This is a genomic window from Nostoc sp. ChiQUE01b, from assembly GCF_034531255.1.
GTDB lineage: Bacteria > Cyanobacteriota > Cyanobacteriia > Cyanobacteriales > Nostocaceae > Nostoc.
The window spans coordinates 57672-112212 of sequence record NZ_JAVRBM010000022.1 but is presented as its reverse complement, the minus strand read 5'-3'; the positions used below and the strand labels follow the sequence as shown (position 1 = coordinate 112212).

Genomic DNA, 54541 nt, shown 5'->3' with positions numbered 1-54541 from the left:
CGCCAATTCCAACTCCAACGCCAACGCCAACGCCAATTCCAACTCCAACGCCAACGCCAACGCCAATTCCAACTCCAACGCCAACACCAAGTATTGAATTAACCGATATTGCGAATCATTGGGCAGGTGGGTTTATTCGGGAATTAGTCAAATTGGGGATAGTTAATGGTTTTCCCGATCGCACATTTAAACCCGATGCGACAATGACACGGGCACAATACGCGGCAATACTAGTAAAAGCTTTTAACCCACCACCAAGCCGTGCAGCAATCAAATTTAAAGATGTACCAGCAGATTTCTGGGCATCCAAGGTAATTCAGCAGGCATATCAGGGTTTATTTCTCTCTGGTTTTCCCGACAATACTTTTAGTCCCAACAAAAATATCCAGCGCGTGCAAGTGATTGTCTCTCTGGTAAATGGACTGGGGTTATCAAGTGATGGTACGGCAACTATCAAAGTTTTCGATGACCAAGCTAAGATTCCTGAATATGCCAAGGATGAGGTAGCAAAAGCTATAGACAAGGAAATTATCGTCAATTACCCAAACCTGAAACAACTCAATCCTACCCGCGATGCTACACGCGCTGAGGTAGCGGCGATAGTGTATCAAGCTTTGGTAGATGCTGGTCGTGTAGCAGCGATCAATTCGTCTTATATAGTGACTGCTTGAGGGAGGCAGGGGGCAGGAGGAGCAAATTATTTATATGACAATACAGTTGAGTTAAGCATTTCTTCCTTCTCTTCCTTTGCGTTTGAAGAGTTTTTTGCCCAAACCCCACTGCTGCACTAAGACTTGCGGGGGCTTTTGCTACCAATAAGCCACCAGTGTTGGTGAAAAGTTAAAAGCGAACGCTGGGAAAATGAGCGTTCGCTTGACTATACCTGCCGATATGATGGTTAGTTGCTTGTTATTAGCATAGTATAAACTGGTGTTTTTACTTACCCCACTTTCTTGAAAACCTAAATTACAGCTATTTTCAGGTAAATAGACCACGGGGTAGGGGCGCAAGGCATTGCGCCCCTACGATAGGTGTGGTTCAAATACATGAAAACTGCTGTAAATCAGGCTTTCTTAATTTTGAATTGGTATTATTACCATAGAATTGATAATGAAGCCTTTGTAAAGTCTTCAACTATCAAAAGATAGAAGCTTTAGTAGCAGATTTTACCTGTAGAAGAACAAAAATCTGTATTCAAAGTAAGCTTGTAGCATATAAAACGCTTGTAAGATTTTTATGACTTCCCGGATTCGCTTTTTAATGTGCCCTCCTGACCACTACGACGTGGACTATGTGATTAATCCTTGGATGGAAGGGAATATTCACAAATCATCGCGCGATCGCGCCGTGGAACAGTGGCAGGGACTACATCAAATCCTCAAACAACACGCCATTGTAGATTTAGTACCACCGGAAAAAGGCTGGCCTGATTTGGTTTTTACCGCCAACGCTGGCTTAGTTCTGGGCGATAATGTTGTCCTCAGTCGCTTTTTGCACAAAGAACGTCAGGGAGAGGAGCCTTTCTTTAAGCAATGGTTTGAGGCAAATGGTTATACAGTCAATGAACTTCCCAAAGATTTGCCCTTTGAGGGAGCAGGAGACGCACTGCTGGATCGGGAAGGACGCTGGTTATGGGCGGGATACGGTTTCCGCTCGGAATTAGATTCTCACCCTTATCTAGCTAAATGGCTGGATGTTGAGGTGTTATCCCTGCGATTAATCGATGAACGTTTCTATCACCTAGATACCTGTTTTTGTCCCCTAGCAAATGGCTATTTGCTATACTATCCCGGCGCTTTTGATTCTTACTCCAACCGCTTAATTGAAATGCGAGTCGCACCAGAAAAGCGAATTGCAATTGAAGAGGCTGATGCAGTCAACTTTGCTTGTAATGCGGTGAATGTGGATAGCATCGTCATCATGAACAAGACGAGTGATGCTTTGAAAACCCGCCTTGTGGATGCAGGTTTCCAAGTGCTGGAAACACCACTTACGGAATTTCTTAAAGCTGGTGGTGCAGCTAAATGCTTAACTTTGCGGGTGACAGAACCAGTTAGGGATGAAATTCATGCCAATGTCTCGGTAGAAAGCCGCGTCATTCGCATGGAAGGACATTTGCTAGATGCTGGCTTAATTAACCGCGCTTTGGATTTGATTATAGATGCTGGCGGAAGTTTCAAAGTCCTAAATTTCAACTTGGGAGAACAACGGCAAAGTACCTCAGCCGCAGAGGTGAGGGTATCAGCACCATCCCATGAGGTGATGGAAGAAATCATCTCCCGATTGATTGATTTGGGTGCTGTAGATTTACCCCAAGATGAGCGAGACGCCAAACTAGAGCCAGTAATTCAAGATGGGGTTGCGCCTGATGATTTCTACGTTAGTACCATTTATCCCACTGAAGTGCGAATTAATGGTCAGTGGGTGAAGGTGGAAAATCAACGGATGGATGGCGCGATCGCCATTACTCAAACTCCCACAAGTTTAGTTGCTCGGTGTAAAATACTACGTGATTTAAAAGTTGGTGAACAGGTAATTGTAGACGTTTTAGGTATCCGCACCATCCGCAAAACTGAATCGCGGGAACTCCGCAGCACCCAAGAATTCAGCTTTATGTCGGCAGGAGTTTCCAGCGAACGGCGCGTGGAATTAGTCGTTGAACAAGTGGCTTGGGAATTGCGTAAAATCCGTGATGCTGGTGGTAAAGTAGTTGTCACGGCTGGCCCTGTGGTAATTCACACTGGTGGCGGCGAACACCTGGCGCAACTGGTTCGGGAAGGATATGTACAGGCGTTGCTGGGTGGGAATGCGATCGCAGTTCACGATATCGAGCAAAATATCATGGGCACTTCTTTGGGTGTAGACATGAAGCGGGGTGTCGCCGTGCATGGAGGACATCGCCATCATCTGAAGGTAATTAATAGTATCCGCCGTTATGGCAGCATTCCCAAAGCTGTAGAGGCGGGAGCAATTAAAAGTGGCGTGATGTATGAATGTGTCCACAATAATATACCTTTTGTGCTTGCGGGTTCAATTCGAGATGATGGGCCTTTACCTGATACCCAAATGGATTTGATTCAAGCACAGGAGCAATATGCCAAACACCTAGAAGGTGCAGAGATGATTTTGATGCTGTCATCAATGCTGCACTCAATTGGGGTAGGTAATATGACCCCGGCTGGTGTGAAAATGGTATGTGTCGATATTAATCCAGCTGTGGTGACAAAGTTAAGCGATCGCGGTTCTGTAGAATCGGTGGGTGTGGTGACAGATGTAGGTTTGTTCCTCAGTCTGTTGATTCAGCAGTTGGATAAGTTGACAAGTCCTTATGTTAATAAGGTAGGTTAAGAAAATAAACCGCAGAGGCGCAGAGAAAGGGAGATGACAAGAGTAGCTTTCACTGAAGAGTTGCAGGTTAATTGGGTCAGTTTTATAGCTGATTTCTTGTTGGTAGGGATGGTTTTTGGCCCGCCTATCGCTCCCTTTTTGGCTGCGTCTGGAGTGTCTTTGCTTCCTGGAATTGCGGACATCATTTATTTTATGGGTAATCACGTATGTCCGCAACCAGATATGGGGTTAGATTTAGCACCACCGTTTATTATGGCTGTGTGTATGCGCTGCTATGGTACTGTCACGGGTTTGCTAGTTACTCGTCTTTTGTATGGGGTAACTGGTGGTAAAGGTTTTTACTGGTTAAACCAGTATGGCTGGAGTGGTGTGGCTTTAGCTAGTGTGCTGATGATGGCTTATCCTTTGGAATTGGCAGCACAGGTTTTCGGTTTGTGGAGTTTTAATAACTATCTGGTTACGCCTTTTGGGTTGATTACGGGTTTGGCGTGGGGATTGTTTACTATGCCAATCTTGCATGGGTGGCAGGATGCTAAAACTAGCTTGACCCAATTGTAAATTTGCTCGAACAACTTGTAAAACTTCCCTCCACCAATGAATTTAATTTTGCCCAACTGCTTAAATATTGGCAAAATCTTCTAGGGGTGCGATCGCATATTTTCCCCGTTCATCTTGACTAACTAAACCTAAAGCAAGTAAGTCTCTATCAATAAACAACTTTGTAGCTTTATCATCTCTATCAATCTTAGTATTAATCAACTGCATAGTGTAGCAGATAGTATCGTAAACCCGTTGGGGATTCATAGCAGTTGTAATAGGTTGATATTTGCTAACTGATTCACACAGTCGGTAAACACCGTGTTCTTGGGATTGGGGGTAGTCATAATGCTTGACGGCTCGTGGTAAGAAGTATCCAGCAGTAATTGGCCGTTTTTCTGACGGACGTACAGAGGAATAGCTGCAATCACCAACCGTATCAGCAGCTATACTCCCAGGCATAAATCGTAGAACATTGAAATTTAAAAAATCTGGGTTGCACTTTTCGATGCCAAAGTGAATTGCCTGGATATCGTCTGCAAAAGTTGTCGGCTCATAACCGATAATATCAGTTTTGTCGTCGTTTAGTTGAGCTTTTGGTAATCCCAAAATCAAAAAATAACTACTAGGTAATCCCGCTTTATTCATATCTTGAAAAACTCTAGCAATCTTGGCTGGATAATCAAATGCTTGCTTAATTTGACTGCCAACAGAGCCATTAAATTTGTGGCTGGCTAATGACACTTCTGGTAACGTATGCTCAACCCCAAAAAACATATACACACAGTTATGTTCTACTAGATAACGCATCTGTTCATAGTTAATTTTATCAATTCTAGTATTTGAACCCCAAACAAATCCTTCTTCTTTGAGAATCTCTGCTTCCCGTTTTGCAGCTTTATCGTGAACTGTAAAAGTATCAACATCTAGATAAACTGCTTCATAACCACGCTGCTTTAATTGCTTTAATTGCCTGCGAAAAGAGGCTTCACTTAATCTCACAACATTATTACTTTCGCTACTTTTATTACAGAAATAACATGCCCAAGGACATCCGCGCTGAGTAAAGAGTTGGGCTGTTTTCAATTGTCTTCCATCTGAAGATTTAAAAATATTCATATCATGTACTTGTGGTATATGAATAAAACCAAAATTTTGGTCAATATCATCAAAATTATTGACTCTTGGTGCAATGGCACGATGAAATATCACATTTCTAGTATCATCAGAAGTGACGCGGTAAAATTTACCGTCTTGATTCAAGAAACACAATCCTGGCAAATATTTCATCTCTTCATAGAAAGTGCCTCTGGCAACGGCATGAGCAATTTCTACAATTGATTCTTCCCCCTCACCATTACAAAATGCTGTAATCCAAGGTGTAATGCAGGCAATATCTTCAACACTTTTAGTTGCATAACCACCAACTAAAATTGGCACGGTTTCCCTGCCATGTTTCTGAAGTTCTGTAAAAATTTTTCTACTATGCTCGTCAATTTCTGGCCATTGAGTTGTCAGACAACCAGCAAATATAATCAAATCAGTATTTATAATTTCATTGAAAACATCATTAATATTTAAATCAAGACGTTCTAAATCTAGTTGTACAACTTGACTAAATCCAGCATTAACTAAACTAGAAGCTAACACGGGCAAGGCTTTGTTTGCACCATTAAAACTTCTGTGTTTGATAAATTCACCAATCAATACTATTTTGATTGAATTAATATGAGCGAATGTTTGTTGACTTTTAGTTTGAGATATTAACACTATTACATACCTAAAATTACTGTTTTTGGATAGTGTGATGCCCTATTTATTGAGAGTTATATCTTTTTTTACAATAGAAAAGGCTCAATAAATTCATCTCAATAAATGAATAGAAAACAGAACGATGTACTTGTATTCATATATCCTCAGAAGGATTTTAGACACACAATCTCATCATCAATTTATTCACTTTTGAGAAACCTACTACCTGAAAGCTCAGAGTTTATTCAACAGCACCCAACATTTTTAAAGAAGCTTTTTCAGCATCGGTCAAGCCTGTAGTACCGCTAATATTCATGCGTTCATACAAGCGATCAGGTTTAAGCGATCGCCATCGACTACAATTTTGTATATTCCAAAGCTGAATCTTTTCATCTTCGCCGCCACTAGCCAATAACTTGCCATCGGGAGTAAAAGCTAGAGAACGAATTGCTGCTGTATGTCCCAATTTCAGGGTTTCTACACACTCACCTGTACTAATTTGCCAGAGAATGACCGTAGTATCAGCACCAGCACTAGTTAAAATTTGCCCATTGGGACTAAATGCCACTGAGTAGACTTGTTGATCGTGCCCTGTTAAAGTTTGAATACATTCGCCCGTGCTAAGATTCCATAACTTCACAGTTTGGTCTTCGCTGCCACTGGCTAAAAGTTGCCCATCTGGACTAAATGCTACTGACCAAATCATGTCTTGATGGTCTGTGAAAGTTTGGATACATTCTCCGGTGGCGACATCCCAAAGCTTAATTTGACTGTCAGCGCTACCACTTGCCAGAGTATGACCATCAGGGTGAAACGCCACTGTCCACACCCAATGGCTATGTCCTTTAATTTTTTTCAGGCACTCACCGTTAGAAATGTCCCAAATGCGAATGCTGCGGTCTTCGCTACTACTTACTAGGGTTTGCCCATCAGGACTAAAAGCAACTGTCCACACCCAGTTACTGTGTCCTGTGAGGGTTTGAATGCATTTGCTATGGCGAATATCTGTGATGTCCCAAAGTTTGATAGTATTGTCAGCACTACCACTAGCAAGTATTTGCCCGTTGGGATGAAAGGCTACAGAACGAATCCGTCCTTGATGTTCTCTCAGAATGTGGCATTCTCCTGTTTGTAAATTCCACAGACTGATGGTGTAGTCATCCCTTCCACTGGCCAGGATTTGACTATTGGGACTAAATTTTACTGAATATACATCACGGGTATATCCTTGCAACACATTCAGGCAATTACCTGTATTTACATCCCACAGCCTAGCTGTTTGGTCGTCGCTGCAACTGATCAGAGTGCGACCATCTGGACTAAAAGCGATCGCCCATACCTGGCTATAATGACCTTGTAAGGTTTTCAAACATTCACCCCGTTGGATATCCCAGAGTTTAATAGTTCTGTCTTCACTACCACTGGCTAGGGTTTGCCCATCGGGACTAAATCGTACAGAGTAAATTTTTTTACTATGTCCCGGCAATATTTCCTCGCATTTACCTGTGTTTGCGTCCCACAGTCTCAGGGTGAGGTCTCTACTACCACTGGCTAGTATTCGCCCATCGGGACTGAAGGCTACAGAAAGAACATCACTGCTATGACCATTCAGCGTTTTCAAGCATCTACCTGTGTTGATATCCCACAGCTTAATTTTGTTGTCGGCACTGCCACTGGCAATTAAAGGAGTATTGTTAGTAGTTGTAGGCGGTCTGAAGGTAACTGACCACACCCAATTATCATGACCAAGAAGTGTTTGTTGGCAAATTCCTGTAGCAACATCCCAGATTTTAATAGTTTGGTCTTCACTGCCACTAGCTAAAAAAGCACCATCTGGACTGAAAGTTACTGAGTAAACTTTATTGGTATGTTCTTTGAGTGTGTGTAGACATTCACCTGTTTGCACATCCCAGATTTTAATTGTGTAGTCAGCACTACCACTGGCGAGGAGTTTACTATCTGGGCTAAATGCAAAAGCCCAAACCCAGCCACTATGGCCTGTATAAATGCGAAGTTGTTTAGTATCAGAAGTGCGCCATAGCCTAATTTCTCCGGTCATTAAACCTGTAGCAAACAATTTGCCATCAGGACTGAATCTCACAGAAACGATACTAGACATGGTTTCTGTGAATACGGAACCAGTTAAATCAGTATTGGCAAAGCTGGTGTCTTGTAAGTTGACACCTTTGAGATAAGCTTGCCAAATAGTCAGACCAGAAAAATCACGCCCGCTTAAATTAATCTCAAAATCGTGCTGGGATTTATCTATCTGGAGTTGTCGCAGTAGATTGATTAAGTTACCAGCTGCATAACCTTGATTTAGGGGCGACTCTTGCTGTAAAGTCCCAAGCATTCGCCGTAAATAAGATTCTAGTTGTGTTGTTGTACCAAAAGCTTTGATTAGCTTTTGCTTAACGGGTTCTAGTATCAGCCGTTCTTGTGTATGTCGGATATAATCAAGCGATCGCACCTGGATTAAAGGGTGGGCGTTAACAAAGTCCAATTTTTTTTTTCGCTCAATTCATCAGCAAACTGTTCGATGTGGCGTTTACTGATATATTCCATCACCACAGATTGCTGGCGGAATCTGCTGGCGGTTGGTTCTTTTTCAATTAGCGATCGCCGTAACAATGACTCAATAACTTCCAGTATTTTGGACTCGGCGTCTGTAGTTTTGAAATCATTTTTCAGTTGTGTCAGAGAAACATATTCCCGATGAAGCGCTAGCCGATACATCACTTGTTTTTCCAATTCTGACAAGCGGTTAAATTGCGTATCTAAAAGCGTGCGAATATCTCCGTAGACAGCGTTTGCTTCTTGAATTTCTTTTAAAAATTCTGTAATGTTATTGCTAAATAAGCCATAAACTGTAGTAGCAACTATCTTTAAGGCTAAAGGATTGCCAGAATATCTTGTGACTAGTTCTTGCAATTGTTCATCAGTACAATCGCATCCTTTATCCTGCAAAATTTCCCTAGCTTCTGCTAAATTCAGACTCGATAATTGTAAAACTTTGACTGGCAGATTTTTACCTTCTAAGGCAGCTACTTCTTTTGGTTTTTCCCGACTAGTTAGTAATAAACAACTATCATGTGATGCTTCTGCCACCTTTTTAAAAAAGTAGCCATAGTTTTCATATCCAGGTTCATATTCACCAGCCCATTCTTCAGTTTTGCCTTCGCCACTGCGTAGCACTGATTCGACATTATCTAAAATCACTAGGCATCGATATTTTCTTAAAGTATCAATTAGTGACAGTATTTTGTCATTTTCACTACCTGTTAAGTAATCTTCTGAATCATTAGGTAAAAAACGTAAAAGTTGGGTGAGAATGTCATCTAATGATGGGGTATTGCGGAGCGATCGCCAAATCAGATAATCAAACTCTGGCTGGACTTTTTTGGCAACTTTAGCCGCGATTACAGTCTTACCAATTCCACCCATTCCCAACACTGCTACTAACCGACACCGCAGTGAATCATTACCGACTATCCATTCCTCTAAATCTTGAATTTCTGCATCTCGACCCCGAAAACCGTCTACATCAACTGCTTCACCCCAGTCTTCTTTTGCAGAAATCACGTTTTCATAAGTACCTTGGTACTGAGCATATAGCTTCTGTTTCAGGTTATAAATTTTTTTATTACCGCTCCCTTCTATACCTAATTTGCGGTAGCTTTCTCCTAATCTTTTTCTCACCGCCGCTTGAGAAATCTCCAGTTTCTTGGCAATTTCCGCACCAGAACAATTTTTTAATGCTAACAATAAGGCATCTAGCTCTGCTTTCGTCACACCACGACTATTGGCGACTCCTGTAATGAAATCATCAGGAACCAAAGGCATATCAGCTGCGCTGTTCATCTCATCTAAGCTCCACACAATCTCAGCTCCACACAATATATTTGAGTTATCAGTATGTGAGAATATTTTTTTATAGCATGACTCTCAAGTTTAGAAAAGAGCTTTATTTAGCATTTTGCTAGATTTTACAGTAACTACACAATTTTTCCTCAGTGTCTTGCTATATTTTTATCCCAAAAAATAAAAATGTAGTCTATTTTTGTCGGGTCAAACCATCTAATTAAAATCTTTTTTGTATAAAAACCTACTTACAGTATAACTGTTTATATCTACGTGAGATAAATTTTCGGTAAAACTATATATATTTTTACAAGATTGGATGTTTATTAAAAAATATTTCTTGTAAAGGCTTGCTTTTTTAAGGTAGATATGCTTATCTTATACATAGATATCTATATGTGAGATACAAATATAGGTCTAAACTCAACAGCCAACATTAGGGGGGAACTAACATGACTAGCTTCTCACGACTGCCAGACTTTATCAGGAGTTCTAACACCATCAAAACCGTCTTGAAAATAGGAGGACAATCCCCAGAAACCTTACCTACATTGAAACCACAAGAAACAGGCAGCCCAGAAATTTTAGGAAAACCCAAACATTTGTATGCAGTTGAGTTACCGCTAGTCTTTTCTCACATGAGCATTCTGCTGATTGAAACCTTGTCGGAAACTCAACACGGCCAGTTAACTATTTCTAGTAAAAAAGGGAAATACGAAACTATCGTAGAACTGAGTGGTCATATTAGCCACCGTCACAAGTTGAGTCAAGAAGAACTGCAAGAAATCCAACAATTACACGAACACATTCTTGAAACTTGGATAGCTTGTAGGCATTTCCACAATCGGAAATAATGCACTACATCGCCAGAGCTATCTACAGTTAAGAAGACTGCTAGCTTGGTGAAGTCATCAAATTCAATATCTATTTTTCTGAAGACATTTGGCTTTTGATAAATGAGAAATTTACAAGCCGGTGGTGTATTCTTACACGCCGGCTTTTTGCTTAGGTTTTTTTTCCCGGAGTAAATTCTATGAACAGTAACAAACACGATAAAAAGTCTCTTGCTCAACTCCCATCTGAAGACAGGAAAAAAAGTATGAAAACTAATCATGAAGAAAACCAAAATCAGCTTTTAACTTTGACTGGAAGAGGATTGAAGTATTTTCTGTTGACTTTGGTTGGTTTTGCGATCGCTTTTGTTGTGTTTCACGTTTTCGGCGCATTCTCAATCGCTAAAAGCCTGCTATCTATTAGTGTCTGGATCTGGTTTGGACGAGTTGCAGTCTCGTTATTTTGTTTGTTTGCGATCGCCATGATTTTTGAGTCTTGGCGTTGATACAAATTTACGGTGTTGCTTCAGATAAAGCCTTTGGTTTATTTCCATTCAGCCAAAGGCTTCAAATTACAGGTACAGGGGGTCATATCATGTCAGATAAAGATAACGGCATCAATGGTGAAACACTCTCACCAATTTTGGTAATCTTAGTTGCAGGCTCGATATCTTTAGCAATTGTCAATAAAGATAATCATCCGGCTTATTTCGATCTCGTGAAAATAGCAATGGTCTACAGTTTTGGCTCTCACAAATCTAAAGGTAAACCAAAAGAGTAAGCCCGAATTGAGATGGACAAGTTTTTCTCAAATCCTAGCAATTACCTAAAACTTGTCCTTTTTTCACCTGACTATTGATTCTCCCAGCAACATGGTCTGTTTATTTCCGCCGAAATAGGGCTGACCGCTTTTTTCCACCATTTAGTCTAAACTCCAGACCATTGGACTAACTAGCCTTAGTCAAACTCAAAGTTACTAATTAGCGATCGCTAATACTGTAAATACTAGCGATCGCCATATTTTTTATCGCTGTGGTCTTCTACTGCCTGTACCTACCTCCACCTTCTGCGATCCTTCAACAATTTGGTAGAGTTTGTCTTCTAATTTTTGCATACATGCCGACCAATCAAATTCGAGTATAGAGGGGCGAGCCTGTCTAGTCATATCTGCTTTCAAACCGGGATTTTCCAGAATCGCAATTACCTTTTGGGCGAAATCTATAGGATTGTTCGGTTGGGCGAGGAAACCGTTACGACCAGGAAATACCTGTTCTGAGGTTGACGGTGCAACAACAGCAACTACAGGGGTTCCAGATGCTAATGCTTCATTATTTGTCGTGCAGAAGTTCTCGGTGACAGAGGGGTTGACAAAAATATCTGCTCTAGCAAACCAACCCAGAAGTTCCGTACCATGAGATTCACCCCATACAGTAATACCCGCTCCAAACTTTTTAGCACGCTCGCGGATCTCTTCATCTAGCGGGCCACTACCAACAATCACCAGATGGACATCAGGAATTTTGGCAGCTATGACTGGAAATATATCAAGTAATTGGTTGACATTCTTTTCGGGTGTGATGCGTCCGACAAACAAAAGAGTTGGCCGGTTATCATTTGGAATTGGATCGTAACAGATGTTTCGCGGGTGAAATTTTTCGCAATCGATGCCTTGATAAGCGACGTATTCAGCACGTTGGCATTTCAGTTCTTCGTATTTAGTCAGTTGTTCTTTAGAAGAGAAGTAATTGAAGTCATAAGACTCAGTAAATTGCTTGACTAAAACGGGAATAATGGGACGAACCAAACTGAAGAACCGATCTCCAAAGTAATATTTGATATACGCAACAATATCTGTATGGAAGAGTGATATTATTGGTGTGCCTGTTCGTTTTGCGTATTGAGTGCCGATTGGGCGACCATAACCTTGCAAGAAAAATGAGTATAAACCTCTCATTTGGGCTGCTTCTTCAACCACGATAATATCGGGTTTGAATTTCTCCAGCAACTTGGTATCGCTCCAATGCCGATAGTTCAACGGTTGAGGAAGAGACTTGTAGAATATCAGTGGTTCTGTAGGGAATGCGTAAGCAGAAAAATTGGGAAAAGATTGAATTTCCTCTAAACCGAGCATGGGGCGATCGCCTACATTTTTGGGATAGCGATCGTTAATTTGGGGATGGATTAGAAAAACCTCATGTCCTTGCTCTAGCAACCAACGAACTCGTTGGTGAACTGCAACAGAAACACCAGTTAAGAAAGGAGCGTACAACCCTGTAAACAGTGCAATGCGAAGTTTTTGCTTAGTCATAATCAAGGGGAATATTTCACAAAATTGCTGGTTTTTAACTTAGGATTTACGCAGCAAATGTTTCATGAGCATCCTGATTATTTGGCTCATAAATTCCCACTAATACAGTTAGACTAAGGATTTACGCATTGTCAAACAGCTGAAGTTTTCGGTTGTGAATAGGATGTTTATAGTGCTTATAGTTTGTGTGCAATAGATTCTGACATCTTTGCTTCTAGAAGAGATGCTTTGAGGCTTAGGCCGTGTTTTCAAATAAACCTGGGTTAAAACTATCAAAACATCCAAAATACTAAGTCAAAATTCCCCTTAATATATTTGTCTAAACCCTTGCCAGAAATGTCAAGACGTTTTGGTAATCAACAAGTAAAAACGTATATTTTTACAAGGGTTATAGCTAATATAGTTTTACTAAATATAAGATAATATAATTTGAAGACTAGGGAATGTTTAGTGTAATAACTTTCATACCCTAGTTAATATCTAGCGATTTAATTCAAAGAGAAACCTTGCTATTAATCGGCTGATCCAACCATTGATAAGGGCGATATTCCACTAAGCGGACATTCCAAGGCCCTTTCACGCGATAGCTGACACCGCGCCAGGTAACTGTTGATGTCCACAGGGATGATAGCATCGCTAACCCATAAATCCACTGTGTTAAGGGAATCCCAATCAACATTTTAATGATTGTAGCAGCTGATAATTTGGCGATCGCCTGGTTATTAGAGCGAACCACTCGCTGTATCTCTAATTCCAACACCAGCATTATCAAGAGTAATCCGACAGTGTAAACTCCATAGCAGACTAACAATACAGCCGCAGTTTCCCATTTTGCCTCTAACAGCGACTCTAGAACTAACATGCTCAGTAGAGTCGGAAACAAAATGCTAGAAACAGCTTCACTCACAAGAGCCAACCAACGGGGATGATACAGTCGAGAAAAAAGGATAAGGCGCTTGAGATAGTCTATTAAGTTGAATAAATCAGTCTCTTCACGATTGACTATTAGCAGCGAAGGCACAAACTTTACCTGAAAACCATGTTTTTTCAAAATGTCGTGCATCATAAAATCTTCGCCTAAAGCTTGTCCCCACTTATCTAGCAGTTCTGTTTGGCGAAGTACTTCAGTTTTCACAGCCAAAGTTCCACCCCAAGGAATCTGGAAGATAAACATTTGCACTACTGTGGACACATTGCCGACGTAGCGCACTAAAGAACCCCAATACCTACCAGTTGGTACGTACCAACGATTACCGGTTGTTGCCCCGACTTTCGCATCGCCTAGAGGACTAACTAATTCTCGCAGCCAATTCAAATGAACTATAGTATCAGCATCTACTAAAGCAACCACCTTATAAGAATCGTCCAATTCACGGATAGCTTGGACTAAAGAACTGCATTTGAGACTACAACTGTTGCGTACTATTCTCAAAGGGCTGATTTGGACATTAGTCGCTTCTTGCTCAGTGATGGTTTCACTAGCAATTTTCCAAGCGGGATCTTCGTGACTATCAACGATTAATTTTAAATCATACTGTGGATAGTTTTGATTTAGGAGCGATCGCAAACATCTAGGCAAAAACGGATCGGCTCCGCGTAAGCAAAGAATTACTGCAGTTTTGGGCAACTGATCGTCTGATAATAAGTTCTTTTTAGACGAGCGCAGATACCATATAAAGACAAGCGTAAAACACACCTGAATAACCAGCCAACCCATCAAAGACTTAGACAGAAATATTGCCAAATCTTCCATTAAATTTTTAGTCTCCGACAGAATAAAAGATTGGGCGTTAGGAGTTAAGAGTTAGGAGTTAAGAGTTAGGAGTTAAGAGTTAGGAGTTTTGTTTATCTCCTTGTCCCCTTGTCGCCTTGTCCCCTTGTCGCCTTGTCCCCTTGTCCCCTTGTCCCCTTGTCCCCCTTGCTTCCCCTACTCCCTACTCCCCACTCCCCACTCCCTTTACGAATCCAGCGAATATTTCATGATGATATTAACTGTTGTATTTTTGTTTACAACAAAACTGGCATCACGAAACTTTGGTGTACCTGTTTGTATAGACACAGTTGGATTTTTAGAAATCCCAAAACCTTCTTTGGGAATACCAAAAAAGTCTTTATTGAGTTTGCGATCGCCATTTTGATCGTCAACCACAGCGACAGCATAAGTTCCAGGCTTCAAACCGGAGAATTCTTTTTTTACAGAAGTGCCAGTAATTTTAGCGCAGCCACTTTGAGCTTCACTAGTACTACTCATAGGAAATCCTTTTTCATTTGCATAAACTCGAAAGCAAATCTCACCTTTTTTGTGATGTATTCCATTTACTACAACGTTAAGTGTTGCAGTTGGCTCGGCATTCGCAGTTTTAGCAAAGCTGATGCTTACTAAAGTAGCAAGCAAAACACGAGATAGTTGAGAGAGTTTCAGCATAATTTTGTAGTCAGAATAGGGGATTTTGGGGTTGATAGAAAGCTGTGTTAGTCAGCTTTTATTTGCGAACTGATTCTTTCAAAGAATGACTTGCTCTTTTTTAATGAATGCTGTTTTCCAACCTTTCCAAAGTACTTGCAGCACATTTAGCAAATCTTTCAGCAAAAGATATTCTGTTCCTTTTAACTGCTGATATAGACTTATATGACAACACAGCCGCTCATATAAACTCAGAGGACAACACCAGATGGAGAATATATACTCCCAAATCATTCTCCAATGTGGCAATAAAATTTGCCCTTTCTTTGCTGAATCAAACCACACTGTATACCCATAAAAATCAGGCAGCATACTCAAGAATGATTTTTGATTTGTATTTGTTAACAACAAATAATTGGGGAAAAACATACTCATTGATTGTTGCGGATGACTTCTAACGAAAAACAGGTATTCAGGAATTTCATAAAACCTACCGATAATACCAAGTCTTAACAAGAGAATTCCATCTGCATTACCATAACCACCCATAGGCGGTATCTTTTTCAAAGCACTAGTACGAATCACCCCGTAACATTGATAACATAAATGCTTCGTCAGCAATTCGTGAAAACGCTCTTGTGGTTTTAGTGCATCTGCCTTGACTTTGATATCATAATTTTGGATAAAATTCCCCTGTTCATCAATGAAATATGCCTGGGAGTCACACAAGATTATGGTAGGATCTTGGTCAAGTACGTCAACACACTTCTTGATAAAATCTGGAGAATGTAGATCGTCATAGGCTGCCCATTTAAAATACTCACCCGAAGACAGTTTCAAGACGCGATCAAAGTTACCAGCACAACCGATATTATTGTCATTGCGGTAGTAACAAATACGCTGGTCTTGCTCGGAGTATGCTCTACAAATTTCCTCAGTTTTATCTGTAGATGCATTATCTGAAATAATTAGTTCAAAATCTTCAAAGGTCTGAGCCAAGAGTGAATCTATAGCTTCTTTGATAAATTTTTCACCATTGTATACAGGTAATCCGATGCTCAATCGTGGCTGATTGCTACTCATAGAAAACAAGTATTCGGAAAATTTATGGATTCTTTTCTGCTTAATCGTAGTTAGGTAGACGCGACGTAAAAAGTCAGAAGTCAGAAGTCAGAATTCAGAATACTTTGATACCAAGCTTAATGATTTCAAGTAAATCAAGTGTCTTCTAGGTTATTCATTTTGCAATCATTATGAATTCTGACTCCTGACTCCTGAATTCCCAAAAATATATGAACTATTTCATCAAGCTTTGAATATCTGTTTTTTGCAGCCATTCATGTGTTTGCTGCATACCTAATTCTAGGTCAACTGCTGGTTTGTAATTTAACAGATTTTGGGCTTTGGCAATGGAACAAGCGTAAGGACGAGTCATAAAATCTATAGACTCTGGTAGAATATCAACTTTTTTCCGAAAAAGCTTTTGTCCTTGAACACGTAGCTTTAGAAACAACTTAATTTCATCTTTCGATAATGAAAGGGGTGCTTGTAAATCTTCCATTGCTGCTAAACGCATAAAATACTCTTTCCACGAAGTTTCTTGTCCGTCAGTGATATTAAATATTTCACTGTAGATTTCTTTTTTTATTGCGAGAAAGATGCCATCAATCAGGTTATCTATATATACATGATTGATTACTCCTTTTGCATCATTGGCGCAAGCAAATAATTTTTGGCGCATCATCAGAATTGGTCTGACTATCCAGGGGATACTTCCTGGGCCGTAAATATCTCCGGCTCGAATAACGATGATACCAAAATCTGGAGGATTATTCAGTTCTAAAACTGCGGTTTCAGCTTCTATTTTCGTTTGACAGTAGGGATTATTTTCGCCAGATAGTGGCCCAGATTCTGTAACACCATCAGGATAATTGAAACCATAAACCATTACACTAGATAGATGTACAAATGTTTTGACACCAGCCTGTTTAGCGGCTTTAGCCATGTTGACAGTACCGCCAACATTAACATCACGAAAATGCTTAATTGCACCAGCTTCTTCGGCAATTTGCTCTGTATGTAAAACGATATCTACTCCCTGAGAAGCCTTTTGAGCAATAGTAGAATCAGTTATACTACCAATAATTACCTCTACACCTAAATTCTGTAATTGTTTGTTCTGTTCTGTAGAACTTTGTAGTCCACGAACCTTCATCCCTTGCGCTATGGCTAACTCGGCTGTACGCAAACCGACAAATTCATTAATCCCGGTAATTAAGAGAGTTTTGTCTTTGAGGTTCATAAAATCGAAATTATTGTTAAATAGGTGAATTTGAGTTGTTAGATAAAAGACTTTAAGTAATACCAAATTTAAATATAGGAATCCGGTTTGATTTTTGAACAAAATTAGGTATTTGTAGGGTGCGTTAGCGTTTTGTGTAACGCACCATTCTTAAGGGTTTGGTGCGTTACGCTATCGCTAACGCACCCTACGTATCTTTTCAAAAATCAAATATTAGTCCTATATTGGTAAATACTTTTAATCTAAAATTGGCATAAGAAAAATTTTTCTGTGGAAAGGCGGCGCTAATACTTAGTTATCAGTCTATATCGTGGCAAAATAATCAAGTTATTTTGCTGCTAGGAATCAGTTAGAAAATATCTCCCGGATCTGCGGAGCGGAGTTTATTGATAGCAAGTGCTCCTGATGTTATACACATTAAAACTGTTGAAGTTAAGACAATCACTGCATTATTAGTGGTCATAAATATTGGTAGTTTAGTTGCTTCTGCGGCAAAAGTATATAACAAAACAGAAGTAATAAATCCTGGAATATAACCTAAGATTGCCAAAATCAAAGCTTGCTGAAATACTACATTTAGTAAGTAACTATTGGCATAACCTATGGCTTTTAAAGTGGCATAAGCAACGAACTGTGTAGCAATATTACTGTAAAGAATTTGATAAACAATAACTACACCAACAACCGCAGCCATTGTTAACATTAAGTTAAGAATAAAACCAATGGGTGTTCTGACAGCCCAATATTTTTTTTCAAAATCAATGAAGCCTTGGCGGGTAAAAACTTGGACATCATTAGGCAAAGTTGCTTGTAAATTTTTCAGTACTGTTTCTGCATTAGTACCAGGTTTGAGGGAAATCAAACCAATATCGATCATATCTGCCGGACGAGTATTGGGATTTATTCTTAAGAAAGTTGAGTCACTGACAAGTAAATTGCCGTCTACCCCAAAGGAAGGCCCTAATGTGAATAAGCCACCAATTCTTACTTTATAGCCAATTAATGAATTGAAGGGAAATATTTCAACTGTTTGTGTAGTATCTCCCGCATTAAATTTTTCAGCTATTGGGCCAAACTCTGGGCGAGAACCCCGGTCAAAAAGCATGACATCAGGAGTTTTGAGTTTATCTAAATTTTTCTCAACTTCCGGTAGATTTATCACAGGTCTACCCGGATCGAAACCAATAACATATATTGAATATTTCTCACCAGTTGCCGGATTTTTCAGTTTGGCAAATTGCAAATACATGGGGCTAACTGACTCTACGCCATCAAACCCCAGAGATTGGTATAAACGAGTCCGCGAAAAACTTTGATTTGAGGTCAAAGATTTATATTGCGAACTAACTAAAAATAAATCTCCTTTGAGATTCTGATGGACTGCGGTTGCACTGGAATAGAGGGCATCTTGAAAACCAAGTTGCACAAACATGAGCAGCACAATAAAACCAATACCGGCTACAGCTACTAATAAACGAACTTTTTGCTGGGCTAGCTGTAGCCATGCTAAAGGGATTTTGAAAATCATGGATTTATTTATTATTTGTCATTGGTCATTTGTCATTGGTCATTGGTCATTTGTGAATGACATATACCCGATGACTAAATATGAATGGCGACATCCACTTGTAAGTTAGTTAAACGAGCGACCTTTTCACTATCTGCGGGATTATCGATGGAGATTTTCACTTCAACTATTCTGCGGTCTGTATCTGAACCAGGATTTAGGCTAAAGATGTTTTGCTTGTCAACTTGCCAACCAATCTCTTTGACAGTTCCTTTTATTGTTCCAGTAAATGCAGTGCTGGTAATTGTGGCTTTTTGTCCTACACGCACTTTTTGAACATCGGTTTGATACACCTCTGCAATCACATACATTTGAGATGTTTTACCTATCTCAGCAAATCCTTTGTTGGTACTGATGACTTCTCCGGTTTTGGCGTGAATTTTCAAAATTTTGCCATTTATAGGAGATTTGATGTAACTTAAATCCAAGTCGGCTTTTGCTTGTTGAACAGAAGTTGTTGCACTATTGACTTCGGTTTGTGCGACTTGAACATCTACGCTACGTACTTCACTAATACTAGTGAGTTGTGCTTGTGCTTGCTTACGTTGTGCTTGGAATGTGTCTTCAGTCCGCTTGAGGGTGGCTTGAGCTTCTGTTAGTTGTTGTTGTGTAGTCTTTAGTTGCAAAGTTTTGCTATCTGCTACAGAAGCCGCGATCGCACCTTGTTTGTATAATTGCTGATAGCGATCGTTCTCAGCTTGAGCGTTGTCTACTTCTGCCTGGATGCGGTCGATTGTCGCCTGTTGTGTAGCAACGTCCCCTTTATATTGTGGCTCTAAACGGGCGATCGCAGCCTTTTGAGCATCGACATCTCCGGTTTTAGCTCCAGATTTCACCTGCGCTAATTTAGCTTTGGCAACTTGCAGTTGGTCTAAAGCCTGTTGCAATGCGGTTTTAGAACGACCATAATTTTCTAAATAGGCCAATAATTGCCCTGCTTTAACCGCATCTCCTTCTTTCACCAACAATCTATCTACTCGCACCCCATTATTGGAAGCGGGAGCAGTCAAAGAAGTAACTTCGCCTTCTGGCTCTAAACGTCCCAAGGCTGTCACAGCAACTTTTGCAGGCGTGGCAGCTTTGGGAGGAAACGCTGGCGATGTCACAACTTTCGGTTTAGACCAATAGGGTACTAAACTATAGAAAGCGATTAATCCAGCCGCTAAAGTCAGAGAAGCTGCTAAAATTACTTGCGATCTACCTACGGGTTTTGTGAATAATCGACTTTCTTTATTTACTGCCATATTTTCATTCCAATTCTGCTTTTTTAGGGGATAACTTGGTTATATTTAGTCGATTAGAATAGACTCATCCGCCAATTACCAAGAGGGCTTTTCCTCTAGGTTTTCTACCTTAATCAAGTGGATAGGTCTAAATTGGTTTTATATGAATTGTTGTACGCTTTTACCGCCCAAACTTACTATTGTGGCGTGAAAATTAACAAAGTTTGGGGGTTTAAGTCCCCTGTCTCTATAGACACTTTTGTTTTGTGTCGGGGTTAAATCCCCGTTACAAAACGTAATTGCGAATTGCGAATTGCGAATTGCGAATTGATTTAATGGCGTGTTACTTCAAAGCTTCCTAAGTTATATCCTAATTTGATATCTAATCCAGTAGCGTAAAATACAATAGCGCTAGTCAGAAAACTTAACTTTCAAGAACAATGAAGCGCTAAAAAAACGAGATAAAAAACTGGATAAACTTGTTATTAAGTATGGGCTAAAAATTGATTATTGTCAACTAATTTTATTTGCATAAGTCTTGATTCTCTCACTAAAATATTTCATCACAGTAAGATTAGGTGCTGAAAAAATGTACCGATCGCTAATCTCTTGTCTAGCAATTGAATACAGACAAATAGTTAATTATTAAGCAGATTTGTTATTACTAACAGATTATTATGATCGAGGTTGTGTAATATAAGACATTCTTCTAATGATTTTTAATAGCGGCAATTCATCAATTACCCGTACTTAAGCTATTAGCACTGTAATTAATTGCAAAGCGGGTCAGTTGGTAAATGAGAGGCAAAATCTTAGCTTTGCTTCAGTCTACTTTTTACTGAAGACCCATTTAACCCATATTATGTTTATCAAGCAACATATTAAAAATTAATGTTTGCTTTATAAATAACCACTTTGCTTGTTAACTTGACTTATATTAAAAAATAACCAAAAACTTCGACTCAATTATGATGTTTTTCTGATAAATAGTACTTATAGTTATTGAATTTATCTATGTATTCATTGAATTGTTACTTACTAAACAATAGATTTGTAGTTTTAGCTTAATCAAGAGAATATTTATGTTTAACCCGTAAATATCAAAGTTCATCACATATTTATGTAGTCACAAATTATACTTTTATACTGAATTTTATTCAAAATTTATATCAGTAAGAATATATGGTTATTTATAAAATAACTTTAAAGGAATGATTTAGTTTCTGTAAAGTATGTTAGTATTTTTATTAATTCAATGCTTTAAAGTGGTTATACAAACTAGTTATTTCATTGATATTTTTAAATAAAAAATAACTAAAGATAACTGTTTGGTCATTACCTAGCAATTGTTTAATTATTTTTCTAACTTGCATAAATTCGGATTAAAGATGGTGTCTTTTCTGTAACGAACTTGTCAACTTTACTGGGTCAAATACCATAAAATATATTATCCTGGACGTAAAACTAGCTATGACATTGATTGAGATACAGAACGTTGTTATTAACACGAGCTATGTTGCTGTGTTTAGGCTAGATAATCAAACGGTTTAGGGTAAAAAACGTTTCTGTTTCCTTAGCTACTCCTCAGTTTTCCTCGCTCCAGTAAGATACCATTGCTCAAAATCTCTACTATTACAAATGGATTGAATTCACTGGTCAAGCAGCTATTACACTCCAAGAGTATTTTACCAGTTTTAACAACGTCATCGACCGTAGCGATTTTAGATTTTGGATTTTGGATTTTTTTGGTTCGTCCTCCACTTATGGTGGGTGGAACAAATTTAAAAGACGCTGGATTACTCGCTAACGCTAACGCAAATCTAAAATCCAAAATTGATTGACGTATTGCCACAATATCAAAAGTCTAGCGTTGGATAACATTTTTTTGCGATCACAGTGTGAGTGTGCCAAAATCGCCTGGAAACATAAGGCTTTACCCCGGCAGTATGTATCGTGTGGTGTCGATTTCAAGACAAGCATTTAGCAAAGATAAGATAGCTAGCTGCTTACAAGACGAGAGTTTTTCATTATTTAGTAGGCAACAGAAATTACTGTAGCTACACAATCCACAGTACTAACTATGCCCTATGTCTGCTTATTCAATTGATACTGCCTTAGCGGAGTTAGAGAGCCTTATCAATAATTGTGAAAAGGCTGTGATGAGGTCTATAGAGGAAAAAAAAATGAAGTCAGATAAATTAGATAAATCAGTGTCAATCAACAAAATTAACAGACAATTACAACACAATCCTATAGCTATCGTTGGGATGGCTTCTCTATTGCCTCAAGCCAGAAATTTGCGGGAATACTGGCAAAATATAGTAAACAAAATTGACTGTATTACTGATGTTCCTTCGACTCACTGGAGTGTTGAAGATTATTACGATCCGAATCCCAGAACTACTGAGGATAAAACCTACTGCAAAAGAGGCGGGTTTCTTCCCGAAGTAGATTTTAACCCGATGGAATTCGGCATACCACCTAGCATTTTGGAAGTCACTGATGTATCGCAACTATTAAGTTTAGTAGTTGCGAAAGAAGCGATGGAAGATGCAGGTTATGGCGAAAAACGTGAGTTTAACCGCGAGATGGTTGGGGTAATCTTAGGCGTGGCTATGGCCAAGCAATTAGGAATGCCACTTTCTGCCAGATTGGAATATCCGATTTGGGAAAAAGCGCTTAAAAGCAGTGGTTTATCTGACGAAGATACCCAAAAAATCGTTGATAAAATCAAAAGCGCTTATGTGAAATGGGATGAGAATGCTTTCCCTGGAATGTTAGCTAACGTAGTTGCCGGTAGAATTGCCAATCGCCTCAATTTTGGCGGGATGAATTGCGTAGTTGATGCTGCTTGCGCTAGTTCCTTCGGCGCTTTAAAAATGGCAATTAGTGAGCTAGTTGAACATCGTTCTGACATGATGCTGACTGGTGGTGTTGATACCGATAACACCATCATGGCTTACATTTCGTTCAGCAAAACACCGGCGGTTTCTCCTAGTGAAAATGTCAAACCTTTCGATGCTAAATCTGATGGGATGATGTTGGGTGAAGGTATCGGGATGATTGTCCTGAAACGGTTAGAAGATGCTGAACGAGACAACGATAAAATCTATGCTGTAATTAAAGGTATTGGTACTTCCAGCGATGGGCGTTACAAGAGCATTTATGCTCCTCGCAAAGAAGGTCAAGTTAAAGCCTTAGAACGCGCTTATGAAGATGCCGGTTTCTCTCCCGCCACTGTTGGTTTGATGGAAGCACATGGTACTGGTACAATGGCTGGAGATCCGACAGAATTCGGTTCTTTAAAAGATTACTTTGATGGTCACGATCGCAAAAAGCAGCATATCGCTTTGGGTAGTGTGAAATCACAAATCGGACACACAAAAGCGGCTGCGGGTGCAGCGAGTTTGATTAAAACTGCTTTGGCTTTACATCACAAAGTATTACCGCCGACAATTAACATCACCGAGCCGAACCCCAAACTCAACATTAAAAATTCATCCTTTTATTTAAATACCGAAACCAGACCTTGGATTCGTCCAGAAGGAGAAGCACCCAGACGCGCAGGTGTAAGTTCTTTCGGCTTTGGCGGAACTAACTATCACGTTGTTTTGGAAGAATATGAAGCCGACCAAAACCACGCTTACCGTTTACATGGTGCAGCTAGTGAAGTGCTGTTGTTTGCTCCTACAGTAGAGCAATTGTTGAGCAAATCGGAAGAGATTTTAGGTAAGTTGCGTTCACGAAGTGACTCCGCAGGAGTATCGCCAGACGCACCCACACATTACGCACAATTAGTCAAGGAATGCAAATCACAACAAATTCCCCTATCTGCTGCCAGATTTGGGTTTGTAGCTGAGAATCTCGAAGAAGCTTGCAAGTTGCTGCAAACTAGCATTGACTGGCTGAAACACAAAGGAACAGCAGCATCTTGGGAACATCCCCAAGGGATTTATTACCGTGCCTCTGGTATGGAGTTGGGCGGAAAAGTTGTCTCTCTATTTTCTGGTCAAGGTTCGCAATACCTGGAGATGGGGCGCGAACTGGTGATGAATTTCCCTTTGATGCGCCGTCTTCATGGTTATATGGATAGCCTGTTGCTCAAAGATAATTTACAGCCGCTATCAGAAATCGTTTTCCCTCATCCTGTGTTTGGAGAGGTAGAAAAAAATGTTCAAATTGCTGCCTTGCAACGCACAGAATACGCTCAACCAGCCATCGGGGTGTTGAGTGCAGGGATGTACAGCATTCTGCAACAAGCTGGGTTCAAGTCAGATTTTGTGGCGGGACATAGTTTTGGTGAACTCACAGCGCTATGGGCTGCGGGGGTTTTGAGTACTGAAGATTACTTGTTCTTAGTGAAAGCTAGGGGTCAAGCAATGGCTGCACCCGAAGATCCGGATCATGATGCGGGTAGTATGCTGGCTGTCAAAGAAGACATCAGCAAAGTCGAAGCAGTAATCAGACATTTTCCGCAAGTTGCGATCGCTAATCAAAATTCTCCGACTCAATTTGTCTTGGCTGGGCCTACCGCAGAAATAGCGAGAGTTCGAGAAGCTTTACACGAGAAAGGATATACAGCTGTATTGTTACCTGTATCCGCAGCTTTCCATACACCGCTAATCGCCTTCGCTCAGAAATCCTTTGCGATCGCTACCAAGTCTGTCAAATTCCAAAGTCCCAGAATCCCTGTTTACAGCAACGTTACCAGTAAGCAGTATCCCAAAGAAGCCCAAGGTATTCAAAAAATCCTGGAAACGCACCTTTCCAACTCAGTACTGTTTAAACAGGAAATTGAAAATATCTATGCGGCGGGTGGTACTTGCTTTGTGGAATTTGGGCCGAGGAGAATTCTTAGCAACTTGGTGAAAGAGATTCTTGGCGATCGCCCTCACATTACTGTATCTTTGAACCCCAGCACTCAAAAGAATAGCGATCGCTCTTTGCGGGAAGCAGTTGTGCAGTTGCGTGTGATTGGTTTGGCTTTGAATAACCTCGATCCTTACCAACTTCCCCAAACTATCCCCCCAATTGAGACGAAGAAGACATTAAATGTCCGTTTAAACGGGATAAACTACAGATCCGAAAAAACGAAAAATGCTTTCGCTCAAGCTTTGCAGGATGGGCATAAAGTCACATTACCCACCCCCGAATATTCTGAAGCAGCTCCTTTATTTAGCAGCCCAGGTGTGACTCCACCTTTAGCAGTGATCGAGACTAACGGACATAAAAAATCCACCGCAACAATGAACGGTGTCATCACTCAAACTGAGCAACAAATGAATCCTGTGACCCTTTCACAACCAGCCCAGGAATCTAAGATGCAACCAACACCAGAAAAACTTACAAATTACGAACAACTTTTAGCAAGTTTAGAATATCTCCTGACACAGTTCCAGGAAAATCAAGCCGAGAATTTACAAGTTCACGGTACTTATCTCAATCATCAAATGGAATACGCCAAAGCGTTTTTCCAACTGATGCAGCAGCAAAATTCTTTGTTGAGTGAAAGTAAATCGACAGCCGAAACTGCCAAAATGAAGCTAGTTGTCATGGAAAGCTTAGAGCGTAGCATGATGCAGTTTCATTCCCAACAAGGTGAAACCCTACGCATCCATGAGCAATATCTTCAAGAGCAGCTGGAATATACTAAAAATTTTTTCCAACTCATACAGCAAGAGTATTCTCAAATCATCTCTGGTGAGGGAGCAACTCAACTAACAGAGAAACTCAGCAATTTCACTCCGTTCACCACAGAAACAACTGTTACTGATGCACCGAACAAGATAGTAGAAAGCCAACCTTTGCCTGTAACTGAGCCTGTAGCTAAAAATGGCTTAAATGTTACCCAAGAACCTCTCTCGGCTGCTGTAGAGCCTGTAGTTGAAAATTCTTACTCCCCACTTCCCACTCCTCACTTCGCCACTGTCGAGACAGTAGAGCCTGTAGTCGCACCATCTGTCCCAGTTGCAGAACCCCAAGCCGAGGTTGTAGTCAAAATTAGCTCACCTCTAGTCAACGAAGTTGTCGCATTCACCCCGGAACCAGTACCCACAACTGCTGCACCTGTATCTGGCGCAACCATCGATATTGTTGACTTGGATAAAAATCTCTTAGCCATCACTAGCGATAAAACTGGTTATCCAGTCGAGATGCTGGAAATGGACATGGATATGGAGGCTGATTTAGGAATTGACTCCATCAAACGGGTAGAAATCCTGGGGGCGCTACAGGAAATGTACCCAAACCTACCCAAGCCAAACGTTGAAGAACTGGCAGAACTCCGCACCATCGGTCAAGTTGTAGAGTATCTGCAATCCCAGGCTTCCAAAAGTGTTTCTGTAGAAATTGCAATTCACGAAGTACAACAAGCAACCGAGATTGTAGTAGAGACTGTACCCGTAGTTGAGGTAGTCACTTCACCTGAACCAAGTATAGTTGTCGCATTCAACACAGAACCAGTTGTAACTGATGAATTTGCAGACTTAGGTCAAACCCTATTAGCCATCACCAGCGATAAGACGGGCTATCCAGTCGAGATGCTGGAACTAGAAATGGACATGGAGGCTGATTTAGGGATTGACTCGATTAAACGGGTAGAAATCTTAGGGGCGATGCAAGAAATGTACCCCAACTTACCCAAACCGAATATCGAAGAACTCGGAGAACTCCGCACCATCGGTCAAATAGTCGATTACCTACAGCAGTTAGCTGGAGGTGAAAAAAAAAAGTATGAGCCTGAGTTTGTCCAGCAGCCACCCCAATTAGAACATAATATCCAGCGCCATCTCGTCAAACTCAGAAGTCTACCACAGCCCGATTATTTGGATTTCACCTTACCAGAGGGACACATCGGTTTAATTACCGATGATGGTTCCCTCACCACTTATAAATTAACCGAATCCCTAATCGAGAAAGGCTGGAAAGTAGTAGTTATCAGCTTCCCCCAATCGCTCATCGCCCAACAAGCGCCTTTACCCACAGGAGTAACCCGTGTTACCTTAGCAAACTTAAGTGAAGAACATCTTCAACAACAATTGCAAGCGATCGCATCTCACTGCGGAGTGATTGGGGCCTTCATCCATCTCCATCCGATGTTTGTAGCAAATCACACCGGGAGTATTTCTTATAACGAATCAGAAAAGGCGATCGTCAAGCACGTATTTTTGATGGCGAAACACCTCAAACCTTCCCTAAACGAAGCTGCAAAGCATGGACGTAGTTGTTTCTGCACAGTTGCTCACCTTGATGGAGCCTTTGGATTAGAGTACAAAGTTAACTTCGGTGCGATCGGCGCTGGTTTATTTGGATTAACCAAAACCCTGAGATGGGAATGGCCAAAGGTGTTTACTCGTGCGATCGATTTAAGTCCCAGACTTGATGCCAAACAGTCAGTACAAAACATTATCGCCGAGCTTCATGACCCCAACCTTTATATCAATGAAGTTGGGTATGGTTCACAAGGACGAGTCACCATTATCGCCGATTAAAAATCTCTTCTCTGTACGCCTCTGCGCCTCTGCGTGAGATTTTCCTTTAGTGAGCAACGCTAACATCTAAGTACAAGTTTCGTAAATTCGTGGACAATTGAGGGTTTGAGTTTAAACGCAAAGGGGCGCAGAGTAAAGCGCAGAGGAACGCAGAGGAGACAGAGGAAGAGATAGGAAACAACTTGTGACCAGTTTTCTAGAGCATCTCTTAATTACGAATTACGAATTAATATCAGAGGATTTATGACACAAACAGCCCAGCTTAGTCCATCATCTGTCTTTGTCGTGAGCGGCGGTGCAAAAGGGATTACGGCTGAGTGTACTATCAGATTAGCCCAACAGCAACCCGGCAAATTCATCCTCCTCGGTCGCTCCGAACTATTAGAAACCGAGCCAGATTATGCTCAAGATTGTGATGACTCCGCATTGAAAAAATGCATCATGGAAAATCTTCTTTCTCAAGGAGAGAAGCCTACACCCATGAATGTGCAAAAAATATATAACAAAATTACCTCCAGCCGTGAAATTAAAAAGACCCTAGCAGCAATTGAAAAAACCGGAGCTAAAGCAGAATATATCAGCGTCGATGTCACAGATACGCAGGCTTTACAAGAAAAGCTGGCTAATATTGGGTCAATTACAGGTATCATACATGGTGCTGGAAATTTAGCGGATAAGTTAATTGAAAAGAAAACAGAAGATGATTTTGAAAAAGTTTACACCGCCAAAGTCCAAGGTTTAGAAAACCTGCTTGCTTGCATCAATCCTAATCAACTTCAGCATTTAGTTTTGTTTTCTTCAGTAACAGGCTTTTACGGAAATCCCGGACAATCTGATTATGCGATCGCAAATGAAATTCTGAACAAATCAGCCCATATATTTAAGCAAAGCTATCCCTCATGTCATGTAGTCGCTATCAACTGGGGTGCTTGGGATAGTGGGATGGTGACAGCAGAGTTAAAGAAGATTTTTCAAGAGCGAAAAATCGAAATAATTCCTATTGCAGTCGGCGCACAAATGCTGGTTAAAGAAATGGATAATACCAATCATGCAACCGCACAAGTTGTTATTGGTAGTCCACTCGTTCCCCTGGCGGTGGAGTTAGATTCAGAACTGCGAACCTATCGTATCCGTCGCCAAATGACATTAGAGGCTAATCCATTCTTACACGATCATACTATTGCTGGTTCTCCAGTTTTACCAGCAACTTGTGCTATGACTTGGATTATTAATGCTTCTGAACAATTATATCCCGGTTATCGGTTGTCTAATTACCAAGACTTCAAAGTTTTGAAGGGGATTACTTTCAATGAGACATTAGCGAAGGAATATATTCTAGAAATAGAAGAAATTTCTAAAGTTAATCTTGAAAAAATCGAACTCAAAGCCAAAATTTCGAGTAAAAACCCAGAAGGAAAAACCCATTTTCATTTTAGTGCTCAACTCAATCTCCAGCGTGAAATCCCAGATGCACCCATCTATGAATCTTTCAATCTCGAACCAGATAATATCATCACTGCGACAGGAAAAGCTTTTTACCAAAATGGTGGGGCTACATTATTTCACGGCCCCGGTTTTCAGGAAATCAAAAGAGTTTTAAACATCAGTTCTGAAAAAATTACAACAGAATGTCTTTGGCCAGAACTCAGCGCACAGGAACAAGGACAATTCCCTGTCCAATGGGTAAATCCTTACACAACTGACTTGAGTATGCACGCTTTATGGATTTGGACACAACACTTTCATGAAGAAGGTTGTTTACCAGGAAAAGTAGAAAAGTTTGAACAGTTTGAGATGATACCACATAACGAAACATTTTACGTTTCTTGTGAAGTAAAATCTAAGACACCAAGTAGTGCGATCGCTAACTTTATCATACACGACCGCCAAGGAAAAATATATTCACGAATGCTCGGCGCTCATGCCATTATTTGGTCAATGAAAATGCTCAGAAGCTAGTGGCGAATTGAGGGTTTAATTTTAAACGCAAAGGTTCGCAAAGGGAAACGCAAAGGAACGCAGAGAATTTGCTGCGAATTAATGAAATGTTGTAGTAAGGATTAAGGTTATTACTACAAAGTATCAAAATTAAGTTGCATCTTGAAAGTTTGGGGAACAGCGTAAATCCTGCCTTTTAATTATCTCTTGCTAAATACCCAAACTCGGAGCATATAAATCGTGGAAAAAATAGCCATCATCGCATTATCATGCCTATTCCCCGATGCTAAAAATCCTGAAGAATACTGGCAAAACATCGTTAATCAAAAAGATTCCACATCCTCTGCAACAGTTGAAGAAATCGGAGTAGATCCGACAATTTTTCATAATTCAGTTAAAGGTACACTAGACAAAAGCTATTCCCTCAAAGGCGGGTACATCCGCAATTTTCAATTTAATCCTTCCGAATACAATCTACCATCAGAATTTGTTAATGGTTTAGATAACACCTTCAAGTGGTCATTATATGCCGCTAAACAAGCAATTGTACACAGTGGTTATTGGGGTAATCAAACTGTCCTGGCAAAATGCGGCGTAATTTTAGGTAATTTGTCATTCCCAACAAAATTATCTAACAAATTATTTTCTCCAATTTACCAGCAAGCTATTACCCCTGCTGTCAGAGAACTTTTGCAGTATGAAGACTTTGATTTAGCTGCTCTCCCAACTGCAACTCAAGCGTCTTTGTACAATGCGATGATATCTGGCTTACCAGCATCTATCATTGCTCAAGCTCTATCTCTATCCCAGATTAATTTATGTCTAGATGCTGCTTGTTCATCCTCATTTTATGCTATTAAACTAGCATCTCATTACTTATGGTCACACAAAGCTGATGTCATGTTAGCTGGAGCCATCAGTTGTGCAGATTCCTTATTTGTGCGGATGTTATTTTCCGGTGTTCAAGGTTATCCAGAAAACGGCATCAGCCGCCCCTTAGATAAGTCTTCTAGAGGGCTAATTCCCGCCGATGGTGTTGGGATGGTGATGCTGAAAAGATATTCTGATGCCGTTAGAGATGGTGATAATATTCTTGCTACTATCTGCGGTAATGGACTATCGAATGATGGCAAAGGTAAACATTTACTGAGTCCTAATCCTAAAGGGCAAATCTTAGCTTTTGAAAGAGCCTATAATGAGGCGAAAGTTAATCCAAAAACTATTGATTATCTAGAGTGTCATGCCACTGGCACATTGCTAGGAGATACAACCGAATTCAACTCCATCGAAACATTTTTTGGTCAAAATCAAGCTGCACCTCTGGTAGGTTCTGCCAAGGCAAATACTGGTCACTTGCTAACTGCTGCTGGCATGGTTGGCTTAACTAAAGTGATTTTGAGTATGTCTCATGGTGTAATTCCAGCAACCATGAATGTTTCTGAACCTTTAGCGTCAGAAAATAGTACAATTTCTGCCGACAAAATTGTTAGAACAGCTACGGCATGGCCTAATAATAACGCACCAATCAAACGGGCAGCTATCAGTGCTTTTGGTTTTGGCGGCACTAATTCTCATCTGATTTTAGAACAAGGAAATACAACAGAATCAGTTGAATCAACTCCACCTGTTCCACCTACCAAAGTCGCCATTGTCGGCATGGATGCCTTTTTCGGTAATTGCAATGGCTTAGATGCTTTTGAACGTAGTATTTATGATGGAACACAACATTTTACTTCCCTACCGCCTCAAAGATGGCATGGGATAGAAAATCAAGAAAATGTCCTGAAAGAGTACGGTTTAACAGATGGAAAAGCACCAGTAGGGGCATATATCAAAGATTTTGAAATCGATACTTTATCGTGCAAAATCCCACCGAATGAGATAGATAAGTTAAACCCACAACAATTGTTGCTTCTGAAAGTTAGCGATCGCGCCGTGAAAGATGCGAAACTACAGGAGGGTGGCAATGTGGCTGTGATTGTCGCCGCCGAGACAGAATTCTCTGTGCATCAGCTACAGCAAAGATGGAATCTATCTTGGCAAGTTAAAGATGGCTTACTCAACCAAGGAATTTCTTTGCCTGCTGAACAACTGGCGCAACTGGAAACCATTGTCAAAGATAGCATTCACCAACCAGTAGAAATCGGCGAATATGTAAGTCACATTGCCAACATCATGGCAAGCCGGATTTCAGCTTTGTGGAATTTCACTGGCCCTGCATTCACCATCAGCGCTGGCGAAAATTCTGCCCTCAAAGCGTTGGAAGTTGCCCAAATGCTACTCGCTACAGGAGAAGTAGACGCAGTGGTTGTTGGTGCAGTGGATTTAGCTGGTGGTGTGGAAAATGTCTTGTTCCGCAGTCAATTTGCCCCAATTAATACGGGTGTCAATACGTTGGGTTATGACCAACAAGCCAATGGCTGGACGGTTGGTGAAGGTGCGGGTGCTGTCGTCCTCAAGCGCTACGAAGCTGCTAAGGAAGATAATGAACGCATCTATGCAGTAATTGATGCCATGAGTTTCGCACAAAGTAATTCTACTTTGAGTAACACTCTGGTAAAACCTGATGCTTCAGCTATCAGCAATGTCTGCAAACAAGCTTTCGAGATGGCAGAGATTCAACCCACAGAGGTTAACTATGTGGAAGTCTTCGGTAGTGGGATTCCCCAAGAGGATGAAGCGGAAATTACAGGTTTACTGCAAGCTTATCCGAAAGTGGGCAATGGTTTGCACTGTGCATTGGGCAGCGTTAAAGCGAATATCGGTCACACCTATACAGCATCGGGAATTGCTAGCTTAATCAAAACCGCTCTCTGTCTTTATTACAGGTATATTCCCGCCACCCCCAAATGGTCTGGTGTCAAAACACCGCAAGTATGGTCAGGTAGCCCTTTCTATGTGGCAATGGAATCAAGACCTTGGTTTGTCGATAAAGGCGGCACACGCAGAATAGCAGCAATTAATAGCATGGGTATAGATGGCAGTTACGCCCATTTAATCTTATCGGAGGAACCCAGCCAAGAGGAGCGCGATAACAGATATTTGCAACAAATGCCTTTTCATCTGTTCCCTATCGCAGTTAGCGATCGCTCCACCATACCAGATTTACTTAACCATCTCCAAAAATCTATTGAAGCCAGTTCTTCTTTATCTACTACCGCCAGCCAAACATTCGCTACCTTTGAAGGATATTCTGATGCAAAATACGTCTTATCAATCACAGGACGTAACAAAAAAGATTTACTCAAAGAAATTGAATCTGCCCGCAAAGGTGTAAATAATGCTTTTGATAACGGCACAGATTGGCAAACACCTCTAGGAAGTTATTTCACAGCGAAACCATTGGGTAAAACTGGAGCAGTTGCTTATGTTTATCCCGCAGCAGTCAATTCTTATATCGGCATTGGTCGGACTGTTTTTCGCTTATTTCCGAAAGTTTTCGAGGACTTAAAAAGTAACAATCTCTACAATCGGGCTGCCGATGTGGAAAAGTTAGTTTATCCCAGAAGCTTGCCTAAATTGACAACCAGGCAACTAGAAACTCTCGAAAAGCAATTGTTAGATGATTCACTGGCAATGTTTGAAAGTGAAATTGCCTTTGCTAGATACATGACGGCAATTTTCCGAGACGATTTTAAAGTCAAGCCGCAATGTGTTTTTGGATATAGCTTGGGTGAAACTAGCATGATGGTTGCCCAAGGAGTTTGGAGTGATTTTGAAGGCGGAAGTAACACTTTAAACTCATCACCTCTATTTGGCGATAAGTTATCTGGGCCGAAAAATGCCGTGCGTGAATATTGGGGATTAACAGATTCACCAAACAACAATTTTTGGAATACCTATGTTCTCATGGCGACTCCATCGCAAGTTAGAGAATGCCTGAAACATGAGAATCACGTTTACTTAACTCAAATCAACACACCAGAAGAAGTCTTAATTGCTGGTGATGATGCAGCCTGTAAGCGAGTGATTACAACTTTAGGTTGCAATTCTTTCCCCGCTCCCTTCGACCATGTGATACATTGTGAAGCGATGCGATCGCAGTTCGAGGAAATTAAGAAGGTAAACAGCTTACCATCACAAAATCTTCCTGGTATTGTCTTTTATTCTGCCGCCGATTATCAACCGATTGCACTTGAAAGTGATGCGATCGCTCACAATATCGCCAAAGGATTGTGCCAAGAACTTGATTTTCCACAATTAGTTAATCGTGTCTACGGTGATGGAGTCAAAATATTTTTAGAAGCAGGTGCAGGTAATGTCTGTTCACGATGGATTGATAAAATTCTCGGCAACCAAGAACATATCACAGTCTCTCTAAATCGTAGAGGGATGGATGATCATGCTGCAATGGTTAAAGCATTAGCAAAATTACTCAGTCATCAGGTGAACGTGGATTTATCTCCGTTGTACAGCAAAGCCCAAGAAACTGCTAATCAAAATAAAGCAACATTGAGAACAGTTACCTTGGGTGGAAAAGCAATTACTGCTACAATTTTGAGCGACGGAAATCGCCAGATTGTTAAAGATTTGGTTGAGGATATTAAGTGCGATCGCTTCAAAAAACCGCATCCAAACATACCTAATCCCCAGCAATTTGAAATCACAGATTCTCTTAATACTTCCAACCAAATAACCCAAGAAAAAACTTACTCCTCTAACATCTTGCCTCAGCCAGAAGAAGTAAAACCGAAAAATATCATTGATAACGTTTTTAAAACGAGAGAACAATTACAATCTTCTGAGTCAAACGCAATTCAACAGCCAATCCCTCTTTCTTCCCCACCCGTCAGAACTAAAAAAATTAGTAGCATCATCAGCATGTTCGATTTAAATAAGACACAGTATCAAAAGCTCAATGCAAATAATTCAAAAATAACTAAAGCACACACTGCCTTCTTACAAGCTAGACAAGATTACAGTCAACAAATGAGCGAAATCATTCAATTGCAACTAGCTTGCGCCCAAAACTTGCTTAACGAAGAATCTTAATATCTCATACCAATTCTCTCTCAACTTGCACCGACTAATTCTTAACTTATCTCTTCCTTCACGCCCTTGGCGTCTTCTCTACGAGACGCTACGCGTTGGCGGAAGCCTCTCGTAGAGAAGGCGGTTCGTTAAAAAATTATTACGTGTATCTAGAGAATTGGTATAACTCCCTTACTCTGCGCTCTCTGCGCCTCTGCGGTTCGTAAAAAAAACGTAGACCCCTATAGTCTACACCCTTCACTTTTATCATCCATTGCTTGTAATCCGAGGGATAACTGCCGTGACAACCGTAGATACGGTACTAAGTAAACACGATAATGGCCTTAATTTCTCCGCCTGGTCTTATAACAAAAATCAGGTTTGGAAAGGTTCTTTAGAAACTGTATCTTTCGAGAAACAAACCATCAAAGATAAATTGATGGTGTTAAATAAACCCTGCTACATCGTGAAAGTTGCCGGAAAAATCGGTGTCACTAACGAGGGTTATTTATCCCCTGGTGATAATGGCACAACAGCACAAGTAGAACTGCTGACATTTGCAGCCCCAATCCGCATTCAACAATTTGGCGACCCCAATTTTCTCTCCTTTCATGGAGTGAAATATGCCTACGTTACCGGCGCAATGGCTGGCGGAATTGCTTCCGAAGAAATGGTAATTGCACTCGGAAAAGAGCAAATTTTGAGTTCCTTTGGTGCAGGTGGTTTAACTCCAGAACGTTTGGAAGCAGCCATAAATCGCATTCAACAAGCTTTACCTCAAGGCCCTTATGCATTCAATTTAATTCACAGTCCCAATGAACCTGCGATTGAACGCCGGGCCGTGGATTTATATCTCAAATATCAAGTAAGAACAGTAGAAGCATCTGCATTTCTCGACTTAACCCCCAATATTGTTTATTACCGTGTTGCTGGGTTGGGCTTAAATAGCAGTAATCAAATTGAAATCAAAAATAAAGTCATTGCCAAAATTTCTCGCCGAGAAGTTGCTACTAAATTCCTGCAACCAGCGCCAGCAAGAATACTCAAAGAACTTCTTGAGCAAGGATTAATTACTGAGTTACAAGCAACCCTTGCAACTAAAGTTCCGATGGCTGATGATATTACCGTCGAGGCTGATTCTGGAGGTCATACAGATAACCGTCCTTTGGTTTGTTTGTTACCTTCTATTATTGCCTTGCGCGATGAAATTCAAGCACAATATCATTACCAAACACCCATTAGAATCGGTGTAGCAGGGGGAATTGGTACACCACAATCAGCATTAGCAGCCTTTATGATGGGCGCTGCTTATGTAATGACCGGTTCCATTAATCAGTCATGCGTTGAATCTGGGGCTTGTGAACATACCAAAAAGTTATTAGCCCAAGCAGAAATGGCTGATATGATAATGGCCCCGGCAGCAGATATGTTTGAAATGGGAGTCAAATTGCAAGTTCTCAAACGGGGTACAATGTTCCCCATGCGAGCGCAGAAATTATTTGAACTCTATCGCGCCTATGATTCTATTGAAGAGATTCCTTTGACAGAAAGAGAGAAATTAGAAAAACAAGTTTTTCGCAAAACTATTGCCGAAGTATGGGAAGGAACTGCGGCTTATTTGTCCCAAAAGAATCCTGAGAAACTTGGGAAAGCAGTCAATAATCCTAAACTGAAAATGGCGTTAATTTTTCGCTGGTATCTAGGATTATCTTCTCGCTGGTCTAGTTCTGGTGAAAAAGGTAGAGAAGTCGATTATCAAATTTGGTGTGGCCCGGCAATGGGCGGTTTCAATGACTGGGTACGCGGTTCCTACTTGTCTGAACCTAATAATCGTCAGGTAGTTGATGTTGCTAATCAAATTATGACTGGTGCAGCCTTTTTGTATCGTGTTCAAAATTTGAAAATTCAAGGGCTGCAAACTTCCGATTATTACAGTCAATATCACCCTGTTCGTTCTACATCATTGTTGGAGATTTAAAAATGACTATAAAACAGTCTTTCACAGCAAACGATATTCAAATATTTTTGATATCTAACTTAGCTAAGTTACTAGGAGTAGCAACTGATGAAATAGATGTAAAAGAACATTTAGAAAACTATGGTTTGGATTCCGCTCAAGCAATGATTTTAGTAAGTAACTTAGAAAAGTTGCTCGGATTTCAACCATCTCCGTTGCTTTTGTGGCATTACCCAAATATTGAAGCTCTTTCACAGCGTTTAGCTGAAGAAGTACAAGAAGGTTCACCAGTTCAAGATACAGTGGTTACATCCTCTAATGTCAATGCTGCACCCTCTATTTTAGATTTAAGTGCTGAGACTGTTCTTGACCCCACCATCCATCCTGATGCTGCATCTAATGTGCCTGTGGGTGAACCCAAGAACATCTTTTTGACTGGCGGAACAGGCTTTTTAGGAGCTTTTCTCATCCGGGAATTGCTACAGGAAACCAATGCGGATATCTATTGCTTAGTGCGTGCTGCTAATGCTGAAGAAGGCAAAAGCAAACTCCAAAATAATTTGCAGCAGTATGCAATTTGGCAGGAAGAATTTAATTCCAGAATTATTCCTATTGTCGGCGATTTATCTCAGCCTTTGTTAGGTGTTGGCTCTGAACAGTTTCAAATTTTAGCTACCAATATTGATACTATCTATCATAGTGGTGCTTTGTTAAATTATGTTTTTCCTTACTCAGCACTGAAGGCAGCCAATGTTTTAGGAACACAGGAAGTTTTGAGATTGGCTTGTCAAATTAAAGTCAAGCCTGTACATTACGTTTCCAGCGTTGCTGTTTTTGAATCCACTGCTTATGCTGGTAAAGTTGTTAAAGAACAGGATGAATTCAATCATTGGGAGGGTATTTATCTTGGTTACTCTCAAACAAAATGGGTAGCTGAAAAGTTAGTCAAAATTGCTCGTGACCGTGGACTTCCTGTAACTATCCACAGACCACCACTGATTTCAGGTGATAGCAAAACAGGCATTTGTAATACACATGACTTTATCAATCTGATGACCAAGGGCTGTCTACAAATGGGAAGTTTCCCTGATGTAGATTATATGTTGGATATGTCACCTGTGGATTATGTAAGTAAAGCCATTGTTTATCTATCACGGCAAAAAGAATCTATAGGTAAGGCTTTCAATTTACAACATCCTCAACCAGTCTCTTTGAAAATATTAGTTGAGTGGATACGCTCTTTTGGTTATTCCGTTGAGATGATTCCATATCAACAATGGCAATTAGAGCTAATCAATAATGTGACTTCTGCTGAGAATCCTTTGTACACTCTGCGACCCTTTTTACTAGAACGTTGGTCTGATGAACAACTAACTATTCCTGATTTGTATTTGCAAGCTAGAAGACCTCATATTAGCTGCCAAGATACTCTCCATGCACTAGCAGGTAGTTCTATTGCTTGTGCTCCAATTAACTCTCAATTGTTTATGACTTACACCGCCTACTTGATTCAAAGTGGTTTCTTAAATATCGCTTAGGAATTCACAACTTCTGTAGGATGTGTTAGGAACATAACGATACTTTCGGTGCGTTACGGAAGCCGTAACACACCCTACAAAATAGTTTTTCTAGTCTATGTTTTTTAAAACTCAGTACTACTGAATAGCTAATATTTCAGATGCCAGCAACAACTCATACATCAACAGTGGCAATTATATTGCCCTGTTTTTTTATGCCCAATAATGTAAATTTTTAGGATTCAACTCTTGACAGAAGCAATTGAGGATAGAATGGTTAGTGTCGGGCATGAAGGTTTGATTTTACCTGCTGGCTTTTGTGAGTAATCAAAAGCCAGACGCTAGTAGTTTGAAATAACCGAACTTTTTTAATGCCCAACTTATTCGATGCATAAGTCCTAAATTTGCGTTTGGACTGATACATCTATCTAAGGCATCACACAAGTATCTGCAAAGGGAATAACTTAATATATTTCTTGTCAGTTCAAATATTACGCGCACTTAATTGTAGAACGAGAACCACTGTAAATGCAACGCAGCTTCATCAAGTTGAATTCACTAACATTCTTACATGAACACAATACATCAAGGTCAGAGCAAAAAAACTGCTCTTATTACTGGGGCAGCCGGTGGAATTGGGTACGAATTAGCATGTATTTTTGCTGCTCATGATTACAATCTGGTCTTAGTAGACAGAAACGGGCCAAAGCTTGTAGAAATTGCAGTTACATTCCAAAAAGAATTTGGAATTTTTGTTAAAACTATTGTTAAGGATTTATCTATATCAACAGCTCCTGAAGAAATTTTCACGGAGTTGCAAAAAGTCAATATTAATGTTGATGTGCTGGTAAATAATGCCGGATTTGGTATTTATGGATTATTTCATCAAACAGACTTAGCTACTGAATTAGAAATGCTACAGGTCAATTTAGTGTGCCTCACCCATTTAACTAAGCTATTCGTGAAGCATATGGTAAAGCAAGGTGATGGTAAGATATTAAACGTCGCCTCGGCTGCTGCCTTTCAACCTGGGCCTTTGATGGCGGTTTATTTTGCTACTAAAGCTTATATTTTATCTTTTTCAGAAGCGATCGCTAATGAATTAGAAGGTACAGGTGTCACTGTGACAGTTCTTTGCCCAGGTTCAACAGAATCTGGCTTTCATGAAAGAACGGGAATGGCTGACTCTAAGTTGCTCAAAGGTAAGAAGATGATGGATGCACGAACAGTAGCCGAAATTGGTTTTCACGCCTTAATGAAGGGCAAAACCATTGTTATTCCTGGTTTTATCAATAAACTACTTGCAAAAAGCGTCAGATTTGTACCCAGAAAGCTGGTGACAAAAATTGTCAGAAATATGCAGGAAGATAAGTAATTTGTCATTTGTCATTTGTCATTTGTCCACAAAATCTCTCTTGTTTCACCCACGAGATGAGCTTAATCAACATCAATACTGCCAGCATTTTAAGTTCCAGCCAAAATTCGCTACAGCAACGGCAGCAACATAATTGTTAGTAGGTACTAGTTCAAAAAGACTCCAGTTTTCAGTTATCTGTAACTTGGCTGGTTCTGTGGGAGTTAACGACACTTCAACTTGCTCTAACTGGGATAGTCCGTCTCCAGTTGCTTTTAAATAAGCTTCCTTACAAGTCCAGTAACGGAAAAATACCTCTTGCTGTTGGTTGGGAGATAGCGATCGCAACATTTCATATTCTCTCGTTAAAAAGAACCGTTTGGCAAGAGCTTCTAAATCAGACATCGGGCGAATATATTCTAAGTCCACACCAATTTCGCTAGTACAATTCACCGCACACAAACCCAACCCTTGGGAATGAGACAAGTTAAACGCCAGTCCACTATCGGTAAATTTATCTGCTAATACTGGTTTGCCACGGCGTTGATAATTAAACTCCACTTGTCGGGGCTGGACATCCAAATAGCGACCTAATATAGTTCGGAGAATACCACGACCAGCGATGAAACGCTGCCGATGTTCCTGAAAATAGAACCGTTCAGCACGAGCTGTTTCGTCACTGGAAAGAGTTGCTGCTAAGTTTTGCAGATGTAGTTCTGGTTGGTCAAGGTCTATGCGCCAGACATGAATCTCATCCTGTAATAGAGTTAAATCTGTCGGTGCAGGTAGCCAGAGATGATGAGTAGCGGTCATTGAGTCAAAAAGTCAAGAAAGTTGTACTCTAGTAGTTTGTTTAATTATCACAAGTATTATGGGTGAATCTGGTTTGGTGCTTTAGCGCTACTATACTATGCGCTACACCAATGCGGTAAGCGTAGCCATGCCGTCAGGCTTATCGCTTTGCGGGTTCAACGCAGGATAACAGCTTTCTCGGCTATTATCTGGCAGCGTTGCAGTTAACCGCACTCGAACCATCACGCTCTTGCTATCTTAAATCTTTTCATCAAGCTTTAGTAAATTTGCAAAACAGGAACTATTTATATCTCGCCAAAAATTTCAATCCCCTTAAGGGTATATTGGTACAAAGATGGGCTGTAAACAGTTCGATTAAGAATAATCATCTCTCAACTTCTAGTCGCAATTAATAGTCAACAAATACTTAATTTAAAAAAACAAATATAAAACGCAATGCTTCACACGCTCAGGACGGGTGATTACCCTCACTGTTTATACAACTGCGTCTGTTTTTGATAAAATCTGCCAAAAGAGTTGTTAGATGTTAAGTCGGACTGTAAACATAACTACTTAATACTGAGTTAAAGTAGCTGTGATTGCTTTTGCTGACTAATATTGTAATTTCTTGCCCTACATGTACGTGGCCTGTTTATTACTCTAGATGTACTATCTTTAACTCAAGGTTAAATCTCCTGAAAGAGAATGCATTAAAACCCTTGACAGAGAATAACAAATTTTCTTTTAGCTACAACTTTAACTATGACAGTGGTTACTGAAAGGAACTTTGAAGAATGTCTGTAGGTGTTTTTTTACCAGTACCTAAGTTTTGTAAAGGTCAGATAGTAAGTTTTGTAGGTGGGGAAGGCGTTATAAAAAACTACCGATTTGAGTCAGGCATCTGGGAATATTTGGTGGAAATGCCTATGGGGCCAAAGCCAGAAATGGGTCGGGTTGGTTATGAAACCATGATTTGGCTATCTGAAGTAGATATCTCTTCACTGATAAATCATTTTTCTGGCAAATTGTTAAATCTGGAACAAAAAAACCTTGACAAAGCTTGTTAAAAACCTATTAGAACTACTTTTTTGCAAAACATAGTGAGGATGAATGATTACTATTTTGGAGTACCTTACCTTCTTTGTGCTGCTACTGACAGCGCTCGTATTAGCAATTAAGGAAATGAGCGTTGCTTTGGATGAAGTAGATATTGAGCGCTTTACACTCTGGACAGGTGTTGCTTCTGTTATTGCTGGTTTACCAATAATGTTGTGGTAGCTTCTAGGTCAATCCATCTTCTCTATTGCAATCGTTTATTTAGGATAAGTAGTTAAAACAAGCTACTCTGTTCACTTTTTTGGGCTTCCAAACAACACGAGTCCACAATTGATGTATCGGCATCTAAATGTAACAGAGGCTTAGACATTATAAGCTGATTCGAGAGCTACTTCAGATGCGATCGCCTCATCTATTTCTTGCTGATGAGTAGCATAGAAAGCGAGGGCTGCATTCACTTGAGTTTCAGTCAAATTGTATTGAGCAGCAATTTGCCCTGGCGATAATCCCCATTGTTGAGCGGCGATTGCCAAAGTCTGCATCCGCAAGCCAGTTCCATCCAGTATTGGTACTGCTAAACCACCAGCACCCCGACGGTAAGTAAGTTCAGTAAATTCATAGGAATTTTGGATTTTGGATTTTGCGAAAACGAATGACAAATGACAAATTACGAATTACGCTGTTTCTCCAACCATTCTAAAACCCGATTCCACGCCCACCAAGGGTCAGAATCTTGTAATTGGCGCTGGCACTCTTTACTACTCAAATAGCCAACATGCCCGCCGTACTGAGTGAGTAACAAATCTATTGCTGAATTGCGATCGCACGCATCTTCTAATTCCGGTATAATGGCTGGGTCAAAAAGTGGGTCATCAGCAGCATATAAAATCAAAGTCGGTTTCGAGATTTGCGGTAATACTTGTAAAGCACTACTAGCTTGGTAATATGCTTCCACAGAAGGAAAACCAAGTTGCTTAATTACCAATTCATTGTCAAAACCCCAAATGCTATTTGCCCGTTCAATCGCCGCTGGGTCAAGGCTTCCAGGATGGGCGTCATGGATTCGCCACGCCAGTTTTTTTAAATTTTGGGCAATCCCTGCTTCCAAATATTTACCGAAGGGCTTTGTAACCAGATAAGATAGCGATCGCTGTGAATCCAAACTCGGACAAATCACCATACTACCGCCAATATCGCTATCTTCTAATCCTAAATCTCCATGCTCCCTAATCACCTCACCAGCCACCTTCACCGCCCATAACGCCAATTGCCCTCCTAAAGAATACCCTGTAAACCAAAATTTCCCCGGACATCCCATTGCCTTAGCAGCAGCGGCGATGCGAACAAAATCTTCCCCCTCATACAAACCATCAGAAGTCAGAGTCGGCGACAATTCGGCGGTTTTGCCGTGGGCCCGCCAATCAAATAACACCAGAGCATATCCTTGAGCGTAAGCCTTACGTCCTAGCACTCTCAAAAACCATTCTGTTTTTAATTCTCCGGTAATGCCATAAGTACCGATAATTGTGCTGTGAGCGTTTTCTGGGATGGCAACCAAGCCAAAAATTGGCACACCTTGGCCACCAATGAAGATTTTTTCGTGATAAGACGGTTCTGGGTCTTGAACAGTAATTTCCCAGTAACGTTTTCCCCACAAAGCGGTGTATACAGTCATCGTCACACCGTTTTGTAAAAACCAAGACGGATTGTAGGGGGGAGTATAACACATCATAGACTATAAGATTTCGTGTAATTGAGTCTTGATTTCACAGTCATTTAATCTTAATATTTATGTAAGATTTAAAACCTTTTTCATAATCGATTCCAAAATCTTTGTATCTATCAAAGGTTGTTAATTATCCTTAATCAGTAGTAATAATTTTTTAAGAATGCCGAGGATTCTTGTCATAGACGATGACCCAGCGATTTCAGAACTAGTTGCCGTCAACTTGGAAATGGCTGGCTACGATGTTAGTCAAGCTGAAGACGGCATCAAAGGTCAAGCGCTGGCTCTCCAGCTACAACCAGACTTGATCATGCTCGATTTAATGTTGCCCAAGGTAGATGGGTTTACCGTTTGCCAACGTCTGCGCCGTGATGATCGCACCTCTGAGATTCCCGTGTTAATGCTGACGGCTTTGAGTCAAACTCAAGACAAGGTGGAAGGCTTCAATGCTGGCGCAGATGACTACCTCACCAAACCTTTTGAAGTTGAAGAACTGCTGGCGCGGGTGCGGGCACTTTTGCGGCGGACTGACCGGATTCCCCAAGCCGCAAAGCACAGTGAGATTCTCAACTATGGCTCCTTAACCCTCGTTCCCGAAAGATTTGAGGCAATATGGTTCAACGAGACGGTGAAATTGACTCACTTGGAATTTGAGTTACTTCACTGCTTATTGCAACGCCACGGTCAAACAGTTTCTCCCAGCGAAATCCTCAGAGAAGTTTGGGGCTACGATCCTGATGATGACATAGAAACGATTCGAGTCCATATTCGCCACTTGCGAACCAAGCTAGAACCAGATCCTCGCCATCCTCGCTATATCAAGACAGTGTATGGGGCTGGATACTGTCTTGAATTACCCGCTATACCTCCATCCAATGAAGGGGCTTCGGTAACAGTCGTTGAATGAAATCACCCAAGCAGTAGTGATTGTCTAAATTAATTAAGTGTAAGGTAGGGGCGCACAGCTAGCTAGCCGTGCGACCCTAAAAATTGTATGTGCATTACTTAACTCAAGCAGATGAAGTTTTTGGTCATGGGGATGGTGGGGCCCCCTCTGGGGATAAGGGGTAATGGGGAAGAATTACCAATGCCTAATGCTCCAAGCGACGGGGTGGCTATCCCTCTCCACCCACAAGGGGTTAGAGTTTCCCGCTACTATAAACTCTTAAAATTATAAATACTCTGCGTACCTCTGCGCTAACCTCCGCGTTCCTTTGCGTTTAAAAATATTCAAGAGCGTTTATTACGTAAAATTCGCTGGCTATTTTTGTCGCCCCGTCAGGCGATCGCGCTGTAGTGAAATAGCGCGATCTTTTCCCAAAGAACGTTTCTACTTATTTCCACACAATAAGCCAAACCGAACTAACCCGCGTTCATAACCGCGACGCATCAACCCTAGTGATAACGCCCCTTGAATAGTAGTCCAACCAGCATTGAGTAAGCCCCAAAGTGCTTGGGGAGTGAACGCCGAATCAATTACTACATTCCAAAAGGGGGCGACGGCGGTTGACCAATCGGCGGTACGAATATTGTTTAATGGAAGTTGACGGGCGATCGCTTCATACTCTGGTAAAGAAATCACATAAGGCAAACAATACACCCGATAAATATCCTGCAAATGCTTTTCTTCATCTGCCGTCAGTGGTAACTTATCAGTCGGTCGATGACACCAAGTCACCATAATTAACTTGCCACCAGGTTTCAATACCCGATAACACTCCTGGAGAAACTTAGTTTTATCTGGCATGTGTTCACCGCTTTCTAGCGACCAAACCAAATCAAAAGAATTATCAGCAAAAGGCATTGCTTGAGCATTGGCAACCTGAAACTGAGTTTTCAGACTCAAATTCGCTTCCGTTGCGCGTTCCGTTGCTCTGGCAGCTTGCACAGGACTCAGTGTAATCCCCGTAGCCTTAGCATTAAACTTTTGTGCCAGGTATAAAGAACTACCACCAATACCACAACCTACATCGAGGATATTTTCTGCTGCTTGTACACCCGCCCAATTAAGCAGTTCCTCAATTAAATCAATTTGCGCTTGCCGACGGTCTTTTTTCTCATTACCATCAGCCCCGTAGTAGCCGTGGTGCATGTGTTCCCCCCAAATCTGTTCCCACAGACCAGAGGAAGCATCGTAGAACTGCTGAATTTGCTGGTAAAGTGTTGCACTCATGAAAAAAGTAGTATTGAAACGAAGTAGAATTCAAAAAAAACATACAGGTAGGCTACCATGTATGTTTTTAATTAAATAAGGGTATTTTTACTTCCAGGGAAGGTAAACCGAGATTTATCCTCCTGGGAAAAATTTCTCAGTTTTACCTTAATAAACTGTTCTTGCTCGAATTTATACCAATAATCCCAAATATGGCTACAAATTCAAGTATGTGCCAACCCATATTAATCTAGCTTTCGTAATTTTTAATTTTGAATTAATTATGACCGTTTCTCGCACAGTTTGCCTGGGCTTTTTGGCTGTCATCACTATAGGAACCATCTTGCTGATGATGCCTTTGTCAACTAGCGATGGTACTTGGAACGACCCTATTGTGGCGCTGTTCACCTCGACATCCGCAGTTTGTGTTACTGGCTTATCAGTGGTTGATCCTGGTACTTATTTTTCTTTTTGGGGTCAGTTGTTTATGACACTGTTGGTTCAGATTGGCGGTTTGGGCTATATGACAAGCACTACCTTTCTGATTCTGCTAATTGGACGCAAGTTTGACCTGCGAGAAAAGGTAGCTATTCAACAAGCTTTAGACCGGCCAGGAATGAGTGGGAGTGCTCAAGTTATCCGTTCAATTATCGCCACAACTTTAATTTTTGAAATAACAGGAATATTTTTACTTCTACCAGCTTTTATTCCAAAATATGGATGGAGTCAAGGACTTTGGTTAGCGGTTTTTCATAGCGTTAATGCTTGGAATAATGCTGGTTTTAGTTTATTTAAAGATAACTTAATTGGCTATCAGTCTTCCTTGTTAGTAGTCTTCACCATTACCATGTTGATTATCTTTGGGGGAATTGGCTATCAGGTAATTTTGGAAATGTATCTTTGGTTGCGCGATCGCATTTTCCAAAAATCTCTTAAAAAACAATTATTATCACTTGATTTTAAAGTTGCAACCAGTACAACTATTATATTATTAGCAATAGGGACAATCGCCTTTTTCTGTATAGAAATCAGAAACCCTGAAACATTTGGTTATCTAAATTTCCGTGACCAGATATTAGTAGCTTGGTTTCAATCAGTTACTCCTAGAACTGCGGGTTTTAACACCATCGATATTGGCAAAATGACTACCGCTGGTCTATTTATTACAATTGCACTGATGTTTATTGGTGCAAGTCCCGGTGGTACAGGAGGAGGAATAAAAACAACAACTCTGAGAGTCTTGACCAGTTGTACCAAAACGATTCTCCAGGGAAAAGAAGAAGTTTTGTTGTATCAACGTAAGATAGCAATATCTTTAATCTTGAAAGCTGTGGGTGTGTTGGTAGGTTCAGTAGCAACCGTGATTTTAGCCACCATTCTAATTAGCCTCACAGATCCAAACTTAGATTTTATTCAAATTTTGTTTGAAGTGGTATCAGCGTTCGCTACCGTGGGTCTTTCTACAGGTATAACAGCAAGTATCTCCACAGCAGCGAAGCTGATATTAATTGTAACTATGTACGTTGGACGAGTAGGTATTTTACTGCTGATGTCTGCCGTACTAGGAGACCCCCGCCCTACCAGAATTCACTATCCTGAAGAAAATTTACTCGTGGGATAGTTAGAGAGAGGGAGTAGGGAGCAGGAGAAGCAGGAGGAGAATAACTAATGACAAATGACCAATGACGAATGACTAAACTGATAAAATATACATGCTAAGGCAAAAATAAAATTTTTAATTCAAGCGGTATAACCGTTTTTTGCCCTAAATACAGGGAGCCATTATAAGGATAAAAAGGGTGAATCTATCATCATTAAATTTTTTTCGCAGTTTACGTAAAGATAACCACCAATTTGCTGTAATTGGGTTAGGTCGTTTTGGTAGATCCGTCTGTTCCACACTGCACAATTTTGGTTATCAAGTGCTGGCAACAGATATTGATGAAAAACAAGTTTCACAAGCATTAACTGAGGGGATCGTAGGTCATGCTTTGCAACTAGACTCTACAGAACCAGCCGCACTCAAAGAAGCTGGAATTTTTGAATTTGATACTGTAATTGTAGCGATTGGCAACTACGTTCAAGAAAGTATCATAACCACCCTAAATGTAAAAGAGGCTGGTGTACCTCACGTAGTTGCTAAAGCTTCTAGTGAAGTTCACCGTAAACTGTTGCGGCGAGTAGGAGCAGATCATGTTGTTTTTCCTGAGTATGAAGCGGGTTGTGCCTTAGCGCGTACTCTTACCAAACCAGCAATCCTAGAGCGATTTGACCTCGACCCAGATAACAGTATTGTAGAGTTGATTGTGCCTGATGAATTTCACGGCAAAACTATCACTGAGCTTCAACTTCGTAACCGCTACGGTTTAAATTTGCTAGCAGTAAGCCAGGATGGGAAATTTCAAATTAATCCTGACGCTACTAAACGTTTAGAGCGTGGTTCAGCAATGGTTGTTATTGGTTGCAATAAAGATATTAATCGTTTGCCGATTTAAAAAAGTTAGGAGTTAGGAGTTATGCCTTGTGCAACTTTCACTCAAACCTAACCTCCAACCCCTTTTAATAGAGAATAGACTTATTGCATAAATCAAAAGTCCTCACCCTAAATTCCTCTCCCAAGCTTGGAAGAGGGACTTTGAAATTCGCTCCCCTTCTCCCAATTTTGGGAGAAGAGGCTGGTGGGGGATGAGGGCAAATTTTGCATTTTTGCAAATCGCCTTAACTCTGAGTTTTTTATTGTCCGGGACTTGTTGAAGTGGATTGTGGTTCAACTGAAACAGGCACATCACTAGGGTTTGCGGGCGTTTCTGGTTGATTTGGCGTCTGTGGTTCAGGTGTTTGTATTACATTACTGGTAGAATCTGAACTCTGAGAAGGAGTAGCTGTTTGACTGGCTTGAGGTTGCTGTTGCCCACTTTTCTGAGCAATTTGCTGCATTAGCTGCTCAATTTTCTCGGCTTGTTCAATGTTGCCTTGCTGGCGATATTCATTGTGAGCGCGTTTCAAGACTCCACTGGCTTTTTTGAGTTCGCCTTGATTATATAAAGTTACTCCCAAGTTATAGTAAGCTGAGGCATTTTTCGGATTTAGACGAATAGCTTGCCGATAAACAGAAATAGCCTCAGAAGCTTGACCATGCATTGCTAGCAAATTTGCCATGTTGCTGTAGGCTATGGCATTTTTAGGATCTAGCTTTAAAGCTTGGCGATAAGTGGCGATCGCAGGCTCTATTTGACCTTGTTGTTGCAAGGCGATCGCTAAGTTAAGATAAATATTGGCATTGCTGCTATCTAAATTAATTGCTTGCTGGTATGCAGCGATCGCTTCCTCTGACTTTCCTTGTTCATATAGCAACAAACCCAGATTATACAGCGCTGCTATCCTTGTGGAATCTATCACCAAGCTCTGGCGATAAGCCGTAATTGCTGCATCTTTTTCTCCTTGTCGGTGCAAGACTAACCCTAAGTTGTAATAAGCTTCGCTAAAATTGGGATTAACTTTTATCGCCTCTGTAAATTCTTGTAAAGCTACATCCAGGCGATTTTGCTCCATAAATATATTACCAAGATAATTCCGTGCTGCCCCAAGGTTAGGATCTCGCTGCAACGCTTGGCGAAAGGCATATTCTGCACCTTGTAAGTCTTGGCGGTTATAGCGCGTGACTCCCTGCTGGAAAAAGCTAGCTGCTTCGAGATCCTGAGAAATTGCGGTTTCTGCCAGCAGCTTGCTAACAGGGAAATTAGTAATTGTCGGTGCAGCCAAAATCAAAAATGCAGAACAGCCAGCGAGTGTCACCTGACAAAATAAATTTAACCAATGAGAAAATAGGTATTTTTCAGACATTAATAGCAGACCTGTACTTATTTTTAACTCCTCATAAGTCAGAGTACCCACCACGAAAGAAAAAATTCCAAATTCTTGTACAGACGCGATTAATCGCGTCTCCTAATTCTTGTACAGACGCGATTAATCGCGTCTCTACTCCAAACTCCCCACTCCCACAGCTGACGGCAAAATTAGCATGGCATCACCGAATGAATAAAAGCGATATCCAAAAGCGATCGCTTCGTTGTATATATTCAATAACCGTTGTCTGCCAATTAAGGCACTTACCAACATCAACAAACTAGAACGCGGTAAGTGAAAATTCGTAATCAAACCATCTACCACCCGCCATTGGTAGCCAGGATAAATAAATAAGTCTGTTTTTCCGCAAAACGGTTGTAAATTACCAGATTGAGCCGCCCCTTCTAAAGCCCGTACTGCCGTTGTTCCCACAGCAATAATTCGACCGCCAGCAGCTTTAGTGGCGCGGATTTGCTCTACTGTAGCTGCAGTAACTTCAATCCATTCTTCATGCATCTGATGGGTAGTTACGTCCTCTACTTCCACAGGGCGAAATGTGCCGACACCAACGTGTAGCGTCACAAAAGCTTGATTGATTTGGCGATCGCGCAACTGTTGTAATAATTCTGGGGTAAAGTGTAATCCTGCCGTCGGAGCTGCGATCGCTCCTGGCTGTTTAGCATAAACTGTCTGATACTGCTCATCAGCAGCTTCTGAGGTAGTGATGTACGGTGGTAACGGTACTTCACCAAATACCTCTAACAGCTGCACCAAAGTCTTTCCCTCTGGTACATCAAATTCCAACAAACGTCCCCCAGTTGCTGCGTCTGTTTCTAAAACCGTAGCCGTTAGCTGGGGACTGGGGACTGGGGAAGGTGGGGCCCCTGAAGGGGATAAGGGGTAATGGGGACTGGGGACTGGGGAAGAATCTTTATAATCCCCAATTCCTAATTGCCTTGGTTCAAAAACAATCTTCGCTCCCTGTTTAAAGCTTTTTCCTGGCTTAACTAAAGCTAGCCAACAGTTATGCTGCCGTTCTTCCAAAAGCAACACCTGGATTTTAGCACCAGTGGATTTATGGCCATAAAGCCGCGCTGGAATGACTCTTGTATTGTTCATAACCAACAAATCACCAGAGCGCAGCAGTGCAGGCAAATCATGGAAAATGTGGTGTAGGGGTGCTGTTTCAGTACCTGAAGTGGGAGAATCAACTACCAGTAACCGCGAACTATCTCTAGGAACTGCTGGATTTTGGGCAATGAGTTCTGGAGGTAGTTTGTAGTCATAGCCAGCTACCGAGCAATCTAATTCCAAATCTTTTTCTTGTGGGTTAGAACTATCTTTCAAATTGGCTTATACTAGTTTTTGCTTTATCTTAGTATTTATACTCGCTTAAAAAAGCTGGTTTAAGCTTTCTCTTCTAAAGGAACTTTAAAGCATCTTTGCTCAGTTTGGTCGCAAGGCTATAAGATTGTTACTATTAAGTAACACGGAAAAATTAACATAAAAATTGGGTAAACCTCCCCATCAAAAAACGGGGGCTTTTACCCTACCGGGAACAGGCACTGATTGACGAATATAGATATGTAGCATTGGCTTTGATCCCAAGCACCAACAAACATGGAATACTTGTACTATCTGGCAAATGCCAGTCTAACCCTGAGGGTCGTTCAACACCTCCACGCTAGACCCCAGACACCAGTTTCGTTCGTCACCGTAATTCATCAAATTGATGGCTGGGTGGTTAGGATCAAACTCAAAGGTCAAGTTTCGCCCCAAGAAGATGGCGACTTTCGCGCTTTTCTAAATGAACTAGGAATTAGCTACGAACCGCCAATGAGGGTGCAAATGGCACTTTGGAGTTTGGAAGCGGGACAGTGCCCTGTGGATGTGATGCGTCGTTATCAGGTAGCAATCGTTTCTCATGGTCGCCCAGAAAGAGACGAAATTGAAGCGTTCCGGCAACAGTTTGTCCGGGGCTTAGGTTATTGTCCAGAAACTTTGGCGTGATCCTATTTGGTTGTAACGCCACTACAAAATTATTGGTCATTGGTAATTAAGATATTTTATTGATTACCGATTAACCATTATCAATTGAAGAGTCGAAAGCTGCGGGGATGTATTCTTGCAGCTTAAACTTATATCCAGGTACTGATGAAGTAGCTAGAGCTTCCTGGTTTGCTGTAACCCCAGTCAGATTTTTTGATATCCTTTGACAGTAGACAATAGCAACATCAAATCTACAAGAATAATCTGCTTTCTCAGGGTACTGGGCTAAGAATATTCCAGCTGTCCGCCAGATTTTTGCTTGCTTTTGTGGGGTGATTGCACTTCTTCCCCCTGTATCCCAATTACCTGAACTACGGGTTTTGACTTCAACAAATGCCAATAATGAGTGCTGAGTGCTGAGTACTGAGTCCTGAGTACTGAGTCCTGAGTTAGAAATTCTCCCTACTGCCCCTCTGTTCCTCTGCTCCCCATCTCCTCCAAAATATTCAGCAATGATATCAATTTCCCCCCAGCGGCTAGAAAAGCGACGATGGAGAATTATCCAACCTGTAGATTGCAACCATTGGGCTACTAGGTCTTCTCCTAATGAACCAATATCTGGATAATGAGATGGAGGAAGGTTAGCCATTGACTAAAAATATCATGAATTCTATGAATTCTAGGTTAAGCGATCGCACAACGGGTTCTGCACTCGCCTTATCCAGCACTGAGTTGGAATTGAAGCGTAAAACAAACCATCATACTTGGGCAAGTTTACTCAGCTTATTCCTTTGGGTAATAGTTACCATCACCGCAACGGTCGGTTTTGCTCCAACAGCTTTGGCACTTGAATATAATAAAGAAATTTTGGTTGAGGCTGATTTTTCAGGACGTGATTTAACAGACTCTAGCTTTACTAAAGCTAATCTTCGCCAGAGCAACTTCAGTCGAGCTAATTTGAACGGTGTCAGTTTCTTTGCAGCAAATTTGGAGTCTGCAAATTTGGAGGGTTCTGATTTGAGAAATTCCACTTTAGACTCAGCTCGTTTAGTCAGAGCAAATTTAACAAATGCACTGTTGGAAGGTGCCTTTGCTGCTAATGCCAGATTTGATGGTGCAATCATTGACGGGGCAGATTTTACCGATACGCTGCTGCGTCCCGATGAGCAAAAAAAATTGTGCAAACTTGCCAAAGGGACTAATCCTACTACAGGACGAGATACGCGTGACACGTTGTTTTGTCCTTAGTATTTTTTAGCTGGGAATTGGGCATTGGGCATTGGGAATTGGGAATTGGGCATTAGTTATTCTCCATTTCCCTCATCTTCCTCTGCTCCCCATTCCCCATTCCCCCTTATCCCCACAGGGGCCCCACCATCCCCATTCCCCACTCCCCACTTATAAAATATTGAGCAACTACCAACCACTTGCACCAATCTTTTGACATACAATTTTCATACCTTTGCCTGGTGAAGAACTTGCTACAAAAGGGATTTCTCCTTTTTCTTTATCCTCTTCAAGTAGCTGTCCTTCTGGCCCGTAAATCGCAATGCGATTGCGAAACAGCCGCGATTCTTTGCACAATGCATCAAAGGTAGTCTCAAAGATGCCATCTCCATAGATCCCGTAAAGCTTGTATATCGTGCCCTTAATCGTTTCCGTGTCCAGAGCTACGCTGTTTCCCAATTTATCATGCCCTACAGTGATATATCTTTCTGTATCTTGAGCGATGGCTACGCCAACACCTCCGGTGAACGCACTACCATTACTTAATAAAATAGCGATCGCACCCACAATCCCGCTGATTTTAAAATACATAGATTCTCAAAATATAAGATTTCATATATTTCTACCCGCAATCAAAGAGGTTTTGGCAGGGTAGAAGCACTGAAATCAAGACAGAGCAAGGTGTTATACTAGGTTGTAATACATTATGGGAAGCGTAAAGCACTAAATAAATAGCTGCAATACTTTTCAAAGTATGAGTGAAACACTTGCTGATATTGCCATACCGCCCCAGTTTCCCGATCACACTCAGCTACCAGAGTCTGATGGTACGTTTGTGAAAAATTTTCAAGAGCATCCCCAAACCGTCATTTTGACAGACTCAATTGCTCAAGTTTTGCAACGCTTACATCCAGATGAACAGTATTGCATTGGTCAAGATTGTGGTATTTACTGGCGAGAAACCGATCCACCAGAAAAAGGAGCAGCAGCACCGGACTGGTTTTATGTCCCTGGTGTACCACCAAGGCTAGATGGCAAAAACCGTCGCTCTTATGTTTTGTGGAGGGAATACATACCGCCATTGATTGCCATAGAACTAGCTAGTGGTAATGGCGATGAAGAACGAGATGTCACTCCTTTACCTCTAGCTGGTAGTCGGGAAGGGGCAAAACCAGGTAAATTCTGGGTATATGAGCGAGTAATCCGAATTCCTTACTATGCCATTTATGAAATCAGTAATGACAAACTAGAGGTTTATCACCTCGTAGATTTTTCATATCACAAAATGCAGCCTAATGAGCAAGGTCGTTATCCAATTCCTCCTTTAGGAGTGGAACTAGGGTTATGGCAAGGAAATTACTTAAATAATCCTGAGCAATTTTGGTTGCGCTGGTGGGATTTAGAGGGAAATTTGTTACTGATTGGTAAAGAAGAAGCCGAGTTGCAAAGGCAAAGGGCCGAGCAAGCAGAACAAAAAGTTGCACAATTAGCAGAACGGCTTAGGGCAATGGGTATCAATCTAGAAGAGTAATATTTTTTCTACACCTGAACGTTCTGGGGAAAGAATAATCAGACTTATTCTTGCCTGAAGTCCAACTACAGTCCCGTGTATCACTGTGCCGTCCTGAGCAATGTACCACCAACTGCATAAACGGCATCAAAACCAATTCTTTCTCCCCAAAGTGCTGCATCGGTTTGCTTGGATCGTAATCGAAGACTCGTTTCGACTAAATCATCACCGATTTGATAATCTCCTGTTTCAACATTAATCGAGATAATTTTGCCAATGTTCTCTTGTGTCTCAACTTTGGCACGGATACTTTTTTGATAGAGTTCCTTTCCACGTCGGGCAACTTCGTGGCTACCGAGCGTAGGGTGGGACATAAATAAATCCCCTGTTTAAGCTGCTAGATTCTTCACTTGATTGTAGAGCAGAAGCTACAGAGGTTAGAGAGCAATGTTTGATTCTGTAGCAGGTAGGAAAGCGATCGCCTCAAAGCAGCAAATGGTAAAAAAGCTTGAATAATGACTAAAGTAAGAAACTTTAGCGCGGCATTTCTTATCAATGGTTGGCACAGCCCAGCAATATCAAAGGTTTTGAGAGCATCTTCCTCGCATTTTTCTTGCGTGGTATTGGCTCCTGGGTGATCGCAAATCAGGGAAAGATTAAACCGATAGCATTGCAGCTTGATCTCAGCTTTGGGGTCTATTGCTACTCATGCTCCAATTAAAAGCGTAAGTAGCTGCCAAGCATAAATTTACGTGTATTCTGGTTAATTTGCTACAATGAAGCGAATCAAAACTCAATTCATATAGTAGGTATAGCAATATAGGACATGCATCTTGAGCAAACGCAACAGAGAATAAGAAATCTAATGTCATTTTTTGTGA

40 protein-coding genes and 1 pseudogene (1 of these 41 running past the window's edge) are annotated in these 54541 nt (G+C 40.9%); 22 read left to right on the top strand and 19 right to left on the bottom strand.

What is annotated here, in order from left to right:
- The 3 genes from RMY63_RS16820 to RMY63_RS16810 form a co-directional block, all read left to right on the top strand.
- Window positions 1–671: S-layer homology domain-containing protein (locus RMY63_RS16820; protein ID WP_322729792.1), on the top strand; the 671-nt coding region annotated here is incomplete at its 5' end.
- 565 nt (window positions 672–1236) lie between these two features.
- Complete coding sequence (locus RMY63_RS16815) at window positions 1237–3348, top strand: TIGR00300 family protein (protein WP_322729791.1); 2112 nt, start codon at window positions 1237–1239, stop codon at window positions 3346–3348.
- 33 nt (window positions 3349–3381) lie between these two features.
- Window positions 3382–3906, top strand: coding sequence for a DUF2085 domain-containing protein (locus tag RMY63_RS16810; protein WP_322729790.1), 525 nt, complete (start codon window positions 3382–3384; stop codon window positions 3904–3906).
- A gap of 60 nt (window positions 3907–3966) precedes the next feature.
- Here the strand turns inward: RMY63_RS16810 and RMY63_RS16805 are convergent, their stop codons facing one another.
- From RMY63_RS16805 to RMY63_RS16795, 3 genes are all read right to left on the bottom strand, one after another.
- On the bottom strand, window positions 3967–5655 hold the full coding sequence (locus tag RMY63_RS16805; protein WP_322729789.1) for a radical SAM protein: 1689 nt from the start codon (window positions 5653–5655) through the stop codon (window positions 3967–3969).
- A 223-nt stretch (window positions 5656–5878) separates the two neighbouring features.
- Complete coding sequence (locus tag RMY63_RS16800) at window positions 5879–8140, bottom strand: pentapeptide repeat-containing protein (RefSeq protein ID WP_322729788.1); 2262 nt, start codon at window positions 8138–8140, stop codon at window positions 5879–5881.
- Window positions 8113–9498, bottom strand: a complete 1386-nt coding sequence (locus tag RMY63_RS16795) for an NB-ARC domain-containing protein (RefSeq protein ID WP_322729787.1) — start codon at window positions 9496–9498, stop codon at window positions 8113–8115. The genes RMY63_RS16800 and RMY63_RS16795 overlap by 28 nt, the downstream gene beginning before the upstream one ends.
- A 452-nt stretch (window positions 9499–9950) precedes the next feature.
- Here RMY63_RS16795 and RMY63_RS16790 point away from each other — a divergent pair, with 452 nt between their 5' ends.
- From RMY63_RS16790 to RMY63_RS16780, 3 genes are all read left to right on the top strand, one after another.
- Window positions 9951–10352, top strand: a complete 402-nt coding sequence (locus RMY63_RS16790; RefSeq protein WP_322729786.1) for a hypothetical protein — start codon at window positions 9951–9953, stop codon at window positions 10350–10352.
- Window positions 10353–10597: 245 nt separating this feature from the next.
- Window positions 10598–10837: a hypothetical protein gene (locus tag RMY63_RS16785; RefSeq protein ID WP_322729785.1), complete on the top strand. Its 240-nt coding sequence runs from the start codon at window positions 10598–10600 to the stop codon at window positions 10835–10837.
- Window positions 10828–11112 carry a hypothetical protein gene (locus RMY63_RS16780; RefSeq protein WP_322729784.1) on the top strand — a complete coding sequence of 95 codons (285 nt, stop codon included), beginning with the start codon at window positions 10828–10830 and terminating at the stop codon, window positions 11110–11112. The genes RMY63_RS16785 and RMY63_RS16780 overlap by 10 nt, the downstream gene beginning before the upstream one ends.
- 243 nt (window positions 11113–11355) lie before the next feature.
- Here the strand turns inward: RMY63_RS16780 and RMY63_RS16775 are convergent, their stop codons facing one another.
- The 7 genes from RMY63_RS16775 to RMY63_RS16745 all read right to left on the bottom strand — a co-directional run bounded on the left by RMY63_RS16775 (window position 11356) and on the right by RMY63_RS16745 (window position 20156).
- A complete protein-coding gene (locus RMY63_RS16775; protein WP_322729783.1) occupies window positions 11356–12639 on the bottom strand; it encodes a glycosyltransferase in 1284 nt (427 codons plus the stop codon).
- 493 nt (window positions 12640–13132) lie between these two features.
- Window positions 13133–14392, bottom strand: a complete 1260-nt coding sequence (locus RMY63_RS16770; RefSeq protein WP_322729782.1) for a glycosyltransferase family 2 protein — start codon at window positions 14390–14392, stop codon at window positions 13133–13135.
- A 204-nt stretch (window positions 14393–14596) separates the two neighbouring features.
- Window positions 14597–15064, bottom strand: coding sequence for a DUF2141 domain-containing protein (locus RMY63_RS16765; protein ID WP_322729781.1), 468 nt, complete (start codon window positions 15062–15064; stop codon window positions 14597–14599).
- Window positions 15065–15142: 78 nt separating this feature from the next.
- Window positions 15143–16126, bottom strand: a complete 984-nt coding sequence (locus RMY63_RS16760) for a glycosyltransferase family 2 protein (protein WP_322729780.1) — start codon at window positions 16124–16126, stop codon at window positions 15143–15145.
- 214 nt (window positions 16127–16340) lie between these two features.
- Entirely contained in the window at window positions 16341–17345 is a 1005-nt protein-coding gene (locus RMY63_RS16755) for an NAD(P)-dependent oxidoreductase (protein ID WP_322729779.1), read from the bottom strand.
- A gap of 349 nt (window positions 17346–17694) precedes the next feature.
- Window positions 17695–18873, bottom strand: coding sequence for an ABC transporter permease DevC (gene devC, locus RMY63_RS16750; protein ID WP_322729778.1), 1179 nt, complete (start codon window positions 18871–18873; stop codon window positions 17695–17697).
- Window positions 18874–18947: 74 nt separating this feature from the next.
- The gene (locus RMY63_RS16745; RefSeq protein WP_322729777.1) at window positions 18948–20156 is read right to left on the bottom strand and encodes an ABC exporter membrane fusion protein; all 1209 of its coding nucleotides are present in this window, start codon (window positions 20154–20156) and stop codon (window positions 18948–18950) included.
- A 1449-nt stretch (window positions 20157–21605) separates the two neighbouring features.
- On the opposite strand from RMY63_RS16745, the pseudogene RMY63_RS16740 reads away from it, so the two are divergent.
- From RMY63_RS16740 to RMY63_RS16710, 7 genes and pseudogenes are all read left to right on the top strand, one after another.
- Window positions 21606–21942, top strand: a pseudogene (locus RMY63_RS16740) (hypothetical protein).
- Window positions 21943–22222: 280 nt separating this feature from the next.
- Window positions 22223–27625 carry a polyketide synthase gene (locus RMY63_RS16735; protein WP_322729776.1) on the top strand — a complete coding sequence of 1801 codons (5403 nt, stop codon included), beginning with the start codon at window positions 22223–22225 and terminating at the stop codon, window positions 27623–27625.
- Window positions 27626–27868: 243 nt separating this feature from the next.
- On the top strand, window positions 27869–29584 hold the full coding sequence (locus RMY63_RS16730; protein ID WP_322729775.1) for an SDR family NAD(P)-dependent oxidoreductase: 1716 nt from the start codon (window positions 27869–27871) through the stop codon (window positions 29582–29584).
- Window positions 29585–29803: 219 nt separating this feature from the next.
- Window positions 29804–34555, top strand: a complete 4752-nt coding sequence (locus tag RMY63_RS16725; RefSeq protein WP_322729774.1) for a PfaB family protein — start codon at window positions 29804–29806, stop codon at window positions 34553–34555.
- Between the two features lie 280 nt (window positions 34556–34835).
- Window positions 34836–36512: a PfaD family polyunsaturated fatty acid/polyketide biosynthesis protein gene (locus tag RMY63_RS16720; protein ID WP_322729773.1), complete on the top strand. Its 1677-nt coding sequence runs from the start codon at window positions 34836–34838 to the stop codon at window positions 36510–36512.
- A 2-nt stretch (window positions 36513–36514) separates the two neighbouring features.
- Complete coding sequence (locus RMY63_RS16715) at window positions 36515–38029, top strand: thioester reductase domain-containing protein (RefSeq protein WP_322729772.1); 1515 nt, start codon at window positions 36515–36517, stop codon at window positions 38027–38029.
- Between the two features lie 550 nt (window positions 38030–38579).
- The gene (locus RMY63_RS16710; RefSeq protein WP_322729771.1) at window positions 38580–39383 is read left to right on the top strand and encodes an SDR family oxidoreductase; all 804 of its coding nucleotides are present in this window, start codon (window positions 38580–38582) and stop codon (window positions 39381–39383) included.
- 72 nt (window positions 39384–39455) lie between these two features.
- On the opposite strand, the gene hetI is transcribed toward RMY63_RS16710, so the two are convergent.
- Window positions 39456–40175: a 4'-phosphopantetheinyl transferase HetI gene (gene hetI / locus RMY63_RS16705; RefSeq protein WP_322729770.1), complete on the bottom strand. Its 720-nt coding sequence runs from the start codon at window positions 40173–40175 to the stop codon at window positions 39456–39458.
- A gap of 773 nt (window positions 40176–40948) precedes the next feature.
- On the opposite strand from hetI, the gene RMY63_RS16700 reads away from it, so the two are divergent.
- Together RMY63_RS16700 and RMY63_RS16695 are read left to right on the top strand one after the other, a co-directional pair.
- Window positions 40949–41221, top strand: coding sequence for a hypothetical protein (locus tag RMY63_RS16700; RefSeq protein ID WP_322729769.1), 273 nt, complete (start codon window positions 40949–40951; stop codon window positions 41219–41221).
- A 43-nt stretch (window positions 41222–41264) separates the two neighbouring features.
- Window positions 41265–41432 carry a hypothetical protein gene (locus tag RMY63_RS16695; protein WP_322729768.1) on the top strand — a complete coding sequence of 56 codons (168 nt, stop codon included), beginning with the start codon at window positions 41265–41267 and terminating at the stop codon, window positions 41430–41432.
- 140 nt (window positions 41433–41572) lie between these two features.
- Here the strand turns inward: RMY63_RS16695 and RMY63_RS16690 are convergent, their stop codons facing one another.
- Both RMY63_RS16690 and RMY63_RS16685 read right to left on the bottom strand, forming a co-directional pair.
- Window positions 41573–41869: a DUF433 domain-containing protein gene (locus RMY63_RS16690; protein WP_322729767.1), complete on the bottom strand. Its 297-nt coding sequence runs from the start codon at window positions 41867–41869 to the stop codon at window positions 41573–41575.
- An 8-nt stretch (window positions 41870–41877) separates the two neighbouring features.
- Window positions 41878–42942: a YheT family hydrolase gene (locus RMY63_RS16685; RefSeq protein WP_322729766.1), complete on the bottom strand. Its 1065-nt coding sequence runs from the start codon at window positions 42940–42942 to the stop codon at window positions 41878–41880.
- A gap of 157 nt (window positions 42943–43099) precedes the next feature.
- On the opposite strand from RMY63_RS16685, the gene RMY63_RS16680 reads away from it, so the two are divergent.
- Window positions 43100–43843, top strand: a complete 744-nt coding sequence (locus RMY63_RS16680) for a response regulator transcription factor (protein ID WP_322729765.1) — start codon at window positions 43100–43102, stop codon at window positions 43841–43843.
- A gap of 423 nt (window positions 43844–44266) precedes the next feature.
- Here the strand turns inward: RMY63_RS16680 and RMY63_RS16675 are convergent, their stop codons facing one another.
- Complete coding sequence (locus RMY63_RS16675) at window positions 44267–45109, bottom strand: methyltransferase domain-containing protein (protein ID WP_322729764.1); 843 nt, start codon at window positions 45107–45109, stop codon at window positions 44267–44269.
- Between the two features lie 262 nt (window positions 45110–45371).
- Between RMY63_RS16675 and RMY63_RS16670 the strand changes: the two genes are divergently transcribed.
- Window positions 45372–46709, top strand: coding sequence for a TrkH family potassium uptake protein (locus RMY63_RS16670; RefSeq protein ID WP_322729763.1), 1338 nt, complete (start codon window positions 45372–45374; stop codon window positions 46707–46709).
- A 178-nt stretch (window positions 46710–46887) separates the two neighbouring features.
- Complete coding sequence (locus tag RMY63_RS16665; protein WP_322729762.1) at window positions 46888–47583, top strand: TrkA family potassium uptake protein; 696 nt, start codon at window positions 46888–46890, stop codon at window positions 47581–47583.
- Between the two features lie 238 nt (window positions 47584–47821).
- Here RMY63_RS16665 and RMY63_RS16660 read toward each other — a convergent pair whose 3' ends face one another.
- Both RMY63_RS16660 and queA read right to left on the bottom strand, forming a co-directional pair.
- The gene (locus tag RMY63_RS16660) at window positions 47822–48931 is read right to left on the bottom strand and encodes a tetratricopeptide repeat protein (protein WP_322729761.1); all 1110 of its coding nucleotides are present in this window, start codon (window positions 48929–48931) and stop codon (window positions 47822–47824) included.
- 135 nt (window positions 48932–49066) lie between these two features.
- Window positions 49067–50281: a tRNA preQ1(34) S-adenosylmethionine ribosyltransferase-isomerase QueA gene (queA, locus tag RMY63_RS16655; RefSeq protein ID WP_322729760.1), complete on the bottom strand. Its 1215-nt coding sequence runs from the start codon at window positions 50279–50281 to the stop codon at window positions 49067–49069.
- A gap of 273 nt (window positions 50282–50554) precedes the next feature.
- On the opposite strand from queA, the gene RMY63_RS16650 reads away from it, so the two are divergent.
- A complete protein-coding gene (locus RMY63_RS16650) occupies window positions 50555–50944 on the top strand; it encodes a hypothetical protein (RefSeq protein WP_322729759.1) in 390 nt (129 codons plus the stop codon).
- A 70-nt stretch (window positions 50945–51014) separates the two neighbouring features.
- On the opposite strand, the gene RMY63_RS16645 is transcribed toward RMY63_RS16650, so the two are convergent.
- A complete protein-coding gene (locus tag RMY63_RS16645; RefSeq protein WP_322729758.1) occupies window positions 51015–51572 on the bottom strand; it encodes a YraN family protein in 558 nt (185 codons plus the stop codon).
- A gap of 23 nt (window positions 51573–51595) precedes the next feature.
- Here RMY63_RS16645 and RMY63_RS16640 point away from each other — a divergent pair, with 23 nt between their 5' ends.
- Window positions 51596–52171 (top strand): pentapeptide repeat-containing protein, encoded by a 576-nt coding sequence (locus tag RMY63_RS16640; RefSeq protein WP_322729757.1) that lies wholly within the window; start codon window positions 51596–51598, stop codon window positions 52169–52171.
- A gap of 168 nt (window positions 52172–52339) precedes the next feature.
- Here RMY63_RS16640 and RMY63_RS16635 read toward each other — a convergent pair whose 3' ends face one another.
- Window positions 52340–52741 (bottom strand): hypothetical protein, encoded by a 402-nt coding sequence (locus tag RMY63_RS16635; RefSeq protein WP_322729756.1) that lies wholly within the window; start codon window positions 52739–52741, stop codon window positions 52340–52342.
- Between the two features lie 163 nt (window positions 52742–52904).
- On the opposite strand from RMY63_RS16635, the gene RMY63_RS16630 reads away from it, so the two are divergent.
- Window positions 52905–53681 carry a Uma2 family endonuclease gene (locus RMY63_RS16630; RefSeq protein WP_322729755.1) on the top strand — a complete coding sequence of 259 codons (777 nt, stop codon included), beginning with the start codon at window positions 52905–52907 and terminating at the stop codon, window positions 53679–53681.
- Between the two features lie 80 nt (window positions 53682–53761).
- Here the strand turns inward: RMY63_RS16630 and RMY63_RS16625 are convergent, their stop codons facing one another.
- Entirely contained in the window at window positions 53762–54034 is a 273-nt protein-coding gene (locus RMY63_RS16625) for a hypothetical protein (protein ID WP_322729754.1), read from the bottom strand.
- Window positions 54035–54486: 452 nt separating this feature from the next.
- Between RMY63_RS16625 and RMY63_RS16620 the strand changes: the two genes are divergently transcribed.
- Window positions 54487–54541: the beginning of an SMEK domain-containing protein gene (locus tag RMY63_RS16620; RefSeq protein WP_322729753.1), read on the top strand. It continues 761 nt past the right edge of the window; 55 of the gene's 816 nt are visible here — the first part of the coding sequence; it begins with the start codon at window positions 54487–54489; the stop codon falls past the right edge of the window.

Bases quoted from the DNA above. Each gene is read 5' to 3' on its own strand.
- RMY63_RS16815 (WP_322729791.1), top strand. From the start codon at position 1,237: ATGACTTCCCGGATTCGCTTTTTAATGTGCCCTCCTGACCACTACGAC.
- RMY63_RS16810 (WP_322729790.1), top strand. From the start codon at position 3,382: ATGACAAGAGTAGCTTTCACTGAAGAGTTGCAGGTTAATTGGGTCAGT.
- RMY63_RS16795 (WP_322729787.1), bottom strand. From the start codon at position 9,498: ATGAACAGCGCAGCTGATATGCCTTTGGTTCCTGATGATTTCATTACA.
- RMY63_RS16790 (WP_322729786.1), top strand. From the start codon at position 9,951: ATGACTAGCTTCTCACGACTGCCAGACTTTATCAGGAGTTCTAACACC.
- RMY63_RS16785 (WP_322729785.1), top strand. From the start codon at position 10,598: ATGAAAACTAATCATGAAGAAAACCAAAATCAGCTTTTAACTTTGACT.
- RMY63_RS16775 (WP_322729783.1), bottom strand. From the start codon at position 12,639: ATGACTAAGCAAAAACTTCGCATTGCACTGTTTACAGGGTTGTACGCT.
- RMY63_RS16770 (WP_322729782.1), bottom strand. From the start codon at position 14,392: ATGGAAGATTTGGCAATATTTCTGTCTAAGTCTTTGATGGGTTGGCTG.
- RMY63_RS16765 (WP_322729781.1), bottom strand. From the start codon at position 15,064: ATGCTGAAACTCTCTCAACTATCTCGTGTTTTGCTTGCTACTTTAGTA.
- RMY63_RS16760 (WP_322729780.1), bottom strand. From the start codon at position 16,126: ATGAGTAGCAATCAGCCACGATTGAGCATCGGATTACCTGTATACAAT.
- RMY63_RS16755 (WP_322729779.1), bottom strand. From the start codon at position 17,345: ATGAACCTCAAAGACAAAACTCTCTTAATTACCGGGATTAATGAATTT.
- devC (WP_322729778.1), bottom strand. From the start codon at position 18,873: ATGATTTTCAAAATCCCTTTAGCATGGCTACAGCTAGCCCAGCAAAAA.
- RMY63_RS16745 (WP_322729777.1), bottom strand. From the start codon at position 20,156: ATGGCAGTAAATAAAGAAAGTCGATTATTCACAAAACCCGTAGGTAGA.
- RMY63_RS16735 (WP_322729776.1), top strand. From the start codon at position 22,223: ATGTCTGCTTATTCAATTGATACTGCCTTAGCGGAGTTAGAGAGCCTT.
- RMY63_RS16730 (WP_322729775.1), top strand. From the start codon at position 27,869: ATGACACAAACAGCCCAGCTTAGTCCATCATCTGTCTTTGTCGTGAGC.
- RMY63_RS16715 (WP_322729772.1), top strand. From the start codon at position 36,515: ATGACTATAAAACAGTCTTTCACAGCAAACGATATTCAAATATTTTTG.
- RMY63_RS16710 (WP_322729771.1), top strand. From the start codon at position 38,580: ATGAACACAATACATCAAGGTCAGAGCAAAAAAACTGCTCTTATTACT.
- hetI (WP_322729770.1), bottom strand. From the start codon at position 40,175: ATGACCGCTACTCATCATCTCTGGCTACCTGCACCGACAGATTTAACT.
- RMY63_RS16700 (WP_322729769.1), top strand. From the start codon at position 40,949: ATGTCTGTAGGTGTTTTTTTACCAGTACCTAAGTTTTGTAAAGGTCAG.
- RMY63_RS16695 (WP_322729768.1), top strand. From the start codon at position 41,265: ATGATTACTATTTTGGAGTACCTTACCTTCTTTGTGCTGCTACTGACA.
- RMY63_RS16685 (WP_322729766.1), bottom strand. From the start codon at position 42,942: ATGATGTGTTATACTCCCCCCTACAATCCGTCTTGGTTTTTACAAAAC.
- RMY63_RS16680 (WP_322729765.1), top strand. From the start codon at position 43,100: ATGCCGAGGATTCTTGTCATAGACGATGACCCAGCGATTTCAGAACTA.
- RMY63_RS16675 (WP_322729764.1), bottom strand. From the start codon at position 45,109: ATGAGTGCAACACTTTACCAGCAAATTCAGCAGTTCTACGATGCTTCC.
- RMY63_RS16670 (WP_322729763.1), top strand. From the start codon at position 45,372: ATGACCGTTTCTCGCACAGTTTGCCTGGGCTTTTTGGCTGTCATCACT.
- RMY63_RS16660 (WP_322729761.1), bottom strand. From the start codon at position 48,931: ATGTCTGAAAAATACCTATTTTCTCATTGGTTAAATTTATTTTGTCAG.
- RMY63_RS16650 (WP_322729759.1), top strand. From the start codon at position 50,555: ATGGAATACTTGTACTATCTGGCAAATGCCAGTCTAACCCTGAGGGTC.
- RMY63_RS16645 (WP_322729758.1), bottom strand. From the start codon at position 51,572: ATGGCTAACCTTCCTCCATCTCATTATCCAGATATTGGTTCATTAGGA.
- RMY63_RS16640 (WP_322729757.1), top strand. From the start codon at position 51,596: ATGAATTCTAGGTTAAGCGATCGCACAACGGGTTCTGCACTCGCCTTA.
- RMY63_RS16635 (WP_322729756.1), bottom strand. From the start codon at position 52,741: ATGTATTTTAAAATCAGCGGGATTGTGGGTGCGATCGCTATTTTATTA.
- RMY63_RS16630 (WP_322729755.1), top strand. From the start codon at position 52,905: ATGAGTGAAACACTTGCTGATATTGCCATACCGCCCCAGTTTCCCGAT.
- RMY63_RS16625 (WP_322729754.1), bottom strand. From the start codon at position 54,034: ATGTCCCACCCTACGCTCGGTAGCCACGAAGTTGCCCGACGTGGAAAG.